The organism is Pseudoalteromonas rhizosphaerae (genome assembly GCF_902498845.1).
Taxonomy (GTDB): Bacteria; Pseudomonadota; Gammaproteobacteria; order Enterobacterales; family Alteromonadaceae; genus Pseudoalteromonas; species Pseudoalteromonas rhizosphaerae.
Window position 1 is genome coordinate 230,685 of the sequence record NZ_CABVLM010000001.1, and the last position, 57,671, is coordinate 288,355.

A 57,671-nucleotide genomic window follows, 5' to 3' on the forward strand; every position below is an offset into this window, starting at 1 on the left:
TTAAACATACGGGCATGCAAAAAATATTGGTTAATGGCTACTAATTCATTCGCCAGTATTTTATTTAATGCAACAAGAACGTCTTTATCGCCTTTCATAATTTAGCTCCTATTCGCCCATTTGTGATTGGTGATAGTTTTGGCTACCAATTTTATCAATCAAACCAAGTTGTTGTTCAAGCCAGTAAACGTGATCTTCTTCGGTATCGAATAATAGCTTTTCAAGGATCTCACGTGACTGATAGTCTTTTTCTTGCTCACAGACTGCAATTACTTCTTTAACACATTCAACGACTTCAAGCTCTAGGGTTAAGTCATTTTGCATCATTGATTTAACATCATGACCAATAATAAGATCACGGCGTTTGGTCATGTTTGGTACGCCTTCGAGGAATAAAATACGCTTAATTAACCAATCAGCGTGATCTTTTTCTTCTTCCATTTCATGATTAAGGCGTACATAAAGTTTATCTAAACCCCAATCATCGTACATACGTGAGTGGATAAAATATTGATCGATTGCTGCAAGTTCATTTGCAAGCAATGTGTTAAAGCTGTCGATAACTTTTTGATTACCTTTCATAACGGCCTACCTTGAAATTCATAATTGCGACAAGTTTAGTGTAAAATCACAAAATTGCAAGTATTTTCCTTTTAAATCATATGGTTAATATTGCGTGTGATTCTCGTTTAAGTTTGCATTGTTGGTTGCTTTATGAACAGATTGCTATTTATATTTAAGGTTAAAGATGAAATTAAGAAAGGCTCGTTCATTGCACCGCGCAATGAACGAGTTTAATGATGCTTAAAATTTATATTTAACGCCAACAGTTGCTGTTGTTCCTAAACCTTTGATGTTGTAGCCGCCGAATGTATATGACTGAGCACGGGCTGGAAAGTAATCTTCGTTAAATAAGTTCTCGATACCTGCAAACCCTTGCCAGTTATCAGCAAATTGGTATTGGCCAGTTAAGTTAAAAATATTATAATTTTCGACAGGGCCCTGATCGCCCACATATTTGCCATCGTCATTTGCTGCAAAGCGTTTTCTATCGCCGACATACAGGTAACTTAATGTTAGTGACATAGCATCACTAGGTTGCCAGTTTAGGTTAGCTGTCGCTTTTGGTGGGCTGATCTGTTTAGAACCTAAATAAACATCTGCTTCGGTGTTTTTACCTTCAACATAGCTATACGTTGCCAGTAATTTTAGGTTTGCAGAAATTGTATAATCTACCAGTGTTTCGTAGCCCCAAATTTCCTGTGGTGCTCGTACTGGTTCATATACGCCGGTCACTTCATTAAATTTATTGGTTGTGCCAAGTTCAGAGGTACTACGATAGGCGGCAACTTCAATACGTACATTATCAAATTGTGAATTAAAACCAATTTCATAGTTGTCGATGATCGAGGCTTGCGTTTGGATCTGTCCAATATCGTTTACCGTGGCAGCACGCAACAAACGGCCAATGTCTGAAATATCGGAGCCTTGTGAGTAACTTAAAAATGGGCTGAATTTTTCATCAAGGTTGTACTTAATACCAATATTATAGGTTGTCGCATCGTAATCTATAGTGTCGCCTTTAACGTTAATAGGTACTGAGCACTGAGTTGGCGTTTTACATAGTTTAAGTGTGCGGTAGTCGTCTACCGTTAAATCAATGCTTTCTTTGCGAACACCGGCTTTGACAATAAGGTCATCAGCAATCACCCATTTGGTTTGTAAAAAGCCAGCAACACTTTGCATATCTATTTCTGGAACCCAGATACGGCCATCAACAAGTGGCTGCGAAGTCACATCGGTTAATGCATCGATACCATAAATAAATGAGGCTTCGATAGAATCAAAATCTATTAGGGTATTAAATGTTGCGCGTGCGCCTTTTTTCTCAGATCTTATAATTGACTGGCCGCCGTCATAATTTTCGTCTTGATTAGCAAGATTGGGGGAGAAGAAAAACACGTTTTCTATATCTTGCATATAAAGATCTAAGGTCATTTGGGTGTTATCAAATAGCGCGTAGTCTATGTACTTTAGGGTGATATTTTCGTTGCCTTCGGGGCCTTGTGGTTTACCTTGTTTTTGTAATTCAGGTGGTACATGGATTGCGTAGGTTTTTTCGCCTAAGCTGATATCGCCAGCAACATCGCCAAGGTCAGTTTTTTGCTGCGAACTGAAGTAGTTATAACTAAATTGTAGCTGTTTTTCGTCATCAAAATCATAGCCCAATTTAGTAAAGTAGTTTTGTGTAACTGCGTCAGATAAACCATATTGTAAACCGAGTATGTCACCCTGGGCATCGCGTTGTACGCCATTTTCTTCATAGCTGGCAGTAACTAAATAGCTAAATTTGTCAGCACGGCCATTAATGGCTGCTGATAGCCTTGCACCGGCACTTTCCTCAAGTTTTACCGCACTAAAGCGACTCGATAAACTTATTTCACCTTCGGTTTTACCATCACTTTTTGCTTGTTTAGTGATGTAATTAATAATACCGCCTGATGCACCGTTACCGTAAATAGAGGTGGCACCTTTGATCACCTCAATGCGGCCGATGGCACTTGGGTCGAGGCTCTTTATACCTAAAGAGCCATTACGCAGTGGGGTTGATTGCGGCACGCCGTCAATCATTATAAGTGGTGCGCGACCACGCAGCGTTTGCCCGGTATTACTCGAACTACCTGTATCAGGGGCAAGGCCCGGCACCATTTGCGCAAGTAAGCTTTGTAGCTCTGGATTTACTTTTAAATGCTCTTCGATTTGCTGTTGATTGATAATAGTAATTGATGCGGGAACCTCATCAATGCTTTCAAAAACACGGCTACCAGAGACAACCACACGCTCCATTTGCGTATCGGTTAATTGGTTTTTATTGATTGCTTCATCGGCAAAAGTGGCAGTGCTTACAGCGAGGGCTAATAAAGTGAAAGAGGTTTTAAACATGAAGATCCTTTACGACTATGTAATTATGAGATATTGCTGTTTTTATTGGCGCAATAATAAGTGTAAAGAAGTGTAAAGGCAAGGGTATTGATAGTTATTATCAATTGCATTTTGTTTTTTTGCTATTCAAAAAAGTTAAACATCAGCATTATGCTTGCAAAAAATGCCAACCAAAGCGGCGCACTTGCTTGATATTTTCCGACATTAAAAAGTTGATAACAAAAACCAATAAGCAGTAGTAGCTCAATAAGTAGCTGGAGTGGAAAACCCACAAAGGCATAAATGATTCCTATCACTGAGAGAAAGCTATTACCTGATAGTTTGCTCAAGGTGCCAGTAAAAAACTCGGCTGCTATAAAAAAGCACAAGTGGTTGATTATAAATAATAATAGAACACTTTTCATAGCTCTCGTCCTTAAGCTTTTTTCCTGATGCGCTAATAAGTGATTAATTCCATGTAATTGGTACGATTAATTTTAGGAGCTAAAATAGGAAAAATAAAGCAACGTCACTTGTTTAAAGTATGAGTTGCTACAAGGCAAAAAGTACATTTACATCGAGTCAGGAACGGCAGTTATTTGAAAGGTAAGGGTGGCATGAGTTGATCTGACAGTGTTACTGGTGGTGTGAACTTAAAGTTATTGTTCAACATCACCAGTGCGAGCTGATTTATTAAAACGTTATAATGCTGAGTTATCTATAATGGCGTTTATACCAAAAGTAACCCCCGCTGATAGTAAAAAAAGCAGGCAATAGTGCAACCAATAGCCATAAAATTTGCACCAGAAAGCCGGCAAAATCGCCAATATGAAATTTATATTTAAAATTCCACGCGCGAGTTGTGAGGTTGGCTTTTGAGGCATCGTAAGATTGCAGTACTTGACCGGTGTATTGATCGGCCCATACCCAACTATAAGCATGACTTTCATCAGGGTTTCTTACTCTAAGTGCAACTGGGTCGCTGGCTTTTTTAGGCAAATAGATACGAAATAATTCAGCCTCAGGAAATACGGCTAATGCGTTTTGTATAGCCACTGCAAAGTTATCGCCATTGATTATATTTGGCACCTCGAGTTCCGGCGCTTTAGGGCGTGCCTCTACATTATTTTGTGTTACAAACTCAAGCACTGCTTTGGTCTCGTCTTTCCAGTGAAATGCCATACCAGTAAAGGCAATTAAAATAAGAGGGATAAACAGATACATGCCAATCACTGTATGGAGTTGGTAAAGCAAAATACGTAATTTAGTCTTGGGTTTTATTACTAAACGTTTTAGGCGATTTTTAGGTTTAAGCCACATGTATACGCCAACGAATATATTGATAATAAAAATTAACGCACAGATAGAGACCCAATTGCGCAGCGGCTTTTTGCCATCTGTATCTTGGTATAATAGCCAACGATGAACGGCCATGGTAAAGCCATACACTGTACTGTAATAATCATATTTGAGCAGTACTTGTCCGGTATATGGGTTAACGCTGATATAGTTTTTATCAGCAAGCTGGGCTTGCCATGCAACAGTGGGCTGCTGCTCTGGCATAAGTAAAGTGACATTTTGTTTGGAGTGAACAGCCAGCGTATTGATAAGCACCGGATAGGCCAGTGGTGTTGATTGCGGGGTTACTGTCCAATATTGCGGGTTAATGATTTGCTGAATGTCTTTTGCGTAAATTAAAATAGCGCCGGTGATGCTTAAACAGATCAAAAACAGTCCACTAACTAATGTCAGTATTAAATGAGTACGGCGTAACCACAGCTTTAACAACACAGATATCCTATGATATTTATAAAAATAAAGATGCGATGATAAATGAGAACGCGAGCTGTTTTCAATAAAAATACGATTAAATGCAATTATGAGCTCGCATCATGGTTTGTTATTGTGGCTGTTTATATTCAATAATACATTGCTCAATAGCAAATTCATGGTGTAAATAGTCTTTAATTGCGTCAATATCAAGTGGCTGAGTAGCTATGATCACCAGTTCACAACAGGTCGTTTTCTCATCAATTTGCCAGGCTTTAATGCTGTGTACTTGGCTAATTGTAAAGTGCTTTTGTAACGCATTAGTGATTGCTTCACGATTAAAGTTATTGGGCGCAGCTTGCATAAGAATTTTGCAACTTTCAATCAGTAGTAATAGCCCGTGATAAATTACATATGCCGAAATGAATACTGTGGCAATCAAATCAACAATATACCATTGATAGAGAATAATTAAGGTACCAGCCACAATTACCACGATCGAGGCCATAGCATCAGACACATTATGAATAAATGCAGCGCGAATATTCATGCTATTTTTTGCCCCCGCACGAAAGGTCAACACCGCCGTCGCAACATCAATTACTAGTGCTAATGCTGCCACCCACACTACAATCCAGCCATCGATTGGGGTTGGGTTAAAATAGCTGTCAATGGCTTCTAGTATTAAAAATCCACCAATAATGATTAAGGTGCTGCTGTTTAACAATGTGGCTAAAATTTCTGCACGTTTATAACCAAAATGATAGTGCTCGTTAGCGGGTTTATTACCAATTCTACGGGCGATTAATGCGATAAAAATAGCCGCTGCATCACTGAGATTATGCAATGCATCGGCAATTAAAGACAGACTGCCAGAGATAAGACCGCCAACAACTTGGGCAATAGTAAGTAGCACATTGATAAAAACAGCGAAGCCTAGCTGGCGATCACTTTGGTCGTCATTGTGATGACTATGAGAATGTTGATGAGCCATATTGAGTATTGCCTAAGTTGTTATTATATTGATACTACAATACTAAATGAGCATTGGTGAATTAGCCAGCGGCATAAAGTTGGCATCTGTCGCGAGCGGCTAAGCACTTCTCAGTAACGAAAAGATGTGTTAAGTTAGCTTGGAAATCGTTCAAAGGATATATTGCTTGAAGCAAATAGTGTTGTTAGTTTTAGCGTTTGTACTACTTCAGCCTGTGCTGGATAGTTTTGACGTGGCTGATCATAACACTGCTATTAATGTAACCTCGCAATTATTACATCAACAAAGTCAATTAGACGAACACTGCTCTGTCAATAACGATCATGATATTCATCAACTGCAGCATCAGCAATTAAGCCAAGCCTTAGCTGATAACGCCGATGATGCGCATTGTCATGTATGTCATATCCCTGCATTTTTTACTGAGCCGTGGCAGCAACATGTCAATTTACCAAGCTACGGCATTATTAGTTTGAACGCCCCTGCATTTAATTCGCGTCTGCTTATTCCTGATCTACGCCCTCCAATTACTCACTCACTAAGTTAATTTTTAGCTGGCCAACATCATGGTCACCGATTTATTTAGTAAGAGTATATGTTATGAATTTATACAAACCATTTGGGTTTGCTTGTCTGTGTGCGACTGTATTAGCTGCACCACCCGCATTGGCTGCGCCAACGCATAATACCGCCGATTTAACCTGGTTGTTGTTGCAATTAAAACAACACCCAAATTTACAGGCTGATTTTCAGCAGCTGCAAAGTGCCACTGCATCTGTGCGAGCCGCAGGGCAATCTCTATATAATCCAAACCTTGAGTCGAGTATTGAAAAAGAAGGCGATGCTAATAATTTTAGTATTGGGCTGAGCCAAACACTTGATATTAATGATCAACAACAGGCACAACATAGTGCGGCGCAACTTACATTGGTTGCGCAGCAGCAGCGTTTGCAATTAACATATTTACAATTAGTTGAACAAACCCTGATTGCGCTTATCAATTGGCGCAGTAGTAAAGCAGCTTTTCAGTTAGCGCAACAGCAAGAGCAGCAATTAGAGCGTTTAGTTACCGTGGTTAAGCGCCGTCGAGCGGCCGGAGAAGTCGGGTTGCTGGATGAACAATTAGCGTTGTACTCACTATCAGAAATTTTGAATCAAACCGCCCAACAAGCCAGTGCTTATGCAGATGCTAAATTAGCTGTGCAGGCACTGTTACCAACGTGGCACGAAGATGGGCAGCTGACACCTGAACAGTTACTCAGTGGTATTAAACTCACTACAGATACTGAAAATGTGGTCCAACACCCACAACTTTTGCTGGTGAAATCACAATGGCAACAACAGCGTCAGCAAGTAAAGGTGATCAAAGCAGAACGAGCCGTCAAACCAACCATTGGGCTTGTAGCAGGTAAAAATGGTGATGATAACCTTGTCTCTGTGAGTTTTTCTATGCCGCTGAATATAGTGAATAATTTTAGCGATGAATACCAAGCCGCTGAATTTACGGTGATGTCAAAAGAAGCCGAATATCAAGCTTTAAAGCGCACTATGACGTTTCAAGCACAAGCTAGTAAAGAGGTGATGCAAGCGTACGCTCAGCGCGTTAAGCGTTGGCAGTCGATTAACCAAGCAAATGCAGATAGCAGCCTTGCGTTGATAGAGCAACAATGGCAAAGCGGTGATATCAGTACCGCTGAGTACTTAACCATGCGCCAACAGCGTATTTCAGGATTACTTGCTGGCATTGAAATTGTTCAGCAGAGCCAACTGGCGAGTGTGAATTGGTTAAAGCAAAGTGGTCAACTTAGCCATTATATTTCTACCTTTACGGATCCCCTAACTGATGGAGCTGCACTATGACGCGCTTAAAAATTATTCTTTCTGCTCTGCTATTTATTTTTAGCAATTTAGGGCAGGCAACCACTGTTGCACAACAAAAGTTTGATGATACAAAAACAGGTCATCAACACAGTGAAGATGCACCGCACGCTCATACACCAGATGCAGCCCTTGATCATAGTGCTACCACAGCAGTACAACAGAGTGAGAATGTTGAACATGATCAAGCCGGCGGGGTACGTTTAACCCCGACACAAATGCGTTTAGCAAATGTGCAGATCAGCCCATTAGTGAAGCGCACTTATCAAGCGCAGTTGTATGCCCCTGGTGAAATCAAAGCTAATGGTTATAGCAGTTATGTGTTGTCGCCACGGGTAGATTCAATTGTGGTGAAACGTCACGCAACCTTAGGACAACATATTCAAGTAGGCGCACCGTTAGTGACTTTATTTAGTGCCGAGGTCGCCAGTGCACAAACCACTTATCGATTAGCTAAAGCACAGTGGCAGCGGGTGCAAAAAATGGGCAAAGGTACGGTGAGCGAAAAACGCTTACTCACAGCCAAGGCCGAATATGAAGTGGCTCACAGTCAACTTGTGGCGTTTGGTTTATCGGCTAAAGCAATTGCGCAAAGTGCGGTCAGCCCAGCCGATAAACTGGGGGAGTACACATTATTTGCTGGTACGTCAGGGGCTGTGCTCAGTGATAATTTTGCACAAGGGCAGCGGGTCGATGCGGGAATTGAACTGATGCTGATTGCTGATGAAAGTCTACTGTGGGTTGAAGCGCAATTGTCGGCAAATCAAACCATTAATATTGATACAGGGACAATAGCGCAAGTGAAAGTGAATCAATTCACATACCCAGCCAAGGTGATCCAAGAAGCACACACTATAGATCAGATCACTCGTTCACGGATTGTGCGTTTAAGTGTACAAAACAGCCAGCATCAATTACACCCAGGGATGTTTAGTGACGTGTATTTTGAATTTTCAACTGAGCAACAAGTGTTGGCAGTACCAGAGCAAGCTCTACTTAGGAACCCAGATGGTGATTGGGCGGTATATGTGCAAGATGAAGACGGTGAACTTATAGCAACTGAAATTGAACGTGGCCGACGGTTTGGTCAGCTTCGTGAAATTAAAGGATTAGCTGAGGGCACTAAAGTCGTTACTCAAGGAGCATTTTTTGTCGCATCAGAACAAGCTAAAGGCGGTTTTGATCCGCACAACCATTAGGAGCTAACACTATGTTTAATAATATAATAGATAGTGCGATTGCTAATCGACTACTGGTTTTGCTGACTCTTTGTGTATTAATTGTCACCAGTGTTGTGGTGATCCCAAAACTCAACCTTGATGCTTTTCCAGATGTTACCAATGTGCAAGTGGCTGTTAATACCGAAGCACCAGGTTTGGCTGCCGTTGAAGTTGAGCAGCTGATCACTTACCCAATTGAAGCGGTCATGTATGCATTACCTGATGTAGAGCAAGTTCGTTCGATTTCTAAAACGGGGCTTTCTGGTGTTACCGTGGTTTTTAAAGAAGGGGTGGATATCTATTTTGCCCGCCAACTGGTATTTGAGCGTTTGCAAGCAGCGAAAGAACTGATCCCGGACGGGATTGGCTTGCCAGAAATGGGCCCGAATACGTCAGGGCTCGGGCAGGTTTACCAATACTTATTAGCGGCATCACCTGAGTCTGGCTTGGATAGTATGGCGCTGCGCAGCTTAAACGATTGGATTGTCAAATTGCTTATTCTACCTGTTGATGGGGTTACCGAAGTACTATCGTTCGGTGGTGATGTGCGTCAATACCAAGTAAATCTTAACCCAAATAAGTTATTGGCTTATCAGCTCGAACAACAACAAGTGGTAACTGCACTGGAAGAAAACAACACTAATGTAGGTGGCTGGTATATGAACCGCGGCCAAGAGCAGTTAGTTATTCGTGGAACAGGTTGGTTTAATGCCGGCACACTAGGGCTGCAAGAAATAGCACAAACGCCATTGAAAACCATCAATGGCACAGTGATCACCATTGCCGATGTGGCAGAGGTGACGCTTGGCAGTGAAATTCGCCAAGGTGCCGCTACGATGAGTAAAAAAGATGGTCAAGGTAATGTGCAATCATTAGGTGAAGTGGTGACAGGGGTGGTATTAAAACGCATTGGTGCAAATACCAAGCAAACCATTGATGGTATTAGCGCGCGGATTGCGATGATCAATCAAGCACTACCAGAGGGGGTAACGTTTGAACCGTTATATGACCAAGCTGATTTGATCACCAAAGCGGTTGATACTGTGGTAGATGCCTTGCTACTAGCGTTTGTATTTATTGTGGTTGTGCTGGCGTTGTTTTTAATGAATTTACGGGCCACATTATTGGTTTTATTGTCTATACCAATCTCCATTAGTATGGCTTTATGTGTCATGTCGTGGTTAGGGCTCTCGGCTAATTTGATGTCACTCGGTGGTATTGCTGTGGCAATTGGTATGCTGGTGGATGGCTCGGTGGTTATGGTGGAAAATATTTTTCGTCACTTAACTAACAATACTCATGCTGATCACTCACCGGCTAAATTGATCACTATGGCGGCTAAAGAAGTTGCCAGGCCGGTATTTTTTGCTGCACTAATTATTTTAGTGGTGTTTATGCCGCTGTTTAGTTTTGAAGGCGTAGAAGCTAAATTATTCCAGCCAATGGCTATAAGTATCATGTTAGCCATTATTTCTGCTGTGATTGTTGCGCTAGTAATCGTGCCAGCAATGGCAGTGTATTTATTTTCTAAAGGTGTCACAGTTAGGCGCAGTGTATTACTTGAACCGTTAGATAAAACTTATCAAACATGTTTACGCTGGGCAATGAACGCACGTAAAACGGTGATCTCGCTGGCGGGAATATTAGTGGTGATTGCTGGTATCTTATTGCCGCAACTAGGCACTGAGTTTGTGCCAGAGCTTGAAGAAGGCACTATTAACTTACGGGTAACACTGGCACCTTCGGCAAGCTTGGATACAGCATTAATGGTCGCTCCTAAGTTGGAAGCGATATTATTGGCCTTTCCTGAAGTTGAGTATGCACTTAGCCGAATTGGTCGCCCAGAAGTCGGGGGGGATCCAGAGCCAGTTAATAATATTGAAATTTACTTAGGTTTAAAGCCAGTGAGTGAATGGCAATCAGCTGCTAATCGTGCACAACTGCAAGTGTTAATGGAACAAAAATTAGCGCAGTTTCCTGGTTTATTGTTTAACTTTTCACAGCCGATAGCCACGCGGGTGGATGAGCTACTCTCAGGGGTGAAAGCGCAACTAGCGATTAAGCTGTTTGGTGCTGATTTAGATGTGTTAGTCGCTAAAGGGCAGCAAATTGAGCAAGCTGTAAAAGGTGTTGCTGGCGCTAAAGATGTGGCAATGGAACAAATTGCTGGTGAAGCACAATTAGTGATAAAACCGAACCGCTTAGCACTTTCTCGCTATGGTTTATCTGTGGGGGATTTAATGTCGATAGTGCAAGATGGCATTGGCGGCACTGCGGCAGGGCAAATTATTAATGCCAATGAGCGGTATGATATTTATGTGCGCATTGGGGCAGAGTTTCGTGACAGCCCAGAAGCCATTGCAGACCTGCGTTTATTATCACCGACAGGTGCCGTGGTTAGGGTTGGGGATGTCGCAACGGTTAATATTGAATCTGGTCCGCCACAAGTGCGTCGTGATGACGTTCAGCGCCGAGTAGTGATCCAAGCCAATGTACAAGGGCGCGATATGGGCTCAGTCGTCGCGGATATTCGCCTTGCCATAGCTGAGCAAGTTGATTTACCGTCAGGTTATAGCATTAGTATTGGCGGTCAATTTGAAAACCAACAACGTGCGCAGCAGCGTTTATCTATCGTGGTGCCTATTTCGCTGGCTTTGATTGCATTACTTTTGTATTTTGCATTTGGCTCGATAGGCCAAGCATTGCTGATTTTAGTCAATGTGCCGTTAGCTGTTATTGGTGGTGTGGTTGCACTTTACGTATCAGGGCAATATTTATCAGTGCCAAGCTCTGTGGGTTTTATTACCTTGTTTGGGGTAGCTGTGCTTAACGGCGTGGTGATGGTTGAGAGTATTAATAATCGCGTTAAAGCGGGAGATAGTCTACAAAGCGCAGCATTTAATGGCGCACTATCTCGGCTGCGACCCGTACTAATGACGGCGTTAACCTCAGCGCTTGGTTTGATACCCATGTTGATATCAACAGGGATCGGCGCTGAAATTCAAAAACCATTAGCAACGGTTATTGTTGGCGGATTATTTACCGCAACCTTTCTTACTTTATTTGTATTGCCGGTACTCTACGCTCAATTTAGTCAGCAGTTTTATCGTGTCAATGGGAATAAAAACTAGCTCTACTGCAGTACCTTACACAAGGCGCATAAACTTGCGTCTTGTGTTATTTAGTGCATTAATATATGTAAGTAAGTGTCTAAAACAATAAAAAGTTGATTATGGAAATACAATGCTGAATAGCCTGTTAAAAAATAAAAGCCAATCTATACGGACGAAACTGATTGTTACTTTTATTGTCATTGCGCTAGCGCCATTGTGTTTACTGTCGTGGTTTAGTTTACAACATGTTATTGATTCTCTGGAGCAAAGTGCTGAGGTGCAACTAGTTGAATTGAGTAGTATAGGTAAGCAATTTGCTGATATCTGGTTTGCAGATCATATTAAAGATTTGTACCTGTTAAATGATCAACTCAGCCATAAGCAGTTGGATAAACAATCACTAATCAACGAATTTGTTGCGCGCTATGACTTTGTAAATGACATTGATATTATTATTGACCCTCTTAATCGTACTAATTTAGTTAATAATGCTGCATTCTCTGAGTTAGATAGCGAACAGCTAAACGCTATGCTTACCGATTTAGAGCGAGGCGCAGCGAGTGTATTTATCTCAACGCAAGCAAAGCCGCAACGACACTTTGTGGTGTTGTCAGTAACCAATACCCAACAGATATTAAACTCTATTATTTTGGTTGAGGTTAATTTTCAAGGGTTGCTCGAAAACTTAGCTCATGTTCATGAAAATAATGAAGAGTTGACCTTTCATATTATCAAAAGTGGCGTTGTACAAGATGCAACGCACTCCTCACTTTCTGAGATGTTAAGTAAGCATTTAGCAAAGTTTGATCATGTCTTTACTTATCATAAAAGTGATAACACCAAGCACTACGCGATACTTACACAATTAAACTTTGCTAGTGCAACTGATTGGCAACTACTGGTGGAAAAGCCTGCGGTGGTTATGCTCAAAGGCGCCACTACTTATAAAAAAGCGGCGATGTTAGTTAATATTATTGCTTTATTCGTCATTCTGGTGCTGTCGTGGTGGTTCGCTCGGCGGCTATCACGGCCACTTATTTCGCTTGCTAGGGCATCGACTGAGATTAGCAATGGTTCGCGAAGCCGCATACCTATTTTAGCGGATAGCAGTGAACTGCAGCAGTTGTCGATTGACCTCGATCATCTGGTTAGTAGTAAATTACAGCAGCAATCAAGGTTGCAAATGCAAAGTGAAGCACTGCAATTAGCACTTAAGCAACTAGCGGAACAAAAAAGCGCACTTGATGAACATGCAATTGTTGCAGTGACCGATATCAAGGGCACGATCACCTTTGTTAATAAGAAATTTTGTGAGATCAGCGGTTACTGCGAAAGTGAATTGTTAGGAAAAAATCACCGTATTTTAAACTCCGGGACTCACCCTAAAGATTTTTTTAAAGGCATGTATAAAACCTTAATCGCAGGCAATGTATGGCATGACCAAATCTGTAATCGAGCAAAAAATGGTGACTTTTATTGGGTCGATACCACCGTAGCGCCTTTTTTAGATGAGCATGGGCAACCGCAAAGTTATATTGCTATACGCACAGACATTACCGCATTGAAATTACAAGAATTTGAACTCGAACAGCATAAAACACAATTGCAATTAGTGCTGGACAGCACTGCAGTAGGGATCTGGGACTGGTATGTAGATACCGGCAAAGCATATTTTAATAACCGCTGGGCGAGTATTATCGGCTATAAATTAGAAGAACTACAACCAACTGATTTTAATACATGGAACAAATATACTCATCCAGATGATCTTGTTACTTCAGGGCAGCTTTTAGAACAGCATTTTGCGGGTGAGAGCGATTATTATGTCTGCGAAGTTCGTATGTTGCATCGTCTCGGACATTGGGTGTGGGTACTGACCACAGGACGTATCGTTGAGCGCAATAGTGATGGCTCTGCAAAACGAATGATAGGTACTCATCTTGATATTACAGAGCGAAAAGAAACAGAAGCACAATTGCAATTGAGTCGCGACCGATTTGTGTCTCTGGTTGGCAATATTCCAGGCATTGTGTATCGATGTAAATACGATGCCCAATGGAGCATGCTCTATCTGAGTGAACAAACAAAAGTTATTACCGGCTATGAACCAAGTGATTTAGTTGATAATCATAAGCTGAGCTTCATTGAATTAATTCACCCGGATGATGTCTCAAGCGTGGCAGAGAAAGTGAGAGTCGATGTTGATGCTCGTCAGCCATGGTCATTAGAATACCGTTTGGTCGCTTCTGACGGCAGTATTCATTGGGTACATGAAAAAGGTCAAGCAGTGTATGATCAGGCTGGCAAAGTATTGTATTTAGATGGTTTTATTCATGATATAACCGAACGTTATCATACTCAATCAACACTTTATCGCCAACAAAGTTTACTTGAAGCAATGAGTAAACAAGGCCAAATTGGTGCCTGGGAAGTGGATTTAGAAGCACAGACTATGTACTGGTCCGATGAAGTCAAAGCAATTCATGAAGTCGCCGATGACTACCAGCCAGTAATAGGGCAAGCTCTTGATTTTTATAAGCAAGGTGAACATCGTGATAAAATTAGCGAACTGTTTGAAGATGCTGTTCTTAATGGTAACAGCTGGGAAATTGAGTTAATCCTTGTCACAGCGTTAGGCAATGAAAGGTGGGTTAAGTCGATAGGCCAAGTTGAATTTAAAAATGAACGTTGCGTGCGTGTGTATGGTTCATTTCAAAATATTGATACTTATAAACATCTCGAATTAGAGAGTAAAAAAGCCAACCAATATAATAAAAACCTAGCGAGTTTAACCGTCTCACCTGAGTTATTGGCAGGTAATTTCGATGTAGTAAAAAATTTAGTGACGCAGTCAATGTGTGAAGTACTTGATGTGCAACGCTCAGCAGTGTGGGTGTTTGATGAAGCTAGCGATGAAATGACGTGCGTGAGTTTATTTATCGATGATCAAGGTTTTGTTGAGCAGCCTTTAGTGCTTAAAGCGAGTGAATTTCCCGCTTATTTCAAAGCAATATTTGCACAAGGTTTAGTGGCAATTAATGATGTTAATAGCCATCCTGCAACCGCCGAATTGATTGACACTTACACAACACCATTAAATATTAATTCGATGCTCGATGCCGTTATATCTACCGGTGAGGGTATATTAGGAGTGCTATGTGCGGAAAGTGTCGGTAGCTATCGCTGTTGGAGCCAAAATGAAGAAACCTATTTACGCTCTTTAGCGACATTAGTGGGCAGCGTGTTAATGTCGCAAAGGCGCAAGCAAACCGCCCAAGAGCTGAAAATTGCATTAGTCAAAGCCAATGCTGCTGCAACAGCAAAAAGTCAATTTTTAGCAACCATGAGTCATGAAATCCGTACCCCAATGAATGGGGTGTTGGGTATGCTTGAGCTGATCGAACTTGAAGCGTTGACCAAGCCGGTGCGAACGAAAGTCGCGATAGCAAAAAATAGCGCGCATTCTTTATTGTCGGTGATCAATGATATTTTAGATTTTTCGAAAGTTGAAGCCGGTAAAATCGAGCTAGAAAGTATCAACTTCAATGTCTGTAATTTACTCGGAGAGGTGGCGGAATCTCAAGCCCTTGCGGCGCAAGATAAAGATATCGAAATCATTATTGATTTAGTGGCTGTGACACCGGTGCAATTTAAAGGCGATCCGGGGCGTATTCGCCAAGTGCTGACCAATTTACTGAGTAACGCTGTTAAGTTTACTGCGCAAGGTGAAGTAGTGATCCGCGCATCAGTAACTCCTATTGAACAACAATATCAGCTCAGTATTAATGTAAAAGACTCTGGCATCGGAATTGATCTAACCAAGCAAAAAGATTTATTCAGCCCATTTTCGCAAGTAGATGCCTCGACTACGCGTGAATATGGCGGCACTGGATTAGGTTTGGCGATTAGTAAACAATTGTGTGAGTTAATGGGTGGAGAAGTAACGTTAGTCAGTGAGGTAGGGCATGGTTGTGAGTTTACCGCGACAGTGATGCTAGAGGCGGGAAGTGACACTGAGCGTAGTATACCGACCATAGATATGACCAAGCTCACTATATTGGTGGTTGATGATAACGAAACCAATCGGATTGTGATAAGCCAACAGCTTGCTCATTGGGGTGCAAAAGTTGAGCTTGCTTGTAATGCAGCACAAGCCTTGCAGTTATGTAAAAAGCGCCTTGCAGATAAACTTAATTTGTATGATATTGCCGTGTTGGATATGCAAATGCCAGGAATGGATGGCTTAGCACTGTGTCGAAAATTAAAAGCCGATGATGATTTTAAAGCAATGCCATTAGTAATGATGACCAGTATTGCTGGCATGGAAGGAGTACAACGTTTTAGCGATGCAGGGTTCCAAGCGTATTTTCCAAAACCTATCACTACGGCTGATTTGATCAGTGCCATGGCGGTGATCGCTCATGGTGGTAGCGCCGATTTACCTTTAGTGACATCAAGTTATATATCCTCACTGCGTAGTGATCAGCATAGAGCAAATAGCCATATTTTATTGGTTGAAGACAATCCGATTAACCAGCAAGTATCTAAACTAATGTTAAGTAAACTGAATTTTACCGTAACGCTAGCGGAGAATGGTCAGCAAGCCCTTGATATTTTAGCGAAAGTACCTGCAGAACACTTTAATTTAGTGCTCATGGACTGCCAAATGCCGGTGCTGGATGGATTTGACGCTACTCGCGCAATTCGTGCCGGTGAGGCGGGTGCTAAACATCAACAGATCACAATTATTGCACTCACAGCCAATGCAATGGATGAAGACAAACAGCTGTGTTTAGCGTCTGGAATGGATGACTACTTGGCTAAACCAATTCAACTACAAATATTAAAAGATAAACTAGATCAGTATTAAACAATGCAGTAATAAATAAGAGAGCTTATGACAGACCAAAAAACGATTACCTTAAGAGATGCGCAGCCTTCGGATGCTGCTACTATTTTGCATTTTATTACCGAATTGGCAATTTATGAAAAAGAGCCCGATGCGGTTAAAACCGATGAACAGGCGATTTTAAAAACCCTGTTTAGTGAAGGTGCAACAGCGCATAGTTTGATTTGTTTTGAAGGCGATACGCCAATTGGCTTTGCGGTGTACTTTTACAATTATTCGACTTGGCTTGGCAAGAATGGCTTGTACCTTGAAGACTTATATGTCAGCCCAGATAGCCGAGGTAATGGTGCGGGTAAACTGATTATGCAACATTTGGCACGCCAAGCTATCGCAAAAGATTGTGGCCGTTTTGAATGGGTGGTACTTGACTGGAATCAACCTGCGATCGATTTTTACAATAGTATGGGGGCAGAGCCACAAAATGAGTGGATCATTTATCGGCTTACAGGACAAGCATTAATTGATTTTGCCGAGAAATAAAAATACGTAATATAAATAAAAATCATTTGCATTAAGTTGTTTGGCTGTGTAAATTAATCACATCATTTAATTTTGTGCAGGTGATTTTTATGTCACACCCACAGTTTCACAGCAGCAATAAATTGTCTCAGGTTGAGCAAGTATTAAGTCCTTGGCAAGCCAACATCATTGCTGGAAATACAGCGTTTGAACGCGGTGCTTTAATTGAAGCTCGCGATAAATACACGACAGCACACACCCTCGCAGCTCGTTTATTAAGCCAATTTAGCCAAGCAAAAATATGCCAGTCAGTTATTAGCGCAATTGAACATTGCTGCCCCGCATTCGTTGTTGCCGCTCATAATTTAGCGGATACATATCGAGCCATGAACCAAGCAGAGCAAGCGTGTCAGTGTTTGTGTGATGTGCATATAAGTTTAAGTCATTTGCTCCAGCATCCATGCGATACGGTGCGTACAGTGGTTGTGCACCATCATCACAAAACCTACACAGAGTTAGTACAGTTTGCCAAATTGCACAGTCATTACCCGCAATTAATAGAACAAATCAATCAGACGTTAAGTTACACCCCAGATCAAACTGCCACTGTGCATTGATCACTTATCTTAATCCGACAAGGAACAATTATGGCGTTTACATTACCCCCATTACCATATGAGTACGATGCGTTAGAGCCACATTTAGATGCTAAAACTATGGAGATCCACCATACTTTGCATCATCAAACATATATCAATAAAGCCAATGCGGCACTTGAAAATACCCAGTATAGTGATACTGATGTACATGAGTTACTCGCAAAGATTGACACGTTGCCAACTGAGCTGCAAAAAGTAGTGCAAGAGCATGGTGGCGGACATGCAAACCATTCATTGTTTTGGACAGTAATGAGCCCCAATGGTGGGGATCAGCCAAAAGGGAGCTTATTAGATGCGATCACAGAGCAGCTTGGCGGCTTTGATAACTTTAAAGAGTCATTTACAGCGGCAGCTGTTAGTCGCTTCGGCAGTGGCTGGGCGTGGCTAAGTGTTAATAAAGATAACCAGCTTGTGGTGGAAAGTAGTTTAAATCAAGATAGTCCATTAATGCACGGCAACACGCCGATTTTAGGTTTAGATGTGTGGGAGCACGCCTATTATCTGAAATACCAAAACCGCCGCCCGGAGTATATCGCAGCATTTTATAATGTTATTAATTGGGCTGAAGTGGAGCGTCGTTATTTAGCTGCTACCAGTAAATCAATCAGCGAATAAAGGTTGAGTGCCGAAAATGGCTAGTAAACTGTGTTTTTTCACGTACTCTATTAGCAGATGTATAGTTAAGAGCACCTTATGGATACTAGCCATTGGCAACTTGCCAGACAAAGCCGCGACCATCGTTTTGATGGACTCTTTTTCATCGGTGTTAAAAGCACCGGTATTTATTGTCGGCCAATTTGTCCTGCCCCTACTGCAAAAGAGCAAAACGTAGAATACTTTCAATATGCCCATAATGCTGCCCAGGCGGGATTTCGCCCGTGCATTCGTTGTCGACCAGATAGCGCCCCTGGAAGTAGCGCATGGCAAGGAACAAAAACCACAGCGCTGCGAGCCAAACAGCTGATAGACAGTGACTTAACAACGCAACAAAGCTGTGAACAGTTAGCTGAGCGACTCGGCGTGAGTAGCCGCTATTTAAGGCAGTTATTTCAGCAACATTTTGGTATCTCAGTAACTCAGTATCGGTTATTTAATCAATGTCACTTTGCTAAAAAACTGCTGCAAGAAACTAATTTATCGGTATCTCAAGTTGCTTTTGCAGCGGGCTTTAATAGTATTCGTCGCTTTAATGATGCGTTTTTACAGCAGTTACATATTTGCCCGTCAAAAATGCGTGGTGAGCGCAGCACAACACGTGCGATGTTGACGCTTAAATTACCTTTTCGGCCCCCTTATAATTGGACTGCGTTACAGCAATTTTTAGCTAAGCGGTTAATTTCACCTCTTGAGTGGCTTGGCGAGACATATTATGGTCGCAGCTTTAAAAATCAGCATTGCCAAGGTCAGTTTACGGCTGAGTTTGTAGAGCACAAACATCACTTTTTAGTCAGCATTGATATTGATCAGCCGCGCTTTTTACAGCCTATTTTAAGTGAAATTCGCAGGGTGCTCGATTTAGATGCCGATACTGCGCAAATCGAACAACACCTAGCAACTCAACTTCAAGGGGCAATTGTGTTAACCCAAGGATTGCGGTTACCGGGTATTTGGTCGGTATTTGAGGCTGGTATTCGTGCGGTACTTGGCCAACAAGTAAGTGTAACTGCCGCGCATAACTTAGTGACTCAGCTGGTGGATGAACTGGGCGAACAAGATGGCGAGCGAGTGTATTTTCCAACCCCTGAGGTAGTGGCAAACAGTGAGCTGGCATTTTTTAAAATGCCTCAAGCGAGAAAGAATGCGCTGCGTAATTTAGCGCAGTTTTGCGCCGATAACCCTGATTGTCATCAGCTTGATCAATGGCTGCCACTCAAAGGGATTGGACCTTGGACAGTAAACTATGCAAAATTACGCGGCCAAAGTCAGCCCGATATTTTATTAGCGGGAGATTTAGGCGTAAAGAAAGCCCAAGCGGGGGCAAAACCATTTAATGATGAGATGTGCGCGCCATTTCGCTCCTATTTAACCTTTCAACTATGGCAGCAGCTAACATGACTATTATCCAAACCCGCATACCCAGCCCAATTGATGAGATTATTATTCAAGGTAACCAACACGGGGTCAGTTATGTGGGCTTTTATCCAGTTATAGAGTGCTCAGAAACCCCATTTTCAGATGTTGAGCAGCCACATATTTTAAATTGTGCTGCGCAGCTTAATGACTACTTTGCAGGCAAGCGAACAACCTTTGATGTCACTCTAGCCACCCATGGCACTGCTTTTCAACAAGCGGTATGGCAAGCGCTCACCGCGGTGCCATTTGGACAAACACAGAGTTATTCAGATATTGCTCATGCACTCAATAATCCCAAGGCAGTTCGCGCAGTGGGGGCTGCTAATGGTAAAAACCCAATCAGTATTATTGTGCCGTGTCACCGTATTATTGGTGCCAATGGTAAATTGACCGGCTATGCCGGTGGGCTAGAGCGCAAGCAGTGGTTACTTGAGCACGAAGGGATCATCTAAATTTTTTGGTTTAGTTACTAAACAATTCATTTTTTCGGTCTACACTTTAGATGAAACGTCTAGGGAGCAAGATAAAATGAAACAAAATAAACGTGTTAGGGATAATTTATTGGCGTTATTGGTACTCAGTAGCGGGTGTAGTTTGCTATCAACAGCGGCAATTGCTAACTCAACTGAACTAATTTTTTGTTATGAAGATAAAACTGTCGCGCCGATGTTTTTAGCGCAAAGCAATGAAATGTTAGGTACTCAACCAGAAGCATCGCTAGAAATCCTACAAAATCTTGATAATACACTTTCACAACTGTCTATTCGTTATCAGCGTAAAGCTTGGCTAAGTTGTTTAAATGATCTGCGTACAAATAAAGTGAATGCGGTTATTGCTACCTATCGACCTGAACGAACTGAATTTGCCCAATACCCAATGGATGGAACTCAGCAACTGGATCCGCGTTTTGCAGTGAGTGAATTTGGCAGTTGTCTCATCGGCGGAAAAAAATTTCACCAGCAATGGCAAAGCCGCGAAGTATTTCAGACCAGGGCTTTTACATTAGCTATTGCGAACGGTTATGACTTAGGCAAGGTATTACATCAAGAGCCTTTTTTTGTTCAACATACTTCCTCAGTCGAAAAAGCCGTTGAGTTGATCGACCGTGGAGTCGTTGATGCTACGCTTGACGTGTGCCAAGTTGGCGATCGGAAAGTATCAAACTTCCGGTATAAAACAGCCCAAGTACAAGCCATTTATCCTCCACTTGAAAAAGCCCAAGGCTATTTGCTTTTCTCTAAGCAGTTTTATCAACAGCATAAGGCGCTTAGTCAACGTATTTGGCAAACCATCGCTGCACAAGATAATGCCAAGCTGTATGTTGAATATTTAGATAAAACTAATCACGAAGCTAGGGTCGTCAGTAGCAGGCACCGTTGAGTTATCGTTCTATAACACGGGTAAAAAAGGTGATGTTCAATCAAGATTAAGGTAGCATTAGCGCACTTTTTTCAGGGTAGGCATTTTCATGGCTCAGCTGTACTTTTATTATTCTGCAATGAACGCAGGTAAATCTACCACGCTTTTACAATCGGCATTTAACTATCGCGAACGCGGCATGGAGCCTGTTATTTTAACGGCTGCATTGGATGATCGTGCTGGTGTTGGTAAGGTATCTTCTCGAATTGGTTTACAAGCTGATGCACATATTTTTGATGCTGACAAAGATGTTTTTGAACTGATCAAACAGCTTAATAGTGAACAAAAACGTCACTGTGTGCTGGTGGATGAATGTCAATTTTTATCACGTCAGCAAGTAATGCAACTGACCGATGTGGTGGATGAATTAGGCATTCCGGTGTTGTGCTATGGCTTGCGTAATGACTTTAGAGGCGAGTTATTTAGCGGCTCGCAGTACTTACTAGCGTGGGCTGATAAACTGGTTGAACTTAAAACGGTGTGTCATTGCGGTCGCAAAGCGAACCATGTATTGCGTACGGATGAGCAAGGCAAAGCGATTGCCGATGGTAATCAAGTGGAAATTGGCGGCAACGACCGTTATGTGTCGGTGTGCCGCAAACACTATAAAGCTGCGTTAAACATGCAGCGCCGAAGTTAACGCTGCTATAAATTGATCAATATCGGCTCGAGTGATCTGTAAATGAGTTACTAAACGCAAAGTTTTGCTTGGGCTGAATACTATCCCTTGTGCTTTTAGTTGCTGTGCAATGGCATTAATATCAACACTATCAGCAACATTTGCATAGACCATATTGGTTGTATCGCGCGACAAGTCAACGTTAAAGCCTTCAATGGCACTGAGCTGCTGCGCTAAGTAACGCGCATTGCTGTGATCGTCGGCTAAACGGCTAACATTGTGCTCAAGTGCATAGTGGCCAGCGGCTGCCAGCATACCAGCTTGGCGCATAGCGCCGCCAAGTACTTTACGCCAACGCCTTGCTTTATTGATCAGTTCAACAGAGCCAAGTAGCAATGAGCCGACTGGTGCGCCTAAGCCTTTTGATAAGCAAATAGACACGGAGTCAAAGTGTTTGGTTATCTCGGTAATATCTACCTCAAGCGCAACCGCAGCGTTATAAACGCGAGCACCATCCAAATGCAGTGCTAATTGATGGCTGTGAGTGAACTCACGGGCTTGGGCTAAATAACTTAATGGCAGCACTTTACCGCCAATGGTGTTTTCTAAACTGAGTAAGCGGGTATTAGCAAAGTGAAAGTCTTTGGCTTTGATAGCGGCGCGTATTTTGTCAAAGCAGAGGCTGCCATCATTTTCATTCTCGATAGGTTGCGGTTGGATTGATCCAAGCACTGCCGCGCCACCGCCTTCAAATTTATAATTGTGTGCATTTTGCCCACAAATATATTCATCACCACGTTCGCAATGAGCCATTAACGCTAATAAGTTTGCTTGGGTGCCGGAGCTACAAAACAATGCACTGGCAAAGCCATGACGCTGTGCTGCAACGCTTTCTAATTTATTAATACTGGGATCATCACCATATACATCATCACCTAAAGGGGCGTTGAACATAATTTCGCGCATTTTAGCGCAGGGCTTAGTGACAGTATCAGAACGAAAATCAATCATGATATCTCCGGTTGTGTAAATTGCTGGCTGATCTCTTGGCGAGCTTGTTGATCAAAATAACTCCACGCAATAAAGCGACTCACTTTTTGCCCTTGCGCCATTTCAATGATTTTAACTTCAGCCACAGGGTGTGTTTTTAATTGTGCTTGTAACGTGGCTAAGTTTTCTTTTTTTGAAACTAAAGAGGTAAACCACATACACTGCTCAGCAAATAGGGCACTTTCATCGATCATGGTACAAATGAATTGCGCTTCGCCACCTTCACACCAAAGCTCATTATGTTGCCCGCCAAAATTTAAAGCCGATTTAGGGGCTTTGCCTAAGTTTTTCCATTTCCGCTCGCTACTTTGAGCTGCTTGTTGTTCACTGGCATGAAAAGGAGGGTTACACAATGTAATATGAAAAAGCTCTTTTGCATTTATTACCCCCTGAAAAATATGCTGCGACTGCTTTTGTAGCTTGACGGTAATTTTGCGATTGTTAAATTGTACGATTTGTTTGGCTAATTTTACAGCGCTCGGATCTATATCTGAGCCTGTGACGCTCCAGTTATATTCATGACTTGCTAGTAACGGGTAAATTATGTTCGCACCAGTACCTATATCTAGCACTTTAACTTGTCTGCCTTGAGGTATAACGCCTTGATTATCGTTTGCTAGTAAATCGGCCAAGTAGTGAATGTAATCAACGCGTCCTGGAATCGGTGGGCAAAGGTTGTGTTCAGGTATATCCCAAAAATCAACGTTATAGTACGCTTGCAAAAGTGCTTGATTAAGCGTTTTTACTGCTTTGTTATCACTAAAATCAATACTTTTAGTACCATTGGGAGTAAGCACGATATATGGTTTTAAAGTGGGCACTTGAATACTTAGGTAGTCTAAATCATAGCCTTCGTTATGGCGATTTCGAGGGTGTAGTTTTGATTTTAATGGTGTTGATTTCATAACAAATAATTAGCTTAACAAACAAAAAAGTTATTTTACCAGAGAAACACATTGACGTGTGATCTTGTTTAAATTACTGGTAGGATGAGTTGCGGTTCATAACAATGACAACAAGGAACTGAAATGGCGATCGTACAAGAATCAGTATTTATTAAACTAACTGAGCTACAAACATTACATTTGCGCCGCATAGCAGATAACAGCAAAGCCGCTGGGCCAGCTGTGTTGTTTATGCATGGTGCTGTTGAAAATGGCAAAATATTTTATACGCATTCAAATAAGGGGTTAGCACCTTTTTTAGCTGAGCAAGGATATGTGTGTTATGTGGCTGATCTACGAGGTCGTGGTGGCAGCAAACCGGCTATCTCAAAGCATGCTCACTATGGCCAAACCGAAGCTATTATTGAAGATATTCCCGCTTTTATTGCTAAAATTACCGAGCGTGAAGGTAGACCACCAGCGTATTGGGTAGCCCATTCCTGGGGTGGTGTATTAATGAATAGTGTGTTTGCGCGTTTCCCACAGTATATCAATGATGTAAAAGCATGTGCTTACTTTGGTACTAAACGCTCGCTTTATAATCATCATCCACAAAAATACCTTCAAGGAAATTTGATTTGGTATTTTTTAGCGCCAATACTGGCTAAAAAACATGGATATTTACCCGCCAAAAGACTCAAGTGGGGCAGTGATGATGAAACTAAAAAGTCGCATTATCAAAGTATGCAATGGGCTAAACGTAAACCATGGTTAGATAGCGACGACGGGTTTGATTACGCGCAAGCTGTGGCTGGCTTAAGTTTGCCACCGACCTTACACATAGGGGGGGTGAAAGACAAAGCGCTTGCACAACAAATTGATATTGAAAAATTTATTGCCGAGTCAGGTACTGGTATTCAACACCTGCAAATGTACGGGAAAAAACACGGCCATCAATATGATTACGATCATATTAATATGTTAACGCACGCCAGTGCTAAAGCAGATCAATTTAAGGATCTAGTGACGTGGTTTGAGCGTCATTCAGCAACGCCCTGAGTGGCGTTTCAAAACGTTTCCAGTGTTCTATTGCACGGTTATGTAGCGGTTTTCGTACAGCTGCTTTGCTAAGCGTGGTAACTGGTTTTTTTGATTTATAAAAGTCTAAACATTGTGCTTCAAATGCGGTACCTAAAAATGTAAATACGCTTTTTAACGTATCGCGCGGCTCGCTGATCAGTTGCTCATAATGAACATCTAAGATAGCCGAAGGTATTGCTTGTTGCCAATGCGTCATCAAACCTTGGTATAAATCATAGTAACGTTTAAATTCAGGTAATGAGCAAAAATAAGGTTCATTTTCTGCAAAGTAATTACTATAAACGGACCAAGCTGTGGCATTAAAATCGCGCTGCAAGTTAATAAACTTAGCATTTGGAAACAATAAATAGATAAGCCCTAACGATTGATAATTAGCGGGCAATTTGTTGATCATGAACGCGCGAATAGGTTTTGCTTGTTTTAACCGTGCGGTATAAAGAGCCCGCGCTTGCTCAATCAGTTGCGGTGTTAGTGCGCTGATACATTCAGGGTAGGACAACTTGGTTTGTTGTTCTATGAATGCAACAACTTGCGAGCTAATACAGCGATCTTCCCCAAGGCTTGCAAATTCACTATGTGAAGCTAACATTTGTTCTAATAATGTTGAGCCACTGCGTGGCATGCCAATAATAAAAACGGGCGTAACAGTACCAGTAAATCCAGGCTTGATAGTGGCAAATAAACTTTTTGGGTTATAACGCATAATACTTTGATAAAACGGCGTTAATTGTTCAGTGTTGAAGCTACTCAATTGCAGCTGCAATTTATTGGCTAGTTTATAATAATTTACAGCTTGTTCTATATCATTGAGTTGATCATAACTTTTTGCCAAGGCGTAATAACAAACCATTTTTAAACGTAAATTATTGGTTTGTGTGAGTAAATGATGCAAGTTACTGATGTAGTTATGCTGTTGATCAAAGCGGCCAAGTTGTACCAGTTCAAATAAAATATAAGCAGTGACCGGATATAAACCAATACTTAGTGCTTGTGCAAAGGTGGTATGTGCTTTATCTAATTCGCCATGGGTTAAATAATGTTGTGCGAGATAATAGTGTGGCTCTGGGTTATGACTAGCAATGCTTTTTGCATACTCCAGTACGGTTAATGCATCATTTGGCGAATTAACGCCATTAAATGCATCCGCTAACGCGTGCAGTGGCTCCAACATATTAGGTAGACGTTCACAGCTTCTTTGTAATAAATAAACTGCAGCATCAAAGCGCTCTAAGCGCAGGGCAATACGGCCCAAACCAAATAGCGCTTCGCCATTTTGGGGATCACTTTCAAGCAAGGTTTTATAGTGAAACTCCGCTTCTTGGAGTTTGTTTTCGGCAAGTAGTTGGTTAGCTTTTTTTAGCAACATGCATCACTTTTTTTATTTTTTAGTTACTAGATTTATTATTTGGGTATAGCACGAAAAAGGCGAAATGTCTTGAGCATTTCGCCTATCTTTTCAATGCTTAGCTACGTTTAAAAAGTATACGTTGCTTTGACATAATAGAAACCACCGTTAATACCATATGGCGAAGTTTCATAGTATTTACCACCCCAGTTATTATTAGGTGCCACGGTAAAATCAAGTTTCTCTGCTTCTTGATCGAGCAGGTTTTGTGCGCCGACTGAGAAACTAATCGAATCATTCAAAAAGTAAGTTACTTCAGCGTCGAGCGTAATTGCTGCATCTGCCGTTTTTGCTGTTTCGTCATAATCTACATGCACACCTTGGTATTCACCAAAATAATTTGCACGAGTAAACATTGAGAAACTTTCCCATTGTTGTGACCAACTAAGCGTACCACGGTGATTTGGTAAGTCATTTTCTAAACGGCTTACTTTAAACACCCCAGTAATATCAGTTGAGCGAGTAACCTCAGTTTCATTCCAGTTGTAAGCTAAACTAAATGTTGAGCTACCACCGAGTAAATCTGTAGCATAGTTTGCTACAAAGTCTATACCTTGAGTGGTGGTATCAAAGTCATTAGTAAAGAAGCTTACTTGCGCTAAGCTTTGCACGTTTGGCACACCAGCGGCTTCAAGCGTATCTTTATCAGCTTGACTCAGCTCGATTTTATCAGATTGACTAATACGGTCATCAACTTGGATATTGTAATAATCAATGGTTAGAAATACTTCACCGATGGTGTATACCGCGCCAAAGGTATAACTTTGCGACTCTTCAGGCTCAAGCTCTGTACCGCCTAACTGTACCGCAATTGGATTGGTCGGTGGTAGTAAAGCAGAGTCGACCAGTACACCACTGCTTAGGTTTGTTTGCACGTTACTGACATTGGCTTGGCCAACTGTAGGCGCGCGAAAGCCTGAACTGATTGAACCACGCACGTTTAAATCATCGGTTAAGTGATATTGAGCCATCAATTTATAGTTAACAGTAGAGCCAAACGTATCATAGTCTTCATAGCGTAGGGCTAAACCCATTAAGAACTCTTCAGTAAATGGGGCTTCAATATCGACATAAGCGGCGTAGTTGCGACGAGTATATTCACCAGCGTCAGATGGTTTAAAGCCAGGGAAACCATTTGAACCGATACCAAAACCTTGATCCGTTAGCGGGCCTGCTGTAAATGATGCTACATCACCAGAGGTAACTGTAAATGTTTCCTCGTGCCATTCAAGGCCACCGGCTATGTTCACATCGTATGCTAGATCAAAATCAAAGCCTTTTGATAAATCAAAATTAAAGTTTTTCTCTAATTGTGAGTATTTACCTGGGCTAAAATCACGCGGACTATCAGGACCTAATGACGCATTAATAGTGTCGTAGATAAAGTAACGAGATTCATTAAAGCCGACCGTACCACTTAAATCGTAGTATGCACCTTCTAACATACCACCAGTGAACTCGCCTTTAGTTCCTATCGTAAGCGAGGTATCTGTGATGTTACCGCCAAAATTAGGTGTAAAACCACCAGGTAAAATTTCATTGAAGGCAAAACAGTCTGGATTATTAGCTACTTGGTTGATGTAAACTGGATTATCTAATACGTTGTCATCAATCATGATGTTAGTAGGGCAGTTACCACTCATATCGCCAGTTAAATCGCCAACTAATAATGTTTCACCACCATCGTTTGAATAGGCCCCAGGGCGAGTGTGAGGATTACGATAATAAAAACCACCGCGTACATCACGCTCTGAATAGTTACCAAACATATAAAATTCGGAGTTTTTAGTCAGCTCAAGGCCGACATTACCAAAAATAGAGATATCGTCATCAACTTCTGGTGCGCCCCATACCTGTGTAATCGGGGCAATGTCAGGAACACCAGCTGCGATAAGGGCCGTAGCATCGGCACGTTGTACAGAGCGGCTAGTAGCGTCAGCCGTTTTGTATTGGAAACTTAAATTTGCGAAGCCATTGTCGGTAAATGGTAGACCAATGTTACCGGAAATCTGTGTTGTATCACCGTCGCCTTCATAGTACTGACCTTGGCGTACTTCGAAACTGCCGCCTTCTGAGGCATCTTTTAGTACAAAGTTGATAACCCCTGCAATCGCATCTGAGCCGTACTGAGCGGCTGCGCCATCTCTTAGTACTTCAACTTGTTTTAGTGCGATACTTGGAATAACTGAAATGTCTGCGCCTTGCGCACCATCATTTATGCCGCCACCTAAAAAGGCAATAACAGAGGCACGATGACGACGTTTACCATTGAGTAATATCAATGTACTGTCAGAAGGTAGGCCACGTAAGTTAGCTGGGCGAACTAAAGATGCCGCATCACTAATAGGCATTGAATGCACGTTTAATGATGGAATTGCGCCTTTTAATAGCTCGAGCATATCCGTATTACCTGATTTACCAAGTTCTTCACCACCGATGATATCGATAGGTACTGGTGAATCACCAATAGAGCGCGGTGCAGAGCGAGTTCCCACTACGGCAATTTTTTCTACATTTTTATTTACTTTAGTGACTTCAGCTTGCTCATCTGCAGCTAAGGCAGTTCCTGAAATAAATAAGCCTGCGGTAGTTGTCGTTAATGCAAGTTTAACCGCATGATTTAATAAATTATTTTTAAATTTCATTCTAATTTCCCCAGTTAGAATTATAGTAATTTCGTAACTACATGATTTTTATCAAGCCATATAGTTCATTAAAGTTATACAGTTTGTTAAATAATTGTGCAAGGTGTTAAATAGTTTGGTTTTTTTTTGTGTTTTCTATAGAGGAAATTCGAGATTCACTTACCTACATGAAAAATAATGATATTTTTAAGGCGGGGATTAGAAATTAAGCATTTAATGTAATTTTTATTGTAAAATAAATCAGAAAAAAATAATAATTTTGTAAATAGAAGTTTTTAGACTGGAAACTGTTCAGTAAAGTTCAATGGTAATTATAGGTTATCAGTTTGTTCAGGATTTTGTTGTCGCCAAGCTTTTAACGCTTCTCGGTATTCATCCCAAACACATGGGCAACAACTGCCACCACCGCAGCACTGATCAGCAGCCGGTCTGGTTGGTTTTGTGTCGTCAACTCGGTTTGCTATATCGGCTGTGTTTTGCGGTATTTTATTCATTACTTATAGGTTTAATAATATGGGCCGTTTATTGGCCAGTGATTATACTTAATCATGGCTTTTTTACTAGCTGAGAAATAATCTGGATCTGTTAATCGGTGATTGTATTAAATTATGCTTTGTGAAGTGTTAAGGCTATGTGAGAATAGCGTTATGCGACTATATAAAGTTATTCATCGTGCCCCAATTCGAGTGGCAAAAATTACTACAAAACGCCAACAGTTGCGTTTCAAGCGCGCTATGGTAGCACTTAAAATTGCACTGGCGCAGGAAAAGCAAGAAACCAAAGAAATGCTCACAATTTATCGTCGCTACACCCAAGGAGATGTGAGTAAAGAGGATCTGCAAAAAGCGAATGCCCAGTTTGTTGATATTCTCAAAGGATTGGGTTTAGGTGTTTTTGCTGTTTTACCTTTTGCACCTGTGACTATTCCACTGGTTGTTAAGTTGGGTCAATGGGTTGGGGTTGATGTACTGCCAAGTTCATTTAACATCAATAAATCACTTAAAGATATTGACCAGCAGATCGCCGATGAAGAGCAGCACCACCACCACGCTGAAAAAACGGCAAAGTCAGACGTAAAACCACCTGTAAAAAAATAATGCCATGCAGTTTAAAGGATAGTCTTTGTGCTATACCTTTTATGCTGAGTTATTGATATGCTTGATCATCATATAATTTTAAACGAGTCATTTAATGAGTACATTAATTCGTCATAGTTCTACGGGTATTCCTTTATCTTTTATTGTTAAAAATGACTTAGCTACATGGCAAGCACAGCAGCCAATTTTTTTACAAAACTGGCTAAATAGCTGTGATTTTGCAAAACAAGGTTTAGCCTTGGTGGTCAATCCACAAAGTGGAGCGCTAAGTCAGGTGTATTGTTTAGTTAATAGCGTTGATGACTTTTGGCTCGCGGGTGAATTAGCCAGCAAACTGCCAGCAGGAATTTACCAAGTTCAAGAGTGTGAACAACAATTAGAACAGATTGCTCTGGGTTTTATACTTGGTGGTTATGAATTTAGCGAATATAAAGCCAAAGGTGCTGTAAAAGCACAATTAGCAATAGCCGATGAAGCATTGTTTGCGCGTATTACACGCCAAGCAAATGCGATTAACTTAGTTAGAGATCTAGTTAATACGCCCGCCGCAGACATGATGCCACAGCACTTATCACAAGTGATGGCTGATTTAGCACACACTTACAATGGCCAATTCAATGAATGGATAGGGGATGAATTATTAGAACAAAACTATCCAACTATCCACATGGTAGGCCGCGCCAGTGAAAATAAACCGCGTTTACTTGATTTACACTGGGGCGCTGCAGACGCTCCTTTGATCACCTTAGTCGGTAAAGGTGTTTGTTTTGACTCTGGTGGTTTAGATCTTAAACCAAGCTCAGGTATGCGCAATATGAAAAAAGACATGGGCGGCGCAGCTCATGTAATTGGTTTAGCGCAGTTAATTATGGCGGCAAATTTACCAATTCGTTTACGCGTGTTGGTACCTGCTGTTGAGAATGCGGTATCGCGCAATGCATTTCGCCCTGGCGATGTAATTAAAACACGAAAAGGTATTATGGTCGAAATCGATAACACCGACGCAGAGGGGCGTTTAGTGTTATGTGATGCACTCACGGAAGCACAAAATGACAATCCTGAGTTGATCATTGATTTTGCAACCTTAACCGGTGCTTGTCGTATTGCGTTAGGCACTGAGTTACCAGGGTTTTTCTCAACTGAGCGTGATGTTGCCAATGGCATTATTGACGCCGGTATTGCAGTAAGCGACCCGGTTTGGCAATTACCGCTTTTTGAGCAATATAAAAGTTTATTAAAAAGTGATGTTGCTGATATGGCTAACTGTGCAAGTACCCCATTCGGCGGCGCAATTACTGCTGCACTTTATTTAAAAGAATTTGTAGAGCCAACCACACCATGGGTACATTTTGATGTAATGGCATGGAATATCCGCTCATTACCAGGTCGTCCAGTCGGTGGTGAAGCACTCGGTATTCGTGCCGTATTTAACTACTTACAAAGTCGTTTTAAATAAATTTATTGAGCTTTGTGAGGTTATGCCTCATAAAGCTCAAGCGGTAACCCATCAGGATCGGCAAAAAAAGTAAACTGTTTACCTGTGTATTCATCCGTTCGAATCTCTTCTACTGCTACACCTTGGCTTTGCAAATACACTTTACTTTGCTCAATATTGGCCACTTTAAATGCTAAATGTCGTAAACCTTGTGCTTCTGGGTAACTAGGTCGCTTTGGTGCATTATCAAATGAAAATAGCTCTATTTGGCTACCATCAGGCAAGGCTAAATCTAATTTGTATGAGTGGCGATGTTGGCGAAAATGCTCTGCAATTATCGGCAGCTGTAAGATCTGATGATAAAAATTTTTTGAGCGGGTGTAATCGCTGCATATAATTGCAGCGTGGTGAATTCCTAGCAATTGCATCATTTTTAGCTATCTGTGGTAAATGGCGCAGTATAGCTGCGCCATATTGAGTATGTTATTGATCACTGCCTTTGCAAGCTGCTACTGCGGGGGCCACTAACTCTAAACCGGTTTTATCACACGGTGGTAGTGCTGCATCGCTAACGCTGATTGGCGTGACGCGTTCGCCCCATTTTATGTAACTAGCAGCCCAAGTTAATCCGGCACCAAATGCTGCAGACATGATATTAGCATGTGGTTTAATTAATCCTTGCTCAACAGCTTCACATAATGCGATTGCAATAGTTGCTGCCGATGTATTGCCGTATTCGCCAATGTTAACCATTACTTTTTCATCTGGCACTTTTAAGCGATGTTGAATGGCTTGAATGATACGTAAATTTGCTTGGTGTGGCACAAGTACATCGATATCATCAAGGCTCAAATTTGCTTGTGTGAGCACATCGTCACAGGCTTCACTCATGCCCTTTACTGCGCGTTTAAAGATTTCGCGACCTTCAAATAATAAATCAGATGGCCCAATAGGCACATATTTATTTAAGTCACTACCAAAGTTAGTGATATGCAAGATATCACGGTCTTCGCTATCACAGCCTGTTTTTGTCGCGAGTAAACCCGCTGGTGTGTCTGCGGCTTCAAGTACTACGGCACCGGCGCCATCACCAAATAACACCGCACTGTCACGGCGATCCCAGTTTACATACCAGGTCATACGTTCAGCAGCAATTACTACAGCTTTTTTGATCATACCGGCTTGAATTTGTGCAGTCGCTGCTTGTATTGCATATAAAAAACCAGAGCAAGCTGCATTGGTGTCCATAGCGGCAGCGCCAACTGCACCAATGTTTTTTTGTACTAACGAAGCTGTGTTTGCCACCATAGTAGAGGGCGTACATGTTGCTAATAACACTAAGTCAATGTCTTTAGCATCAATGCCAGCACAGGCTATTGCATGTTTAGCTGCTACAGTGGCAAGCTCTGCAGTACTAACGTGGCTTACTCTACGGGCTTTTATACCAGTGCGGGATGTGATCCATTCATCATTGGTATCAACTAATTGGCTAATTTCATCGTTGCTAATACGCGCTGGTGGGATACATTTACCCCAACCCGTTATATGTGCGTAGGTCATAGTGTGCTCTCTTTAAGTGGTCAGACATGTGTCATCTATGTTTGATTTATACCAAAAATCCAGTTCTAAGACTAGTTTATAACTTAGCTTACGTCGTAAATAGTGGTAATTAAACGTAATTTAGGCTAATGGTAGTAGAAAAATGAGGTAAACATGAAACAAAAATTAATTACTATCTTGGCTGCATTGGGTACGACGGTATATTCTGCGGCGAGTTTTGCAACACAAACTCAGGTTATTTACGCAGGATCAATGTTAGCAGGTGCTGAACAAACACTAGAAAAGCAACGCACTATTGTTATAGAAGACGCTATCATCACGCGCATCGAAAAAGGCTATATGAGTGTTACCGATCTAGCATTGCCCGATGCAAAGATCATTGATTTAAAAAATCAATTTGTTATGCCTGGATTAATTGATATGCACGTACATGTTACTTTTGAGCGTGACTCAAGTGCTAATCCACATCGCTGGCTAACAGAATATGAGGCTGATTATGCGCTGCGCTCAGTTAAATATTTGCAGCGCACTCTTGCTGCGGGTTTTACCTCCGTGCGTGATTTAGGTAGTAGCTATAAAGTGATCTTTCCACTACAGCGTGCCGTTGAGCGTGGAGATATTCAAGGGCCACGTATTTTTGCTGCAGGAGATACAATTACCCCAACAGGCGGGCATGCTGATCTGCACGGTTACCGTAAAGATATTAGTGATGTGATAAGTGGAGGGTTAGGGGTGTGTGATGGTGCTGATGATTGTCGCCGCGCGGTTCGTGAAGTAATTAAATCAGGTGCTGATGTAATTAAAATTACCGCAACGGGTGGGGTGTTAAGTAATACCGCAGCGGGTGTCAATCAGCAGTTCACAGATCAAGAGTTGATGGCGATTGTTGATACTGCACATAACTTAGGGCGCAGCGTAACAGCCCATGCTCATGGTACATCAGGGATCAAAGCGGCATTACGTGCAGGTGTTGATTCAATTGAACATGGCTCTTACCTAGACAAAGAGACTGTTAAGTTATTTAAGCAATACAACGCTTATTTAGTGCCCACGTTATTGGCAGGCCAAACGGTCAGTCAAGAAGTTCTCAGTAACCCAAATATGCCAACAGCTATTGCTGATAAAGTACGCACCGTTGTACCAAATGTTGCAGCTTCATTTAAGCTGGCATTAAAAAACAATGTTAATATTGCTTTTGGTACAGATTCTGGCGTATCACGCCATGGTAATAATGCTGATGAGTTTTTATGGTTAGTTAAATATGGCATGACTGAAAAACAGGCTATTATGTCAGCAACAGTTAATGCCGCTAAGTTACTCGGCCAACAAGACCGACTAGGGCAGTTGAGTGTTGGTAAACAAGCAGATATCATCAGCGTTAATGGCTCTCCTCTTGATGATATAACGACATTGCAAAATGTACAATTTGTGATGAAAGCAGGGCAAATATATAAACACCAATTGTAGGATACAGTATGGGCAGCAAAATCAAGGCATCATTGTTTAATCATTTGATTGACGCTGAGCGCCAATTATTAGATCCTGAGATCCGTCAATCTGAGCAGGCATTGGATGCTTTGCTCGATGATGATTTTATTGAAATTGCCGCTAATGGTACTGTATTTAATAAATATCAAGTATTAACGCGGTTACCTACCGAAGTCGTGCCGCAGTTTTACAATCAGCATTTTAAAGGCCGAATGCTTAGTGATGATATTGCCCAACTAAGTTATCAAGCGGCATATCGGCGCTCTGCGCGCGCTGAGTTTAACTATTCGTTACGGATGTCGCTGTGGCGATTAACCGAAGGCCAGTGGAAAATGGTGTTTCATCAAGGAACGCCGTGTGCTGTGTTTAGTATCTCTATGGATGATGATTAGGTTAACCTTCTTTAATTAGGCATTTTTTATTAGGTATTTTTTTGTTAGGTAATTATGTATGGCGTTTTTAATGCGCACTGATCCTGCGATTAGCCGTTTACTGATGTTACGCAGTGGTGCAATTGCAATTCAACTATTGGCCGTTGTAGCAGTCTATTTTTTACTTGAGCACCAAATCCCTTTATTGCCTCTACTGGTAGTGATCTCCCTTGAAGCCGTATTCCAAATTTTAAGCGTGATTGCTTATCGTAATGTCAGTAAAGCGAAAGAACTTGGGATGTTAATGCAGCTTACGGCCGATGTGCTTTTTTTATCGGTATTGCTGTCTTTGAGTGGTGGTGCGACCAATGCATTTGTGTCGTTACTGTTGTTACCAATAATGATTGCTGCGGTGAGTGTCAGTGCTCGCGGCTTAGCTTATATTGCTGTATTAGCGATCACCGCCTATAGCGTGCTGCTATTTAAAATGCCTCAGCACAGCATGCATCATATGCAAATGACCAGTCACTTTGTGGGTATGTGGGTTAACTTTGTGATCAGTGCTAGCGTTATAGCATTCGTTATCGGCACTATGAACCGTGCACTGCATTCGCGAGAGCGCACAATTGCAACTGTGCGAGAAAAACAATTACGAGCAGAGCAGTTAGTCACGCTTGATGGTGCTGCGGCACAAATTACTCATCAATTAGCCAGCCCAATCGCCAATTTACAATTATTGTATGAAGAGCTTCTTGAAGAGCAGCCCGATAATGAGATTGTGAAAGACATGCATCAGCCCTTGTTGCAATGCGCACAGCAGTTAAAACAGTTTCGTACCCTGTCATCTGAACTACGCACACAAACGGTTGCAGCGACTGTATCGTTAAACGCATTAGCTCAACAAATTAGCGATACAATGCTATTACAGTATCCCGATCAACAGCTTAATTGGCTAAATGCAGCGCCTGCTAGCTCGGTTACTAATGATGCTATGTTACTGCCAGCGATATTAAACTTGTTGCAAAATGCTGCTTTTGCCAATCAACAGGCACAGCAACAAACACTGGAATTGAACTGGCAACAGACTCCAGATAACCCTAAAACAGTGAGTTTAGTTATACGTGATTTTGGTAAAGGATTTAGCGCAGCACAATTGGCAGAGTTAGGGGGTCAGTTAATGCCTAGTGAAACGGGGATGGGGCTAGCAGTTATGCTTTCAAATGTAACATTTGAGCGTTTACAAGGCTCTTTAACATTATTTAATCACCCACAAGGTGGCGCGGTTGCCAAAGTACAATTAACCATTGATGAGCCACAAGTCGAGCCTGTATGAAGCTATTAATTATTGAAGATGATATTAATCTTGCCAATACGTTAGCGCGGCGCTTAACCAAACACGGTTTTGCATGTCAGCTGGCACATGATAAAGCCGAGGCTATTGGCATAGCTAAAAACTTCGCACCGACACATATTCTGTTAGATATGAAATTAGCTGACGATAACGGTTTAGCTCTTATCGCACCACTGAGAGCCTTTCTAACAGACGCACATATTGTATTATTAACAGGCTATGCCAGTATTGCCACAGCGGTAGAGGCTATGCGCCTAGGTGCAAATGATTATTTAACAAAACCCGTTGATATGCTCACGTTATTACGAGCCTTAACAGGCACATGCGAGCCAACTACTGAGTTAATTGCAGATGATATTGTAACTATGTCGCCAGAGCGTCTTGAGTGGGAACATATTCAGCAAGTGCTGCATACCAATCAAGGCAATATTTCAGCAACTGCTCGGCAACTTAATATGCATCGGCGGACTTTACAGCGCAAGCTACAAAAAAAACCAGTTCAGCAGTAAATCCTAGCGCGATAGTGAGCGTTATTGCGGATCACGGTTTCCGGTTTAGTAATGCCTAGCAAGTTAATTATTGCCTTTTAGGCAATAAGGTTTACCCGGTAAACTAAGTAATACAGTCGCCTGTAGTCACCTTAAATGAAGATCAGGTTACTTTAGTGCATTTATATTTGGGCACCAGCCACGCATCATAGATAGTTTTGCAGTTTAGATAGTTGCTGCAATGGCGTTCATTAACTACAGTAAAAATATCATTGTATTTTTTGCAATCAGCATAAGTAGTCATTATGGATTTATCACAACTGGATTTTGTAGCCGTATTATTAGCTGCCATGTCTTCTTTTATGTTAGGAGGCGTTTGGTATTCACCTTGGTTGTTTCAACGAGCCTGGTTAGAAGGCTGTGGATTAACGGAGCTGGATTTAAAAGCAACAAATCCAAAATGGGTATTTGGTGGCGGTTTTGTTTTATCTTTATTTATCGCTTTTGGCTTATCACTGTTTTTAGGACCACATCCACATTTAGGGGTTGCGGTAGGCGTTGGCTTTGCGGTTGGACTATGTTGGGTAAGCAGTGCCTTAGGAATGAGCTATATTTATGAACAACGACCACTAAAGCTGTTTTTAATCAATAGCGGTTACCATATTTTACAGTTTACTTTAATGGGCTTAATCTTTGGACTTTGGCCATAAGCTGTTAATCTATTCGCGTGTTTGTAGTAAAAGTAACAAAATAATGGCAAAACCGAATAAAAAAGGCCCTACTAAAACGGTCGATATTTTTTGTAGTCAATGTAAAGCTCCCCTATTCAAATATCGTAAAGGCGGCAAAGGGGCATTGGTTAAATGTTTTATCGAACGGATCAGTCAAGATTTCACCACAATTCCTTGCGTATGCCCCAACTGCTCACGCCCTTTTGCTCGAGAAGCAATTATTCGAGGCGCACCCGCGTATAAAATGATCGGCGGAAAAGTTACGTTTAAATAGTCATTTAATTTGAGCGTATATTCATATTTCATTGATTTAATCATTTTTTAGTCTGATTGTTCCTGTATCTGATTTAACTATAAATAAACCGTAACTCTTTAATTTAATACGACTTTAAATAGTAATTGCACAGTTTTTTATGATATTGATGGTATCCGAGGTTGGTCTACTTCGGAAATTGAAACAATAGGAGCTGCATTTTTGAGAGGTTTTAAGAAGTACAGCGCAAAGGTACACGGAGCTGCGTATGCAATTGAGCATCGTCTAGATTCATTTTCTATAGATGCACTCGGAGCTTCTTACGAAGTTGGATATGGGGTAATGTATATGCAAGGAACAAAGAAAACATACTCTAGCTATGTCGCGTTTTGTAAATAGTTTTAGAATCAATAAGGAATAAAAATGATTAAAAAAGTAATTTTTATTTTTATTATATTTCAATTTTTATTGGTGATTAGTTTAAATCACCACTATGGGATAGCCATAGCGTTAACCACTTGTATTTTTTATATTTTTCGTTCTAAATCCAATTTCTTTTCTTTGAGCTTTCTTTTTGAAGATGTAAAAGAAAATGCATTTACTTTACTATGTGTGTTTTCAATAGTTGCATTGACAATTTGCCAAATCTCTTATAGTTCAAATGATTGGGGGTTGTTGACAATAATAGTACCATTGTCGTTATTTTTTTATTTCTTCCTTACACTTTTTAGTTATACTGCTGATTGTATATATAAAATATTCGGAAAGTTTTTTAGAAGGAAGTAAGTGCTCGTAAAGTAAAATAGGAAAGGCACAAATTTTTCGATAGTGCATCAAGGAAATATAATGTCAAAATATAGATTTTTAACTTTATTATTTTTAATAGTTAATTCACAGGTATGCTTTTCAAATGCGATTGAAAAACCACCTAAAGCTATTGAAGTCGTAGTATATACTATTTGCGATTTGGTATATTGCAATACGAGTGTTGTTTTAAGAAATAATACGGCATTTGAAATTAAAGTAATTTCAAATTATTTCGATGAAACTCATTTTACTGAGCATGCTTTTAAGTTTTATAGAGCAAAAGACGTGTATACAACGAGTAACCCGTTTGACAACCCATTATCGTTTAAAAATGTAGAGTTTTCGCCACTTGAAGGAGATGTAATATTTAAACCTCTTGAAGTCAAAACTTACACTACGCTAATAAAAAGAGATAGATTGAATTTTGAAAAAGGCATTGAGTACGTTGTTTTTTCGGTAGTTATGGATGCGCAATATGTGATAGATAAAAAAAAGTCAAGATTCATTTCATTGCTTAGTAAGTTAGGAATAGTTGATGATTTACTTACCTTGCCTGATGATTAAACTAACAGAAAAGTAAACAGAGTCACCCTTTAGTAACAAAGTGAATAGGGTCAGGTCTTACTTTTTGTCTTTATGTAATTAGTGGCAAAAAAACAAGATCTGATCCCGATAGTGATCCCGATAGTTATATGACCCCGATAGTTATAAACCAGAGGAGAAATCATGGTGGTCGCGATAGGTCCGACGATTCTAGCTATTGCAAGTGTTGTTAGTACTAGTAATTTGCATGTTAGCTGTGGAGAAAGCGTTCTAAATAACCAGCATAAGCTAATGGTAATGAAGAAATTAAATGGCGCAAGGGGCAAATTCCATTTTAAATGTGGTGATACAATATTTGTAGAAGAGCCTTCGAATACTGATGGCATTTGCTACAAAAAACATTATGGCGTGGTTGGCGGATATAAAGTTGAGCCCTATGTTGCCACATTGGAAGTCGCTGTGACTAATCAAAGTTGTAACTTTGATGGAGCCATCCGTTTGGAGCCAAGGTGACGCATGTAACAACTTTGCACGGATAATAAGTTTTTAGTGGACTGTTGAACAATATCCATTCGTTTTCGCATTAAGTCGCGAACAGCCCTGAGTTCTCGAGGATAAATGTAGCCCTCAGGCAAAATGTTTAGACGTAGCATTTCAGCCAACCAGCGTGCATCACTATGGTCATCAGCATGTTTTAAGCCTGAATATTGTTTAATTGCAGCGGGGTTCGCTAGGTGGAGTTTAAATTCTGCATCCATTAATCCATCGACTAACCAATACCAATTAAAAGTTGACTCAACAACAAGCCCTGTTAAGTTGTCTTTATAAGGGGTTAGAAAAGATAAAATGACAGACATGTCATTATTTAAACGCTTAACGGTAAGCGTTTCACCGTGTTCATTAATGATAGCAATAACACTATTATTTGAATGCAAGTCAATTCCACCATATAGTTTCATACCAAGTTCCTCGGATTCAGTTTATGTTTTGGTCAACACAACTGTATCGAAAAACTCGAGGAGCTTTCTATATGATTATCAGATCACTTGCTTCATAATACTTTGTCATTATTGTTAAGGTATTGGTATATGAGTAGTGTTGTGAAGCAACGAACCTGACCCCTATGCATTAAACTATAGGGAAACCGAAGGGGTCACCCCCTGTTTATTTTCTGACGAATCCAAGCATAAGATTACTTTCCTAGGATAAAAGATAATAGATGTGGCATAGGCTTTTTTTATGAGTTCTTTACGTGTACTAGGTTATTAGGTACACTAATGCTGTATAAAAATTAGCTGTCTGACCTAATGTAAATACCTCTATTTAGGTCTCAGGAAAATAAAATTATAAGTAAATGGAGTTTAAGTTTATATGGAAGTTCATTTTTATCCAGGTCAGGACCTTTTGGTTATTAAGCAAAATGGTTTGAAATTCGCTCAATTTGAAGCGATGGGAGGCCCTCCAAAAGTTGGTAATGATCCCTATATGGCTGAAGAGCCGACTACAGCAGGTCATTATATAATAGACAAAACAGAAGCTTATAGAACGCCTACTTGGCCTACATCGAAACTAGCTTGGGGTACTAAGCTAAGAGATATGCCTGCAAAAGGAGATATTTGGTATGCCCTACCAAGTGGTAAGTGGGGAAGTCTAAATCAGTTATATAAACTACCTGTACGTAGTGCAATCATGGAAATGCATAAAGAACTGTATGGCAAAGAGGTGGTACCTGACAAGTGGGTGTTCAATGATTTTGGGCCTACTGCTATTCGTTGGTTTAAAGATATTAATGGTAATAAAATACTCGATGGGAAAGAGCGTCTATCAGGGCAAATGTTTCACACTACGCCGGAGAACGAAGCCGAAAAAGCAACAGGTTCAACAGTTCGATTGGTACCATCACATGGGTGTATTCATTTAAAACCTAACGATAGAGATCGCTTATTCACCATCGGTGCTTTTAAACGAGGCACTTCATTTACGGTACATAAATATCATGAACGTTATAAATCAAATTAATAAAAGTATCTGCATTTTATCAGTGACGATGAGTGCTTTTTTTTTATTTAGTAATAACCTGCTTGCAGCAAGTATGTACTTGCTGCCTAACGGTAATGAAGTATCTATTGAACTTGATAGCGTATCTACCGTTTTTGACTCAGATAATGGCTGGTTACTTGGAGGTTATAAAATAATAAATGGTAGTAACGCTTCATATGTAAGTTTTATTCCCTATAACAAGGAGCCAATAAAATACTGGCCTTTAACAAGGGGTTATGTATCACAATTTTTCAAAGCTAATAATAAATTTTATGTTATTAGTTCAGCTGGAGATGCTCTTCAAATTGAAGACGATGGTTTAACCTCAACAGGCTTTAAAGTTAAGCCCAAATCTACAGTGGTGGCTGAAAAACCTTATTTAATTGCTTGCCATCCGCGCGGGTGGGCAAAGCTTAGTTCTATAAATACAGGCAGTTGCTATAGGTTGGATGGTACATGGGATATTGAATTATCTTGGACTCAAATAAATATTCCACCAAAGCTGTGTAATGGGAATTTAAAAGTATTAATAACAACCAATAAAGACCAAAATTGGGATGTTATAACCCTTGATACAGAAACAGGAAAAACGCTAACAAGTAAAAAAATAGCAAAACCGAAACATGAAATGTCGTTGTGTGAGCTATAGAAGTTAATAGATTAAAATACTGTATCTATTTTAATAGACTAAATGAACTTGGATTTTGGTGTATTGAGCCCTTTGTTTTATGCCCTTTAACCCTATATTTAAAAAGGAATTTTAAATGATGCTTAGCTTTTTTCTTATCGCTTCGCTAAGTGCTGACTTTCATCTTGCTGGAAAAACTTCGAGGGCGTTCAAGATTCTGTGTCAGCTTAAAATTTAAATATCGAGCACGTTATCTAAACGCCCTTTAAAATAAATTGCCAACTGAGATAAACAAAGGCTCCAATTGTGTATGGGCATTGTCCATTTCTCGGTAGCATTTAATATGCAGCATAAAGCAACTTCAACAAGCTATTTTCATTTGGAAAAGCGCCTTTTGTTTTCGTTAATTTCCTAAACTGACGATGGACTGCTTCCACCGCATTCGTTGTGTATATGACCCTACGTATAGGCTCAGGGTACTTGAAATAGGCTGATAAATTATGCCATTTATTACGCCATGAGTTGATCACTAGCGGATAAGCGTCCCCCCATTTAGCCTCCAGCTCATCAAGTGCTATCTCTGCTGCTTCTTTTGTTGATGCGCGATAAACGGGCTTTAAGTCGGCCATAAATGCTTTTTGATTCTTTGACGCGACATACTTCATTGAATTTCGTATTTGATGAACAATACATAATTGAACTTCTGTCTCGGGAAATATAGCTGCAATGGCTTCTGGAAAGCCTGTTAGCCCATCAACGTATGCAATTAGTATGTCTTTAACGCCTCGATTATTTAAGTCGGTAAGTACCGACAACCAGTAATTAGCGCCTTCATTTTCGGATAAATGCAAGCCAAGTATTTCTTTTTTGCCATGAATATCTAGCCCTAATAACGTATAAACGGCTTTACTAATATAACGGCCATCTTCTTTGACTTTGTAATGAATAGCATCAAGCCACACAATCGGGTAGTGACTATCGAGAGGGCGCTGTTGCCATGCTTTAAGCTCTGGAATAAGTTTATCGGTCACAGCACTGATGGTGCCAGTGGCGACGTTCATGCCGTACATATCTTCAATGTGCTTATTAATATCACGATAGCTCATCCCCATACTGAACATGGAGAGTATTTTTGAGTCTATTTCGTCACTCAATGTCGTTTGGTTCTTCTTGATGAGCTGGGGCTCAAAGCTACCACTGCGGTCTCTAGGCGTCTCTAGCTCAAAATTGCCAGCAGGTGACTTAATCGTCTTCGTGCTAAAGCCATTTTTACGGTTAGGCGCCTGCTCATTAGCGAGGTGATGTTCAAGCTCAGCCTGGAGCGCTGACTCGGTTAATTGTTTGATAAGTGATGTAAGTACACCATCTTTACCGTTTAGCTTTTTACCTGATTGAAGCGCTTTAACGGCATCTTCGAAGTTGAATTGATTTGTCATGTGTCATTCCTGTTTTTTATCAGTTTAATCAAATGACACAGATTTTTGAACACTCCCTTTATTTTATGGAGAGTATTAATGATGTTGAAACAAACTAGTATTAGTTTTAAATTGTTACTTTTTTGTACGCAACTTTTTTCACTTCTGATTTATATGCAACAGCACCTACTTGTCATGCTTATAAAGAGTCTGGCTATTGTAAGTATATGGGTAAGGTGAAATTATATATGTTAACTCTTCAATTATAATACTAACTATACTTTGATACCCCTGTTGATGTGAGTCAACCACAAAAATATGGTTTTAATATTAGTAATAATTTTGCTGCGGCAATAGAGATAAATAGGGTCAGGTCTTTCTTCTTGCCTTTTTGTTGGTTGCGGCTAATCTTTAGATATTAATTTATACGAATTGATGGGGAAAAAATGGCTAGGCCTCTAAGATTAGAGTTTGCGGGTGCGTTATATCACATAACTTCGCGGGGTAATGAAAGAAAGCCTATCTATTTAAATGAATCAGATTTTGAGGGATTTTTAAAAGTCCTAGGAGACGTTTGTGAGCGCTATAATTGGGTGATCCATTCTTTTTGCTTAATGACCAATCATTACCATTTATTAGTCGAAACGCCGGATGCGAATTTAAGCAAAGGGATGCGACAATTAAATGGTGTGTATACGCAGTGGTTTAATAGAAAACATCGACGTGTGGGGCATTTATTCCAAGGGCGTTATAAGGCAATTTTGGTTGATAAGGATGCATATTTATTAGAGCTAAATAGGTATATTGTTTTAAACCCAATTAGAGCGAAAATGGCCGATAGTCTATCGGATTGGCCTTGGAGTAGCTGGAATTATGTAATGGGTCAAGAGCCTATTCCTCAATGGTTTGCGATAGATAAAATGTTACTGCAATTTGCAAAGTATAAAACAATAGCCAGACGTAAGTTTGCGCAGTTTGTAGAGCAAGGAAAAGGGCTGGATCCTTGGGGTAATATTTCAAATCAGGTATTTTTAGGTAGTGCTGAGTTTGTAAAGGAGCATTTAGAGTTACTTAAAGAGCAGCAAGGCGATTTATCGGAAGTACCCCAAAAGCAAAGGCGCATGGCAGCGTTAGCATTAACAGAATATGCTCAACAATTTAGTAGTCGTAATGATGCCATAAGAGCTGCTTATGCATCCGGTGGGTATACGTTGAAAGAGGTTGGCGATTACTTTCATCTTCATTATTCTAGGGTAAGTAAAATAGTGTCAAAAAGAAAGACCTGACCCTTATACCTCGCGGTAAGGCTATGCAATGGGGTAAGGAAGCATTTGTTGGAACACATGCAATGGTCGGTGGTGTTTTGTCGGAGTTACAAGGTGGAAAGTTTGGCCATGGTTTTATCACAGCAGGAGTTATGAAAGGTGTTGGTATGGGAGTGGATGCCAATATCGATATGAATGACGTTAGCAAAACTGTTGTAATGGCTATTGCTGGAGGTACTGTATCTAAGTTAACTGGAGGCAAGTTTGGTAATGGGGCTGTAACTAGTGCGATTCAATTTGTAGTTAATGAACTGGGAGATAAACTATCTAAATTATCGGATTCACAAAAGGCTAAATTACAAAGTGAAATTGCTGAAGAAGCCCATAATCGAGGAAGAGAACTTTCGGATTTATGGGACAATGATGACTACGTAAAAATAAAAGAACTTTATCCACATCTTTCAAAGTTAAAAGGTACTATGCTTAGAAGTTCGGTACATGACCACATTAGTGACTTTAGAATGATTGAGACACTTGCAACTACAGGCAAAATATTTAGTAATACAAATAATCTGTTGGAAACAGCGTTAGGAACTTCAGCTAAAGTTGTTACAAATCCTTCTGGGTGGATTGGACACTTGGCCGGTGATTTATTAGGCTTGTCTGCGCCAACCTATATACCGATAAAACATCAGTTCAAATATCACAGAATTATAGGAGTAGAGGTTGATTATGTCCCTCGGTAATAAACGATTAATAAAATATATTATCTCAATACTTTTACTGTGTCCAAATAATGTCTGGTCTTGCTCCAAGTATGTAGAGATGATTCAAACGGCTGACTTGAGTGAGGCAGGTGAACGTGCTCGCCGAGAGTTAGGACATGAACTTATGAGAGAGTATGATTTCCCAAGTAAGGTATTGAAGAGACTAATGAATAATGAAATGGAATTTGAAAAGAGTAATATCCTTCAAAAATATGGGGATGTTTTGCTTGATATGGCTGTATATCGTTCAAACTATGTAGGTGTCAGGTATTTGCTAAGTAACGGTATACCTTTATTTTCAAAACGGCAATTTATAGAAAGCCCAATATTTGTTGCTGCAAGTGCTAAGGACAAAAAAATGTTAGAGCTACTCAAAGAAATGACAAGCTCTGAATATACTCAATTATTGAGAATGGCAAATAAATATATTGATTGTGTTAATTCTATGGGAAGGAAATAAATAGGCGTAGGTCTTTCTTTTTGCCTTCTTATCATAATAGTTATTTTTAATAAGGATATTAAATTAAATGTTATTAAGAGTGTTTATATTTATTAATGTTTTATTTTCTGCTGATGCAATTGCAGCTATTGGCAAGGGCCATGTTAGTGGGGAAATTACGAATATTACCAGTATTAGCTCAGGGTTACTTGTGCGTATAAATGCCAATGAAGTGCCTGAGCATTGCACTAGTGGCCGAGGGTGGATGTTAATTAAGCAAGAAAATACAGTAATGACCTCATTGACGCTAACTGCTTGGACATTAAAACGCGGTGTTGTCTATACCTCGTCTACTGTCGTGGAATAGAGAAAATAATAGGGGTCAGATCACTTGCTTCATAATACTTTGTCATGATTGTTCAGGTATTGGTATATGAGTAGTGTTGTGAAGCAACGAACCGACCCATTTGCACTGTAGACCCCTATGCACTGTATATCAGGCATGAGGAATTCCTTAAAAAGGAGTATAAGATCATACTTTTAAGTCAAGGTAAAGTTCGTGACCTTGCCCTGATCTATAATAGAGCGTTTGCTAGAGTCGATTCGTTATGAATAGCACAATTATTTGAATTAAAGTTCAAGAGTCTCTGATAAATATGGGGTTATTCAGTTCAAATACGGACATTTATCCTGTGCGCTGTTGGCGAGGCTGCTAAACTTACTCGGTTTGCTGTTTCAATGATTGAAAACAACCCTCCCCATGGAATGGGCCAGTTTATTGGGTATGATTAAAAAGGATAGGGGACACCCGTGATTGCACTTTTATTTGATATTGTTGGTATGACAGGTACGTTTTTAGTGGTTGGCGCGTTTTTTATGCTACAACTGGGTAAAGCTAAACCTACTGGGCTTTTATATAACATGATGAACTTATCTGGCGCTATTTTGTTGCTTATAAGTCTTTGTTATAACTTTAATTTAGCAAGTTTTGTGATTGAAATATTTTGGATCGCAGCTTCATTAATTGGTTTATATAAATACCTAAAAGCTAAGCAGATTTCAGCTGTAGCCTAAATTTATAAATTAATAGAGAAAAACTCTCACGCCGTGTCACATTTGTATTAATATTGTAAATACTACGTTATTTTATGATGTAGTAATTCTAATAAAAAATATAGGTGTAAAGCGGCGTAATGATTTTAGAGCTAACAGCATGTCTTTTTTTATGTGTTAACACAGCCCCCTTACTGGCGAGCGACGCTGATGATTTATTTGCGCTTAGCTTTGAAGATTTGCTTGACGTTCATGTCGATATTGCCTCAAAAACCTTAGAAACTCTCGCTTCTGCCCCCTCAACTATCACTGTTTTTAATCGCAAAAAAATAGCCTTACTTGGGGTGAATAATGCGTTTGAATTGATGAATTTTGTTCCAGGTATGCAATCTACTCGTGGTGATTGGGTAGGCGCTGTACCAAAAGATCACGCAAGGGGTGTGTACCTTGATAGTGGCAATATTTTAGTGATGATCAACGGTGAGCGTTTAAATGAGTCATCATTTGGCAAAGCGTCAGTTTATATTCCTTATATACCTATAGAAATTATTGATAAAGTTGAATTTATACGTGGCCCTGGCTCTGCTTTATATGGCAGTAATGCATTCTTAGGGGTGATGAATATAGTGACTAAAAGCCAAAATAATGAAATGTCGCTGGCTGTGGGAAATGTAGCTCAAACCGGCGCTGCATTCTCGGTTAGTCATCAAGTTAATCAGCAAACACATCTATTTGCTAATGGCGCGTATAACCAGAAAAGTGGTAAGCGTTATCCACAAGGGGTAAACGATCCACTGCAATCAGTTTACTTTGAAGCGGGTGTCAATATCAATAAACTGGCTTTGAGAGCGCGTTATAATCAGGTTGAACTGAATGAGTTTTTAAATCTTGGTGGTTATTCTGACAGTAATCAACATCGTAGTGAGAATACTTTTCTATCAGTAGGTTATGATTGGCTTGAAACTGATACACGTACTTTGACTACAAAAATAGCGTATGCACATCATCAAATACAAAGTGCTGGATTAATCGCACCTGCAGCAACTTTACCTAACGCTAGTTATGATTTTTTTGTTGGTCCTGATTGGCATACAACGGATTTAACAGTCAGTGTAGAGGCCAGTCAGCAATTTAATAATGGTTGGTCAATCAATTCAGGCTTGCAATATAGCCGCGCAGAGCAACATAAAGCGGACTTACGTGTTAATTATTTTGATATAAACAGCGGTGAAATTATTGTTGAAGATCCGTTTTATCAAGGGGGGATTGTTACAATCAGTAATTATGCGCCATTTCAGAGTTTGCAATCGACTTTTGAAACCCGAAGTATTTATGGGCAAATCAAAGTGCCTTTTGCTGAGCAATTGACCTTATTTTTAGGGGCACGTTATGATGATGTTAAAGCGATAGACAGTAAATTATCGCCGCGCATTTCCGCAATCTACTCACCAACTCGCGCGCATACTTTTAAATTACAATACGGTGAATCGTTTCGCACTCCTGTGACGAATGAATTGTATTCAGATGATGATGTGACTAAGGGCAATCCAAACTTAAAGTCTGAATATGTTAAAACCACAGAGCTTGTTTGGCGCTACGAGGGACAAGATTGGCATATTAATTCGGTGCTTTTTTATACTCAACTTGTTGATTTTATCAATCTAGTGCCAAATTCAGCTGCCAATAATCAGTTTACCTTTGAAAACCAATTAGATGACATTAATCGTGGTGTTGAATTAGATAGCATGATCCACATTACTAGTGATTTATCAGTGGAAGCGACCTACACCGAGTATTTTGATACGCCAATTAAGCCAACGTTTAAGCGCTTTGCTAGTGTGATTGCTAATTATCATCATCAGCAATGGGTGCTGAGCCTCAATAGTGTTTGGCGCGATGCCGTCAGTGGCCCGACAATGACAAGCGACTTTACTCAACCGGCTTACTTTTTGCTCGGCGGGGCTGTTAGTTGGCAATTTTCTGCACGCAGTGAAATTAGTTTTAAAGCCCATAATCTCTTAGATAAGCACTACCGTGTGTACGATCCAAGAGTTACAGATGGCACTGTTGCTGGTGTCGGCAGTGAATACTCGTTACACTATCAAATCAAATTTTAAGTTTTAGGGACGCTCAGGTGTGCCCTTTGGTTGATCATGCTGCGTTTTCCCCGAAAAATATTAATCGCTGTTGCCATTTTAATTAGTGTATTGTTGCTTAGTTTTTTATTTGGCCGACACTATGATTTAAGTCAAGCAAAGCAGCAAGCTGAACTCCAAGTGGGTCAATTGCGTAATTATCTTGATACCGAACTCTCTCGTTTTGCAACTATTCCTCATTTAGTTACTGATAACCAGTTACTCACTGCATTTCTCAGTGATACTGATCAGCCCGTGCAGCCTATTAATAATTACTTGGCTGATATCCAACAAGCCAGTGGTGCATCAGACGTCTATGTACTTAATCGTGAAGGGGATGTTATTGCATCGAGCAATTGGCAACTTGATTACAGTTATATCGGTAATAACTTTGCATTTCGTCCGTATTTTTCTCAGGCATTGGCGGGTAACAAAATTGCCTATTTTGCTCTTGGTTTACGATCTAAAGAACGGGGTATTTATTTTTCTGAACCGATTTATCGCGATGGCCAAGTAATAGGTGTGGTCACCTTAAAAGTGAATGTATCTAAGTTTGAAACTGATCGACAATTACTGAATGCGTCCCACGCTAGCCATTTTTATTTAAGCTTAGACGATAATATTATTGCTATGTCCGATAGCCCCTCATGGCGACTCAATTCGTTGCATAGCCTCACAGCAGCAGACTATCAACACTTTACGACAAGCCGACGCTACCTAGAGTATGTACCAAAAGTTATCACTGCTGAGCACATTATTAGCCAAGGGATGCCCCTGTTATACGTTAATGATGCGAATAAACGCAGTAAATATGTGCCTGCAAGTGCGCCGATTGAGCGACTTAATGCAAAAATAACTGTGCTTGTTGATATATCGTCGGTGAATATTAATCAACTAGGGCGATTGTTTTGGTTGAGTGTGATTTATGCTGGGGGGTTAATGCTTTTTTACAGTTTAATGGCACGTTTTGCCGGCTATAAAAAATTACTTTTTTCTCGTCATAGCCTTGAGCAAGAAGTTATAGAGCGCACCCATGCACTCGAAAAAGCACAAACAGCGCTGGTGCAAACAGCCAAATTGGCCACCATAGGTCAACTTAGTGCAGGTATCAATCATGAGATTAACCAACCCTTGAGTGCTATGAGTACGTATTTGGTTAGTGCTAAGCGCTTGATTGCCAAAGGTGATATTGCAAAGGCCGCTGAAAATATTGTTATTGTGCAATCGCTGATCGAACGAGTACATAAAATTGTTGGACAATTAAAGCACTTTAGCAAACCGGCACAAACACAGTTAAGAGAGCAAAGCTTAAGCCAGTTACTTAAAAATGCCATGGTGATCGCCTCCGCGCAATTAAAGCAGGATGATGTCAACGTTAACGCCGCTGATATTGCTGACACTGTAAAAGTATGGGTTGATGGCATTAAATTTGAGCAAGTATTAGTGAATGTGATCACCAATGCCAGCCAAGCAATGGCTGACAGTACTGTGCGAGAGCTGAGTTTTGAGATAGAGCAGTTTGACGACCGCGTTAAGCTGTCTATTTTGGATACTGGGCCTGGTATCGAGTTACATGCGCTTGGGACTATTTTTGAGCCTTTTTATAGCACTAAATCGACTAATGGCCTTGGCTTAGGGCTATCTATTTCTAAGCAAATTATTAATTCATTTAATGGCTGTTTAAGTGCGCATAATCGCCCTGGCGGTGGTGCTCAATTCATTATTACCTTAGCAAGTACTAAAGGAGCGTTATGAATACGTTAGCAACTGATTGTAAACAGGTCATTGTTATTGATGACGAAGCGATGATCCGCGATTCACTTGACCAATTGCTGACCCTCGAAGGCTATCAAGTACAGTGTTTTAGTGATCCAATGAGTGCTTTATCAAAACTTAATCGTCGTTTTAACGGGGTGGTGCTCAGTGATATTAATATGCCGAAAATGGATGGGCTGGCTTTTTTAGAACAAGTTCAAGCATTTGATAGCGAATTACCAGTGATCTTTCTGACTGGATTTGCTGATGTATCAGTGGCTGTTAAAGCAATGCAATTAGGAGCTTACGACTTATTTGAAAAACCTCTCACTGAGCAGTTATTAGATTGCATTGCCAGAGCGTGCGATAAGCGTGCCTTGGTAATGGAAAACCGTGCTTTAAAATTAGCGGTAGAAAAAACGTCAGCCCCAGGTGTGCGGATCTTAGGGGAAACCGTGCAAATGCAGCAAATGATGCATTTGCTTAATGCGGTGATCGACACTCCCGCAGATGTAATGATTGAAGGTGAAACTGGCACCGGTAAAGAGTTAGTTGCACGCTTTTTACACGACCAAAGCAGCCGTTCAAACTGTAATTTTGTGGCAATTAACTGTGGTGCCATACCAGAGCAACTGATTGAAAGTGAACTATTTGGTGCGGCCAGTGGCGCGTTTACAGGGGCAACACACAGTCGCCAAGGTAAGTTTGAGTTTGCTCAAGGTGGTACGGTGTTTTTAGATGAGATAGAAAGCACACCGGCATCATTACAAGTAAAGTTACTTCGCGTTTTAGAAGAGCGAAAAGTGACCCCCGTCGGCGCTAATACCGCCGTTGACTTAGACATACGTATCGTTGCGGCAACCAAAGTTGATTTATTATCCTTGGTCGAAAAAGGGGACTTCAGAGCTGACTTATATTATCGACTCAATTTAGTGAGGGTAAGTATTCCGGCATTGCGTGATAGGAAAGCTGATATTCCTTTATTATTCAAACATTTTAGCTCTATTGCCGCGACTCGTTTTCATAAACCTCCGGCTCCTCTAAGTAGCGATATATTACAGCGTTTACTTAGTTACCAGTGGCCAGGTAATGTCAGAGAGCTTAGAAACCAAGCTGAACGAGCGGTGCTGCTGGGTGCTGAATTAGCGTTCGCCAATACCGAAAATAATAATGGCAGTGAGTTATCGCCCGATCTGAGTTTGGCGGAAAAAGTGTGCTTTTATGAGCAATCTTTAATCGAAGAAGCCCTTGAGCGCCACCAAGGTAGTATTAAAGAAACTATGAATACCTTACAGATTGCCCGTAAAACCTTGTATGACAAAATGAGTAAATATGGCCTCAATCGTGACATGTTTATTGATTAACCAGAGCTTTGCTTAAGTGATTTACCTGCTCAGCTTAATTTGATGGGTGGAAACGGTGACACAGACGTTTTGATAGTGTGTGGGATCCCGCACACTTTATTGTAAGTATAATTTAATTTTAAATTTAACTATTTGAATATATTAAATTTTACTTTTTTATAAGCAGTTGGCAGTAAACTTGCCTTTATTAGCGGGAACAACAAATGATCCTAATAATAAGGGCACACAATGATAATAATAGACAAAAAGCTAACCCCTGTTTTTGTAGCAACGAGTTTTGCAGCAGCTTGCTTTGGACAAAGTGTTCATGCCGCAGAGTATGACATTTATGGTAAAGCAGAAGTGCAAATTGCTAATACTGACAACGGTGTAATGCGCTATGCTAAAAAAGGAACGCAAATCGATGCGCCTTTTTCACGCATTGGTGTGAAAGGGCAACATGTACTCACTGACTCGTTAAAAGCGGTATTTAAATACGAAGTGCAAGTAAAGGGCTTTGAGCACGATGATACCGATGAGCCATTTAGTGCCCGTAATACATATTTAGGTTTAGCGGGAAATTTTGGTGAAGTTGTAGTTGGTCGAAACGATACACGCTTTAAGTATTCAGAAGGTAAAGTTGATAACTTCAATGAAACTCAAGCCGATATTGCTCAATTACTACCGGGTCAAGATCGCCTTGGTGATACCATAACGTATAGTTCAAAATCATATGCGGGTGCTCAGCTATCACTTACCTATGCTTTGAAGGATGACAGTGCCAATAATGAAGCCGGTTATGCCGCTACGTTAATTTATGGTGACCGTGGTTTAAAAAATAAAAATTATTATGTGGCGATCAGCCATATTGATTCACTCAATAATATCAACGCCAGTCGCATCGTTGGCGCGTGGCAAAAAAATGATTTACAACTAGGTGCTATTTACCAGCACAGTGAGTCAGTAGATGGTACTAAATCAGGAAACGGCTATGTGTTGAGTGCCAGTTATACCATTGACAAATGGCAGCCAAAACTACAATTTGCCAGTGATGACTCAACTATTCGCCAAAGTACTAAGGGCAGCCAGTGGACTGCAGGTGTGGATTATTTATTTGATAAACAAACTACCGCGTACTTATTCTATACTGACTTAGATTTGCAACAGCAAACGGATAGTAGCTTAGCCCTTGGCTTAAAGTATAAATTTTAAAGGGGTTGAATATGAGCACACAAACTTTAGACGATAAACCTGAAAAAAATCCAATGATACAGATGTTGCTGCTGTTATTGGGCCCTGCGGTCATGTTACTTACGTGTTTGATCGATCCTCCTGCTGGCATGAGTACCGCTGCTCTTCGTACTTCAGGATTAGCATTTTGGATGGCATCATGGTGGGTGAGTGAAGTAGTTCCTATCCCAGCTACGGCGCTATTGCCGTTGGTATTTTCTCCGTTGGCTGACATTGCTGCGATAAAAAGTGTCGCTGCACCGTATGCGCACCCCTTAATATTTTTGTTTTTAGGTGGCTTTTTGATCTCCATTGCGATGGAGCGTTGGGGCTTACACAAGCGCATTGCTTTACGTACTATGCTCTACGCGGGCTCAAAACCGAGTTTGCAGATATTAGCGATGATGTTAGTAACGGCATTTTTATCAATGTGGATGTCAAATACTGCAACAGCAGTGATGATGTTACCTATTGCTATGTCTATCACCCATTTAGTGCAAAAATCTAATCCAAATAATAATGGTTTTGGTAAAGCACTGTTACTTTCTATTGCTTATGGTGCCAGCATTGGCGGCATTGCAACATTAATTGGTACGCCACCGAATGCATTGATGGCCGCTTATTTATCAGATAGTTATAAAATTGAAATTGGTTTTGCGCAATGGATGATGGTGGGTGTGCCATTGTCACTGACTATGTTGATCATCTGTTGGTTGTGGCTGACCAAGTTTGCTTACAAAGTTGATAAAACGGATGAAAAATCTAAAAAAGTCGACACCAAGTCACTATTTAGCTCGCAGTTAAAAGGTCTTGGCACCATGCAACGCGCTGAGAAAGGGGTGTTATGTGTGTTTTTATTTGCAGCTGTGTGCTGGATATTTAGACCTCTGATCGCTGATTTTTCTGGTTTAAAAATATCGGATACCGGTATTGCCATTGCTGCTGCATTATTATTATTTGTTTTGCCTGCTAATAAAGGCAGTGATGAACGTATTCTTGATTGGCAAAGTGCGGCTGGAGTTCCTTGGGGAGTGTTATTGTTGTTTGGTGGTGGCTTAACCCTAGCGGCACAAATAAAGTCATCAGGTTTGGCTGAATACATAGCTCATATGATTGAAGGCGTCAGCGCCATTCCATTAGTATTGAGTGTATTAGCAATTGCAACCTTAATCACTTTCTTAACTGAGATCACCAGTAATACAGCAACCGCAGCTGGATTTTTACCACTACTTGGCCCTGTCGCTGAGTCAGTCACAGGTTCGCCATTGGTCTGGGTTATTCCTGCGGCTATAGCCTGTAGTTGTGCGTTTATGATGCCTGTAGCGACCCCGCCTAATGCCATTGTGTTTGGCTCTGGGCAAATTCAAATGCGGGATATGATTAAAGCCGGCTTTGCATTAAATATTGTTGCAATTGCGCTGATCACATTTGTCACTATGACCCTTGCTGCATCGGTATTTAATTTTTAAGTAATTCAAAGTTACCCAACCGGAGCGCTATTCGTTTGTTGATAGCGCTCTATATTGCCCCTGCTAAGAAACAAAGTTATAGTGGTTAAATCTTTATTTTGTTTATGAGTATGCTTTTGTCTGACACTGGCACTGTATATAACCCTGAGCTAAAAGCGCAATTTGATGAAATGCAGCTGCATTTTGATGCCCAGCCATATTTAGCATTATCACAGCGGATCCGTTTATTAAAATCTTTAAAACGTGAACTGTTGGCATTAGAGGCTGAATTGGTAGCTGCAAGCTCGAAAGACTTTGGCTTTCGCACTGCTTTTGATACGATTTTGGGTGATATACTGCCTACGATCAAAACGATCAGCCACACCATCAAGCATTTACCTAAATGGGCAAAAAATTCACCACGAAAAGCGGGTTTGAGCCTAGCGCCATCAAAAGTTGCTGTGAGCTATCAACCCAAAGGAGTGGTGGGAATAATTTCTCCATGGAATTACCCAATTCAATTATCAATCGTGCCGGTGATAACCGCAATTGCCGCAGGTAATCGGGTATTATTAAAGGTCAGTGAATTTACTCCGCACACCAATCAAGTAATCAAAAAACTATTTATCGGCGAGCTTAGCGAACATTGCGCAGTGATCGAAGGTGAAGCGCAATTAAGTCAACAGTTTAGCTGTTTGCCATTCGCACACTTATTTTTTACCGGCTCTACAGCTGTAGGGCGCCATGTTATGGCCGCTGCGAGTAAAAACCTTACCCCAGTAACTCTTGAGTTAGGTGGCAAATCGCCCGTTATCATTACCGCGCAAGCGGATATAGATAAGGCAGCTAAAGCTATTTTATTTGGTAAAATGACCAATGCAGGGCAAATCTGTGTTGCCCCCGATTATGTTTTAGTGCCGGAAAACTTACAGCATCAGTTAGTCAGAAGTCTCTGTAGCTTATATAAAAAACATTATAACTTAGGTGTCGAGGGGAAAAATTTAACCTCGGTTATTAATCACCACCATTTTCAGCGTTTAACCGATTTATTGGCAGATGCACAGCAACAGGGTGCACAGATAATTAAGCCGTTAGATGAAAACCAAAGCGACGAACATAAGCATCGTCTTGGTTTGCACATTGTGACTGATGTGAATGACAATATGAAGTTGATGCAAGAAGAACTGTTTGGACCAATTCTTGCGATTGTCAGTTATCAAGCTTTACCTCAGGCGATTGCATACATAAATCAACGTCCTCAGCCGTTAGCTTTGTACATAATGGGGCAAGATAAACAAATCAATGAAGGTATTCAACAGCAAACACAAAGTGGTACCTTCGCAATAAATGACACCTTAATGCAGGTGACTGCTGATGATGCGGCATTTGGTGGCTTAGGTCCTTCTGGGATGGGAAACTATCACGGTATAGAAGGCTTTTTAACCTTTAGCCATGCACGTAATACATTGAAAACGGGTGGTTTTAATCCTAAATTAGGATTGTTGTTGGCGCAAAATAAGATATTGATTAAAATACTCAAATGGTTGTACTTGCGGCCATAAATTGGCGTTAAGTACAATCCAATAGCGTTTTAACTGGCAGTTAAAACATCCGATCTTCGCCCGCATACAGCCCAGCTTGGATTTTTTCATACAATGCATCAGCTTTTTCTTTGGCTTCTGCAATTTGCGCAGGCATCAGCTTGCGCTCATCTAGCTTGCGACTGTGACTGGCATCTAAATTACCATTATACTCAGCAACAGTGTTCCAGATGTATGATTTTTCGATGTTTTTTTCGACTCCATGGCCTTCGAAATACATCAGCGCCATATTAAACTGTGCTAGCGTATAATTATTACCAGCGGCTTTTTCATACCATTTAATAGCTTCTTTATAATCTTGCGCAACGCCATCGCCGTTGGCGTACATCACACCCAAGTTAAACTGAGCAGCAGGTAAGTTTTTTGCCGCGGCTTGCTTAAAGAGTGAAACTGACATTTGTTTATCAAGTTTAACGCCTTTACCTTCTTGGTAAAGTACAGCTAATGCAAACATTGAGTCGACGTGGTTCTTTTTAACGCCTTGCTGGTAAAGTTCAGCAGCTTTGTGATAGTCGCGCGTTACGCCGTGGCCACCTTCATATAGCTGCCCTAGCTCGTAAATTCCTGGTGCAAAGCCTTTTTCTGCAAGGTAGTTAAACTCTCTAAGTGCATCTTCAAATTGACCTTCATTGGCTGCGCGGATCCCTTCTTCAAGTCCCGCATGAGCAACACCACAGATGCTAAGTGCACCGACCATCAACAATATCTTAAACTTCGGCTGCCACATGACAATACCTCCAATTAGCGTGTTACTGTTTAATTTTAGTCCCAACAACCACAATTGCCCAGCTTCGCACTATAAATGATAAAACTTAGACATAAGATACAGATATTACAGAAAATTTAAAGGAATAAAAAAAGCCCCTGATGGGGCTTTTTGGGTCATATCAACCGTCACCGATATGAACAATGTAGCAAGTGAGTGTGATCTTTTAATTATATTACTTGGGTCGAGTAAGTAATATGCTCGAAGCGTCACCATCTTCATCAACAACTTTGTACTAAAGGGGCCCAGCATCCTTACTGGTCGATCTTCCCTAGGGCACTGAGGTCGGTACGTTCAATTCTTACAAGAAGCGCAAACGTGTCGTGTTGGGCTGCTTGGTGTTGATGCGATCGATTATTACTTGTATTTGAATGTGCGTCAATAGCTAAATGATAATTATTTCCATTTGTTCGGTTTTATTTTAATCCCCTCATTTACATAATGCGCTAAGTTGATTAACGTAGTGCTATAAAGAACCGTAAGAAAAATAAAAATGTCTATAAAAAACATGTGCTTGAATTATAAATCCGCAGTAGTTGGTG

The 57,671-nt window shown here is 40.7% G+C and carries 51 protein-coding genes and 1 pseudogene (2 of these 52 cut by a window edge); 36 read left to right on the plus strand and 16 right to left on the minus strand.

The genetic code is table 11. The features are described from left to right. From bfr (PSR9079_RS00895) to PSR9079_RS00920, 6 genes are all read right to left on the minus strand, one after another. On the minus strand, positions 1-98 hold the 5' portion of the coding sequence (bfr, locus tag PSR9079_RS00895; protein ID WP_145236253.1) for a bacterioferritin. Its footprint begins 367 nt before the window's first position; only the first 98 of its 465 coding nucleotides appear in the window; its start codon is at positions 96-98; its stop codon lies beyond the left edge, outside the window. 10 nt (positions 99-108) lie between these two features. Further along, complete coding sequence (gene bfr / locus PSR9079_RS00900; protein WP_149980077.1) at positions 109-582, minus strand: bacterioferritin; 474 nt, start codon at positions 580-582, stop codon at positions 109-111. A 222-nt stretch (positions 583-804) separates the two neighbouring features. Next, positions 805-2,943, minus strand: coding sequence for a TonB-dependent receptor (locus PSR9079_RS00905; RefSeq protein ID WP_149980078.1), 2,139 nt, complete (start codon positions 2,941-2,943; stop codon positions 805-807). A gap of 122 nt (positions 2,944-3,065) precedes the next feature. Next, positions 3,066-3,347 (minus strand): hypothetical protein, encoded by a 282-nt coding sequence (locus PSR9079_RS00910; RefSeq protein ID WP_149980079.1) that lies wholly within the window; start codon positions 3,345-3,347, stop codon positions 3,066-3,068. 289 nt (positions 3,348-3,636) lie between these two features. Next, positions 3,637-4,710, minus strand: coding sequence for a PepSY-associated TM helix domain-containing protein (locus tag PSR9079_RS00915; protein WP_149980380.1), 1,074 nt, complete (start codon positions 4,708-4,710; stop codon positions 3,637-3,639). A 112-nt stretch (positions 4,711-4,822) separates the two neighbouring features. Beyond that, positions 4,823-5,686, minus strand: a complete 864-nt coding sequence (locus tag PSR9079_RS00920) for a cation diffusion facilitator family transporter (protein ID WP_149980080.1) — start codon at positions 5,684-5,686, stop codon at positions 4,823-4,825. 166 nt (positions 5,687-5,852) lie between these two features. Here PSR9079_RS00920 and PSR9079_RS00925 point away from each other — a divergent pair, with 166 nt between their 5' ends. The 12 genes from PSR9079_RS00925 (at position 5,853) to PSR9079_RS00980 (ending at position 22,056) form a co-directional block, all read left to right on the plus strand. Beyond that, the gene (locus tag PSR9079_RS00925) at positions 5,853-6,233 is read left to right on the plus strand and encodes a hypothetical protein (RefSeq protein WP_149980081.1); all 381 of its coding nucleotides are present in this window, start codon (positions 5,853-5,855) and stop codon (positions 6,231-6,233) included. Between the two features lie 53 nt (positions 6,234-6,286). Beyond that, on the plus strand, positions 6,287-7,546 hold the full coding sequence (locus PSR9079_RS00930; RefSeq protein ID WP_149980082.1) for a TolC family protein: 1,260 nt from the start codon (positions 6,287-6,289) through the stop codon (positions 7,544-7,546). Then, positions 7,543-8,763 carry an efflux RND transporter periplasmic adaptor subunit gene (locus PSR9079_RS00935; RefSeq protein WP_149980083.1) on the plus strand — a complete coding sequence of 407 codons (1,221 nt, stop codon included), beginning with the start codon at positions 7,543-7,545 and terminating at the stop codon, positions 8,761-8,763. Before PSR9079_RS00930 ends, PSR9079_RS00935 begins: the two co-directional genes overlap by 4 nt. A gap of 11 nt (positions 8,764-8,774) precedes the next feature. Next, positions 8,775-11,915: an efflux RND transporter permease subunit gene (locus PSR9079_RS00940; protein WP_149980084.1), complete on the plus strand. Its 3,141-nt coding sequence runs from the start codon at positions 8,775-8,777 to the stop codon at positions 11,913-11,915. 112 nt (positions 11,916-12,027) lie between these two features. Next, positions 12,028-16,767 carry a PAS domain-containing protein gene (locus PSR9079_RS00945; RefSeq protein ID WP_149980085.1) on the plus strand — a complete coding sequence of 1,580 codons (4,740 nt, stop codon included), beginning with the start codon at positions 12,028-12,030 and terminating at the stop codon, positions 16,765-16,767. 27 nt (positions 16,768-16,794) lie between these two features. Further along, a complete protein-coding gene (locus PSR9079_RS00950; RefSeq protein WP_149980086.1) occupies positions 16,795-17,286 on the plus strand; it encodes a GNAT family N-acetyltransferase in 492 nt (163 codons plus the stop codon). An 89-nt stretch (positions 17,287-17,375) separates the two neighbouring features. Then, positions 17,376-17,882, plus strand: coding sequence for a hypothetical protein (locus tag PSR9079_RS00955; protein WP_149980087.1), 507 nt, complete (start codon positions 17,376-17,378; stop codon positions 17,880-17,882). Between the two features lie 30 nt (positions 17,883-17,912). Then, positions 17,913-18,539 (plus strand): superoxide dismutase, encoded by a 627-nt coding sequence (locus tag PSR9079_RS00960; protein WP_149980088.1) that lies wholly within the window; start codon positions 17,913-17,915, stop codon positions 18,537-18,539. A gap of 78 nt (positions 18,540-18,617) precedes the next feature. After that, positions 18,618-19,979: a DNA-3-methyladenine glycosylase 2 family protein gene (locus tag PSR9079_RS00965; RefSeq protein ID WP_149980089.1), complete on the plus strand. Its 1,362-nt coding sequence runs from the start codon at positions 18,618-18,620 to the stop codon at positions 19,977-19,979. Next, positions 19,976-20,449: a methylated-DNA--[protein]-cysteine S-methyltransferase gene (locus PSR9079_RS00970; RefSeq protein ID WP_149980090.1), complete on the plus strand. Its 474-nt coding sequence runs from the start codon at positions 19,976-19,978 to the stop codon at positions 20,447-20,449. Before PSR9079_RS00965 ends, PSR9079_RS00970 begins: the two co-directional genes overlap by 4 nt. A gap of 76 nt (positions 20,450-20,525) precedes the next feature. Then, the gene (locus tag PSR9079_RS00975) at positions 20,526-21,377 is read left to right on the plus strand and encodes an amino acid ABC transporter substrate-binding protein (protein ID WP_246175464.1); all 852 of its coding nucleotides are present in this window, start codon (positions 20,526-20,528) and stop codon (positions 21,375-21,377) included. 88 nt (positions 21,378-21,465) lie between these two features. Beyond that, positions 21,466-22,056, plus strand: coding sequence for a thymidine kinase (locus PSR9079_RS00980; protein ID WP_145236208.1), 591 nt, complete (start codon positions 21,466-21,468; stop codon positions 22,054-22,056). Here the strand turns inward: PSR9079_RS00980 and ltaE are convergent. Together ltaE and rlmF are read right to left on the minus strand one after the other, a co-directional pair. Continuing rightward, a complete protein-coding gene (ltaE, locus tag PSR9079_RS00985) occupies positions 22,033-23,046 on the minus strand; it encodes a low-specificity L-threonine aldolase (protein WP_149980091.1) in 1,014 nt (337 codons plus the stop codon). The two genes, PSR9079_RS00980 and ltaE, sit on opposite strands and share 24 nt — an antisense overlap. Further along, positions 23,043-23,990, minus strand: coding sequence for a 23S rRNA (adenine(1618)-N(6))-methyltransferase RlmF (gene rlmF / locus PSR9079_RS00990; protein WP_149980092.1), 948 nt, complete (start codon positions 23,988-23,990; stop codon positions 23,043-23,045). The genes ltaE and rlmF overlap by 4 nt, the downstream gene beginning before the upstream one ends. A gap of 123 nt (positions 23,991-24,113) precedes the next feature. Here rlmF and PSR9079_RS00995 point away from each other — a divergent pair, with 123 nt between their 5' ends. Beyond that, positions 24,114-25,028 (plus strand): alpha/beta fold hydrolase, encoded by a 915-nt coding sequence (locus PSR9079_RS00995; protein ID WP_149980093.1) that lies wholly within the window; start codon positions 24,114-24,116, stop codon positions 25,026-25,028. On the opposite strand, the gene PSR9079_RS01000 is transcribed toward PSR9079_RS00995, so the two are convergent. The 3 genes from PSR9079_RS01000 to PSR9079_RS01010 form a co-directional block, all read right to left on the minus strand. Beyond that, a complete protein-coding gene (locus PSR9079_RS01000) occupies positions 24,982-26,436 on the minus strand; it encodes a tetratricopeptide repeat-containing sulfotransferase family protein (RefSeq protein WP_149980094.1) in 1,455 nt (484 codons plus the stop codon). The genes PSR9079_RS00995 and PSR9079_RS01000 overlap by 47 nt on opposite strands. Before the next feature lie 107 nt (positions 26,437-26,543). Beyond that, complete coding sequence (locus tag PSR9079_RS01005) at positions 26,544-29,120, minus strand: TonB-dependent receptor plug domain-containing protein (protein ID WP_149980095.1); 2,577 nt, start codon at positions 29,118-29,120, stop codon at positions 26,544-26,546. Positions 29,121-29,431: 311 nt separating this feature from the next. After that, complete coding sequence (locus tag PSR9079_RS01010; protein WP_149980096.1) at positions 29,432-29,614, minus strand: oxidoreductase-like domain-containing protein; 183 nt, start codon at positions 29,612-29,614, stop codon at positions 29,432-29,434. A gap of 153 nt (positions 29,615-29,767) precedes the next feature. On the opposite strand from PSR9079_RS01010, the gene PSR9079_RS01015 reads away from it, so the two are divergent. Together PSR9079_RS01015 and PSR9079_RS01020 are read left to right on the plus strand one after the other, a co-directional pair. Beyond that, positions 29,768-30,217, plus strand: coding sequence for a hypothetical protein (locus tag PSR9079_RS01015; protein WP_149980097.1), 450 nt, complete (start codon positions 29,768-29,770; stop codon positions 30,215-30,217). Positions 30,218-30,311: 94 nt separating this feature from the next. Further along, the gene (locus PSR9079_RS01020; protein ID WP_149980098.1) at positions 30,312-31,673 is read left to right on the plus strand and encodes a leucyl aminopeptidase family protein; all 1,362 of its coding nucleotides are present in this window, start codon (positions 30,312-30,314) and stop codon (positions 31,671-31,673) included. Between the two features lie 20 nt (positions 31,674-31,693). On the opposite strand, the gene gloA2 is transcribed toward PSR9079_RS01020, so the two are convergent. Together gloA2 and PSR9079_RS01030 are read right to left on the minus strand one after the other, a co-directional pair. After that, entirely contained in the window at positions 31,694-32,080 is a 387-nt protein-coding gene (gene gloA2 / locus PSR9079_RS01025) for an SMU1112c/YaeR family gloxylase I-like metalloprotein (protein ID WP_149980382.1), read from the minus strand. Positions 32,081-32,135: 55 nt separating this feature from the next. Continuing rightward, positions 32,136-33,212, minus strand: a complete 1,077-nt coding sequence (locus tag PSR9079_RS01030) for a ketoacyl-ACP synthase III (RefSeq protein ID WP_145236180.1) — start codon at positions 33,210-33,212, stop codon at positions 32,136-32,138. 153 nt (positions 33,213-33,365) lie between these two features. Here PSR9079_RS01030 and PSR9079_RS01035 point away from each other — a divergent pair, with 153 nt between their 5' ends. From PSR9079_RS01035 to PSR9079_RS01065, 7 genes are all read left to right on the plus strand, one after another. Next, the gene (locus tag PSR9079_RS01035) at positions 33,366-34,679 is read left to right on the plus strand and encodes a metal-dependent hydrolase family protein (RefSeq protein ID WP_149980099.1); all 1,314 of its coding nucleotides are present in this window, start codon (positions 33,366-33,368) and stop codon (positions 34,677-34,679) included. An 8-nt stretch (positions 34,680-34,687) separates the two neighbouring features. Then, positions 34,688-35,092 (plus strand): nuclear transport factor 2 family protein, encoded by a 405-nt coding sequence (locus tag PSR9079_RS01040; protein WP_145236175.1) that lies wholly within the window; start codon positions 34,688-34,690, stop codon positions 35,090-35,092. A gap of 70 nt (positions 35,093-35,162) precedes the next feature. After that, a complete protein-coding gene (locus PSR9079_RS01045; RefSeq protein WP_149980383.1) occupies positions 35,163-36,404 on the plus strand; it encodes an ATP-binding protein in 1,242 nt (413 codons plus the stop codon). After that, positions 36,401-36,931: a response regulator transcription factor gene (locus PSR9079_RS01050; protein WP_149980100.1), complete on the plus strand. Its 531-nt coding sequence runs from the start codon at positions 36,401-36,403 to the stop codon at positions 36,929-36,931. The genes PSR9079_RS01045 and PSR9079_RS01050 overlap by 4 nt, the downstream gene beginning before the upstream one ends. 284 nt (positions 36,932-37,215) lie before the next feature. Next, positions 37,216-37,620 (plus strand): DUF1761 domain-containing protein, encoded by a 405-nt coding sequence (locus tag PSR9079_RS01055; RefSeq protein ID WP_145236169.1) that lies wholly within the window; start codon positions 37,216-37,218, stop codon positions 37,618-37,620. Positions 37,621-37,663: 43 nt separating this feature from the next. Next, positions 37,664-37,915, plus strand: coding sequence for a hypothetical protein (locus PSR9079_RS01060; RefSeq protein WP_149980101.1), 252 nt, complete (start codon positions 37,664-37,666; stop codon positions 37,913-37,915). An 825-nt stretch (positions 37,916-38,740) separates the two neighbouring features. Then, entirely contained in the window at positions 38,741-39,265 is a 525-nt protein-coding gene (locus PSR9079_RS01065) for a hypothetical protein (RefSeq protein ID WP_149980102.1), read from the plus strand. 446 nt (positions 39,266-39,711) lie between these two features. Here PSR9079_RS01065 and PSR9079_RS01070 read toward each other — a convergent pair whose 3' ends face one another. After that, on the minus strand, positions 39,712-40,203 hold the full coding sequence (locus tag PSR9079_RS01070) for an IS110 family transposase (RefSeq protein WP_246175465.1): 492 nt from the start codon (positions 40,201-40,203) through the stop codon (positions 39,712-39,714). A 412-nt stretch (positions 40,204-40,615) separates the two neighbouring features. Between PSR9079_RS01070 and PSR9079_RS01075 the strand changes: the two genes are divergently transcribed. Beyond that, the gene (locus PSR9079_RS01075; RefSeq protein WP_149980103.1) at positions 40,616-41,263 is read left to right on the plus strand and encodes a L,D-transpeptidase family protein; all 648 of its coding nucleotides are present in this window, start codon (positions 40,616-40,618) and stop codon (positions 41,261-41,263) included. After that, entirely contained in the window at positions 41,241-41,933 is a 693-nt protein-coding gene (locus PSR9079_RS01080; protein ID WP_149980104.1) for a hypothetical protein, read from the plus strand. Before PSR9079_RS01075 ends, PSR9079_RS01080 begins: the two co-directional genes overlap by 23 nt. Before the next feature lie 213 nt (positions 41,934-42,146). Here PSR9079_RS01080 and PSR9079_RS01085 read toward each other — a convergent pair. After that, positions 42,147-43,348, minus strand: a pseudogene (locus tag PSR9079_RS01085) (IS256 family transposase). Positions 43,349-43,773: 425 nt separating this feature from the next. Between PSR9079_RS01085 and PSR9079_RS01090 the strand changes: the two are divergent. The 11 genes from PSR9079_RS01090 (at position 43,774) to PSR9079_RS01140 (ending at position 56,324) form a co-directional block, all read left to right on the plus strand. Beyond that, the gene (locus tag PSR9079_RS01090) at positions 43,774-44,613 is read left to right on the plus strand and encodes a transposase (protein ID WP_149980105.1); all 840 of its coding nucleotides are present in this window, start codon (positions 43,774-43,776) and stop codon (positions 44,611-44,613) included. Positions 44,614-44,636: 23 nt separating this feature from the next. Beyond that, positions 44,637-45,338 (plus strand): hypothetical protein, encoded by a 702-nt coding sequence (locus PSR9079_RS01095; RefSeq protein WP_149980106.1) that lies wholly within the window; start codon positions 44,637-44,639, stop codon positions 45,336-45,338. A gap of 79 nt (positions 45,339-45,417) precedes the next feature. After that, positions 45,418-45,819: an ankyrin repeat domain-containing protein gene (locus PSR9079_RS01100; RefSeq protein WP_149980107.1), complete on the plus strand. Its 402-nt coding sequence runs from the start codon at positions 45,418-45,420 to the stop codon at positions 45,817-45,819. Between the two features lie 67 nt (positions 45,820-45,886). Further along, complete coding sequence (locus PSR9079_RS01105) at positions 45,887-46,165, plus strand: hypothetical protein (protein ID WP_149980108.1); 279 nt, start codon at positions 45,887-45,889, stop codon at positions 46,163-46,165. 443 nt (positions 46,166-46,608) lie between these two features. After that, entirely contained in the window at positions 46,609-46,872 is a 264-nt protein-coding gene (locus PSR9079_RS01110) for a CBU_0592 family membrane protein (protein WP_149980109.1), read from the plus strand. Between the two features lie 119 nt (positions 46,873-46,991). Continuing rightward, positions 46,992-48,968, plus strand: coding sequence for a TonB-dependent receptor (locus tag PSR9079_RS01115; RefSeq protein WP_149980110.1), 1,977 nt, complete (start codon positions 46,992-46,994; stop codon positions 48,966-48,968). 36 nt (positions 48,969-49,004) lie between these two features. Next, the gene (locus tag PSR9079_RS01120) at positions 49,005-50,741 is read left to right on the plus strand and encodes a sensor histidine kinase (RefSeq protein ID WP_149980111.1); all 1,737 of its coding nucleotides are present in this window, start codon (positions 49,005-49,007) and stop codon (positions 50,739-50,741) included. Beyond that, positions 50,738-52,105: a sigma-54-dependent transcriptional regulator gene (locus PSR9079_RS01125; protein ID WP_145236154.1), complete on the plus strand. Its 1,368-nt coding sequence runs from the start codon at positions 50,738-50,740 to the stop codon at positions 52,103-52,105. Before PSR9079_RS01120 ends, PSR9079_RS01125 begins: the two co-directional genes overlap by 4 nt. Before the next feature lie 228 nt (positions 52,106-52,333). Then, entirely contained in the window at positions 52,334-53,296 is a 963-nt protein-coding gene (locus PSR9079_RS01130) for a porin (RefSeq protein ID WP_145236151.1), read from the plus strand. Between the two features lie 11 nt (positions 53,297-53,307). Then, complete coding sequence (locus PSR9079_RS01135; RefSeq protein WP_149980112.1) at positions 53,308-54,783, plus strand: SLC13 family permease; 1,476 nt, start codon at positions 53,308-53,310, stop codon at positions 54,781-54,783. A 110-nt stretch (positions 54,784-54,893) separates the two neighbouring features. Beyond that, positions 54,894-56,324, plus strand: coding sequence for a coniferyl aldehyde dehydrogenase (locus tag PSR9079_RS01140; protein ID WP_246175466.1), 1,431 nt, complete (start codon positions 54,894-54,896; stop codon positions 56,322-56,324). Positions 56,325-56,364: 40 nt separating this feature from the next. Here the strand turns inward: PSR9079_RS01140 and PSR9079_RS01145 are convergent, their stop codons facing one another. Next, positions 56,365-57,090, minus strand: a complete 726-nt coding sequence (locus tag PSR9079_RS01145; RefSeq protein ID WP_145236141.1) for a tetratricopeptide repeat protein — start codon at positions 57,088-57,090, stop codon at positions 56,365-56,367. A 532-nt stretch (positions 57,091-57,622) separates the two neighbouring features. Between PSR9079_RS01145 and PSR9079_RS01150 the strand changes: the two genes are divergently transcribed. After that, positions 57,623-57,671: the 5' end (the start) of a DUF6279 family lipoprotein gene (locus tag PSR9079_RS01150; protein WP_145236138.1), read on the plus strand. The gene runs 818 nt beyond the window's last position; only the first 49 of its 867 coding nucleotides appear in the window; it begins with the start codon at positions 57,623-57,625; the stop codon falls past the right edge of the window.

What these genes read in the sequence shown, in the direction of transcription:
- bfr (WP_149980077.1), bottom strand. Translation starts at nt 582, where the DNA reads ATGAAAGGTAATCAAAAAGTTATCGACAGCTTTAACACATTGCTTGCA.
- PSR9079_RS00905 (WP_149980078.1), bottom strand. Translation starts at nt 2,943, where the DNA reads ATGTTTAAAACCTCTTTCACTTTATTAGCCCTCGCTGTAAGCACTGCC.
- PSR9079_RS00910 (WP_149980079.1), bottom strand. Translation starts at nt 3,347, where the DNA reads ATGAAAAGTGTTCTATTATTATTTATAATCAACCACTTGTGCTTTTTT.
- PSR9079_RS00920 (WP_149980080.1), bottom strand. Translation starts at nt 5,686, where the DNA reads ATGGCTCATCAACATTCTCATAGTCATCACAATGACGACCAAAGTGAT.
- PSR9079_RS00930 (WP_149980082.1), top strand. Translation starts at nt 6,287, where the DNA reads ATGAATTTATACAAACCATTTGGGTTTGCTTGTCTGTGTGCGACTGTA.
- PSR9079_RS00935 (WP_149980083.1), top strand. Translation starts at nt 7,543, where the DNA reads ATGACGCGCTTAAAAATTATTCTTTCTGCTCTGCTATTTATTTTTAGC.
- PSR9079_RS00940 (WP_149980084.1), top strand. Translation starts at nt 8,775, where the DNA reads ATGTTTAATAATATAATAGATAGTGCGATTGCTAATCGACTACTGGTT.
- PSR9079_RS00945 (WP_149980085.1), top strand. Translation starts at nt 12,028, where the DNA reads ATGCTGAATAGCCTGTTAAAAAATAAAAGCCAATCTATACGGACGAAA.
- PSR9079_RS00950 (WP_149980086.1), top strand. Translation starts at nt 16,795, where the DNA reads ATGACAGACCAAAAAACGATTACCTTAAGAGATGCGCAGCCTTCGGAT.
- PSR9079_RS00955 (WP_149980087.1), top strand. Translation starts at nt 17,376, where the DNA reads ATGTCACACCCACAGTTTCACAGCAGCAATAAATTGTCTCAGGTTGAG.
- PSR9079_RS00960 (WP_149980088.1), top strand. Translation starts at nt 17,913, where the DNA reads ATGGCGTTTACATTACCCCCATTACCATATGAGTACGATGCGTTAGAG.
- PSR9079_RS00965 (WP_149980089.1), top strand. Translation starts at nt 18,618, where the DNA reads ATGGATACTAGCCATTGGCAACTTGCCAGACAAAGCCGCGACCATCGT.
- PSR9079_RS00970 (WP_149980090.1), top strand. Translation starts at nt 19,976, where the DNA reads ATGACTATTATCCAAACCCGCATACCCAGCCCAATTGATGAGATTATT.
- PSR9079_RS00975 (WP_246175464.1), top strand. Translation starts at nt 20,526, where the DNA reads ATGAAACAAAATAAACGTGTTAGGGATAATTTATTGGCGTTATTGGTA.
- PSR9079_RS00980 (WP_145236208.1), top strand. Translation starts at nt 21,466, where the DNA reads ATGGCTCAGCTGTACTTTTATTATTCTGCAATGAACGCAGGTAAATCT.
- ltaE (WP_149980091.1), bottom strand. Translation starts at nt 23,046, where the DNA reads ATGATTGATTTTCGTTCTGATACTGTCACTAAGCCCTGCGCTAAAATG.
- rlmF (WP_149980092.1), bottom strand. Translation starts at nt 23,990, where the DNA reads ATGAAATCAACACCATTAAAATCAAAACTACACCCTCGAAATCGCCAT.
- PSR9079_RS00995 (WP_149980093.1), top strand. Translation starts at nt 24,114, where the DNA reads ATGGCGATCGTACAAGAATCAGTATTTATTAAACTAACTGAGCTACAA.
- PSR9079_RS01000 (WP_149980094.1), bottom strand. Translation starts at nt 26,436, where the DNA reads ATGTTGCTAAAAAAAGCTAACCAACTACTTGCCGAAAACAAACTCCAA.
- PSR9079_RS01005 (WP_149980095.1), bottom strand. Translation starts at nt 29,120, where the DNA reads ATGAAATTTAAAAATAATTTATTAAATCATGCGGTTAAACTTGCATTA.
- PSR9079_RS01010 (WP_149980096.1), bottom strand. Translation starts at nt 29,614, where the DNA reads ATGAATAAAATACCGCAAAACACAGCCGATATAGCAAACCGAGTTGAC.
- PSR9079_RS01015 (WP_149980097.1), top strand. Translation starts at nt 29,768, where the DNA reads ATGCGACTATATAAAGTTATTCATCGTGCCCCAATTCGAGTGGCAAAA.
- PSR9079_RS01020 (WP_149980098.1), top strand. Translation starts at nt 30,312, where the DNA reads ATGAGTACATTAATTCGTCATAGTTCTACGGGTATTCCTTTATCTTTT.
- gloA2 (WP_149980382.1), bottom strand. Translation starts at nt 32,080, where the DNA reads ATGCAATTGCTAGGAATTCACCACGCTGCAATTATATGCAGCGATTAC.
- PSR9079_RS01030 (WP_145236180.1), bottom strand. Translation starts at nt 33,212, where the DNA reads ATGACCTACGCACATATAACGGGTTGGGGTAAATGTATCCCACCAGCG.
- PSR9079_RS01035 (WP_149980099.1), top strand. Translation starts at nt 33,366, where the DNA reads ATGAAACAAAAATTAATTACTATCTTGGCTGCATTGGGTACGACGGTA.
- PSR9079_RS01040 (WP_145236175.1), top strand. Translation starts at nt 34,688, where the DNA reads ATGGGCAGCAAAATCAAGGCATCATTGTTTAATCATTTGATTGACGCT.
- PSR9079_RS01045 (WP_149980383.1), top strand. Translation starts at nt 35,163, where the DNA reads ATGCGCACTGATCCTGCGATTAGCCGTTTACTGATGTTACGCAGTGGT.
- PSR9079_RS01050 (WP_149980100.1), top strand. Translation starts at nt 36,401, where the DNA reads ATGAAGCTATTAATTATTGAAGATGATATTAATCTTGCCAATACGTTA.
- PSR9079_RS01055 (WP_145236169.1), top strand. Translation starts at nt 37,216, where the DNA reads ATGGATTTATCACAACTGGATTTTGTAGCCGTATTATTAGCTGCCATG.
- PSR9079_RS01060 (WP_149980101.1), top strand. Translation starts at nt 37,664, where the DNA reads ATGGCAAAACCGAATAAAAAAGGCCCTACTAAAACGGTCGATATTTTT.
- PSR9079_RS01065 (WP_149980102.1), top strand. Translation starts at nt 38,741, where the DNA reads ATGTCAAAATATAGATTTTTAACTTTATTATTTTTAATAGTTAATTCA.
- PSR9079_RS01070 (WP_246175465.1), bottom strand. Translation starts at nt 40,203, where the DNA reads ATGAAACTATATGGTGGAATTGACTTGCATTCAAATAATAGTGTTATT.
- PSR9079_RS01075 (WP_149980103.1), top strand. Translation starts at nt 40,616, where the DNA reads ATGGAAGTTCATTTTTATCCAGGTCAGGACCTTTTGGTTATTAAGCAA.
- PSR9079_RS01080 (WP_149980104.1), top strand. Translation starts at nt 41,241, where the DNA reads ATGAACGTTATAAATCAAATTAATAAAAGTATCTGCATTTTATCAGTG.
- PSR9079_RS01090 (WP_149980105.1), top strand. Translation starts at nt 43,774, where the DNA reads ATGGCTAGGCCTCTAAGATTAGAGTTTGCGGGTGCGTTATATCACATA.
- PSR9079_RS01095 (WP_149980106.1), top strand. Translation starts at nt 44,637, where the DNA reads ATGCAATGGGGTAAGGAAGCATTTGTTGGAACACATGCAATGGTCGGT.
- PSR9079_RS01100 (WP_149980107.1), top strand. Translation starts at nt 45,418, where the DNA reads ATGATTCAAACGGCTGACTTGAGTGAGGCAGGTGAACGTGCTCGCCGA.
- PSR9079_RS01105 (WP_149980108.1), top strand. Translation starts at nt 45,887, where the DNA reads ATGTTATTAAGAGTGTTTATATTTATTAATGTTTTATTTTCTGCTGAT.
- PSR9079_RS01115 (WP_149980110.1), top strand. Translation starts at nt 46,992, where the DNA reads ATGATTTTAGAGCTAACAGCATGTCTTTTTTTATGTGTTAACACAGCC.
- PSR9079_RS01120 (WP_149980111.1), top strand. Translation starts at nt 49,005, where the DNA reads ATGCTGCGTTTTCCCCGAAAAATATTAATCGCTGTTGCCATTTTAATT.
- PSR9079_RS01125 (WP_145236154.1), top strand. Translation starts at nt 50,738, where the DNA reads ATGAATACGTTAGCAACTGATTGTAAACAGGTCATTGTTATTGATGAC.
- PSR9079_RS01130 (WP_145236151.1), top strand. Translation starts at nt 52,334, where the DNA reads ATGATAATAATAGACAAAAAGCTAACCCCTGTTTTTGTAGCAACGAGT.
- PSR9079_RS01135 (WP_149980112.1), top strand. Translation starts at nt 53,308, where the DNA reads ATGAGCACACAAACTTTAGACGATAAACCTGAAAAAAATCCAATGATA.
- PSR9079_RS01140 (WP_246175466.1), top strand. Translation starts at nt 54,894, where the DNA reads ATGCTTTTGTCTGACACTGGCACTGTATATAACCCTGAGCTAAAAGCG.
- PSR9079_RS01145 (WP_145236141.1), bottom strand. Translation starts at nt 57,090, where the DNA reads ATGTGGCAGCCGAAGTTTAAGATATTGTTGATGGTCGGTGCACTTAGC.